Here is a 56284-nt window from a genome sequence, read left to right on the forward strand (position 1 = left end):
CCCCGTCGACAGCGCGATCGAGTTCGGCGAGCTGCTCGGCGACAAACGCTACAACACCTGCATCATCGGCCCCGGTGCGGGCATCGGTGAGCGCACCTGCGATCTCGTCCACACCGCGCTTACCGCGCAGCGGCATCTGGTGCTCGATGCGGATGCGCTGACCAGCTTTGCCGCAACCCCCGAGCGCCTGTTCGAATCGATCAAGTCCTCGCAGGACAATGCGGTGGTGCTGACCCCGCACGAAGGCGAGTTTCCGCGCCTGTTCTCCGACCTCAGCAACAAGCATCCCGGCCGCTCCAAGCTCGAGCGCGTCCGCGCCGCCGCCGAGCGCTGCGGCGCCGTCGTGCTGCTGAAGGGCCCGGACACCACAATCGCCGCCCCCGACGGCCGCGCCACCATCGCCGCCAATGCGCCGCCCTGGCTCGCCACGGCCGGCGCCGGCGACGTGCTGTCCGGGATCATCGCCGGGCTCCTGGCGCAAGGCGTGCCGGCGTTCGAGGCCGCCAGCATCGGCGTCTGGATGCATGGCGAGGCGGGAAGCGAAGCTGGGCCGGGCCTGATCGCGGAGGATCTGACCGAGACGCTGCCGGCCGTGCACCGGCGGATCTATGACGCGCTGGGCATCGAATACTGAACGTTCACTCCACCCCGTACCAGCGCACCAGCCGCGGCGCGGCCCAGTCGGTCACGACGGATTCGATCAGCCAGCGTCCGGGCGAGGTCGCGGCGAACGCGATGCGCTGGGTCTGGCCAGGCTCGATCGCGAGCGTGTCGAGCCAATAGGGCTTCCAGCCGTCGTCGAGCTTGTCGAGCAGCCGGAAATGGTGGCCGTGCAGGTGAAACACGGTGGTGACCGGGGCGGGGTTCTGCAGCGCCAGGACCACGGTGCGGCCGGTCTTGGCGCGGAAGGCAGGGGCGGAGGCGGTGGAGAAGGTCGCGGGCCGTGCCCAGCCGGCATCGGCCGTACCGAGCGCGACATCGAACCGCAGGGCGCCTCTCAGCTCGAGCTTCTCGGGCAGATCATTCGGCGGGAGCGGTTGGGGCGGCGGCAGCGGAGCGCGCTCCAGCTTCCCGGAGACAGTCAGGTGTCCGACCTGGCGCACCGCCTTGCCGTCATGCAGCATAAACGGGGCCGAACTGGCCGCATCCACGAAAGCGTCGGCCCGCGCACCCGGGGCCAGCACCAACGCGCCGTTGCGCGCGGGGAACGGCTCGGCCGGCTGGCCGTCGAGGGCCATCACACGGACTTCGTGGTTTTCCAATTTGATTGCGAGAACAGAGCGTTGCGAGCCGTTGATGAAGCGTAGCCGCAGCCGCTCGCCCGCCGAAGCTGAGAGTTCGAATGAAGTCTTGCCGTTGATTGTGTAAAGCGGCGTCGTGTCCTTCGGGTCCTGGCCCGGCGGGACCGCGGTGCCATCCGGCCGCAGGCGCCATTCCTGGATCAGCAGGAGCTCATCACGATCGACGGCGACCGGGCCGGTTTCGGCCACGATGATCGGAAGCCGTGCGGGCTGCTGCAGGCGGTGCTCGAAGAGGCGGAAGTCGGCCAGCAGGGTGCCTGCATTAGGCACTGAAATAATTGATGTTTCTGTCGCATCCGGCGCTGCCGGGGCGCGGCCGCGGAGCGGGTCGGCGGCCATCGGCGCCTGGAGGCTGTACCAGACTGGCGCAATCGGCACAGGGAGGTTGTTGCTGAAGACCACCTGGCAGCGGTCGAAACGCTTGAGACGCACGTCTCTGAGGTGGCTTACGGCGGCCAGCTCCCAGATTGGTGTAGCCGGCTGACCCGGTCTCAAAGCCAGCGTTGCCGGTCTCGCCTGCAGCGCGAGCTGGGCCGTGACGGATGGGCCTGCACCGCCCACGATCAGCCCGGCTGCCGAGGCCCCTAAGCCGGCCATAACCTCGCGCCGATGGGGAGCATGGATCCGCGTTGTCATGGCACGATCCGGACCACGCCGTGCTGGATAAGTCCAGCCGCAGTGCCTACTTGAAGCTTGCCTCCATCAGGCCATTTTTTTGCTGCGAACAGTCAGGCACATGCTATAAGCCCGGCCGCCCGCGGCATCGCGGCCGGTCTTGATGCGAATTCACGCGGGCGTGGCGGAACTGGTAGACGCGCTGGATTTAGGTTCCAGTGACGAAAGTTGTGGGGGTTCGAGTCCCTCCGCCCGCACCAAGCGCTTATCGCGTTTGCACGGATTACGAGGCCTGCTTCCGCGCGGATGATCATCCGCCTGGAGCGGGTCCGATGAACCACCGGTGTGAAGGCGTTTGCCTCGCGCCGGATCGATTAACGACAGCGTCCCGGCGCGCGACGTGCCGGGGCCGAACGAAAAGAAGATTGGACGCCATGCAGGTCACAGAAACCCTCTCGGAAGGTTTGAAGCACGAGTTCAAGATCAGCGTTCCCGCGTCTGATCTCGACGCCAAGGCCGGCGCCAAGCTCGTCGACCTCAAGGACAAGGTCCGTATCAACGGCTTCCGTCCGGGCAAGGTGCCGGTCTCGCATCTGAAGAAGGTCTATGGTCGCTCGGTGATGGCCGAGACCATCGACCAGACCATCCGCGACACCAACACGCAGCTGTTCTCCGAGCGCGGCTTTCGCCTTGCGACCGAGCCGAAAATCACCATGCCGAGCGAACAGGCCGAGGTCGAGGAGCTGCTGAGCGGCAAGACGGATTTGACCTACACGGTCGCCATCGAAGTAGTGCCGGCGATCGCGCTCGCCGACTTCAAGAGCTTCCAGGTCGAGAAGCCAGTTGCTGATGTCACCGACGCCGATGTCGACGAGGCGATCAAGCGCATCGCCGATTCCAACCGCACCTATGCCGCCAAGGGCGAGGGTACCAAGGCTGAGTCGGGCGACCGCGTTACCATCAACTTCACGGGCCGCATCAACGGCGAAATCTTCGAAGGCGGCACCGGCGAGGGCATCCAGGTCCTGATCGGCTCCAACACCTTCATTCCGGGCTTCGAGGAGCAGCTCATCGGCATCGGCGCGGGTGAGACGCGCACGCTGAAGGTGTCGTTCCCGAAGAACTACATGAACGACAAGCTCGCCGGCCAGCCGGCGGAGTTCGAGACCACCGCGACCCTGATCGAGGCGCCGCAGGACCTTGCGATCGACGACGAGTTCGCCAAGTCGCTCGGCCTGGAATCGCTGGACAAGCTCAAAGAGGCCGCGCGCGAGCGCCTGACCGCCGAGTTCGCCACCGCCACGCGCCAGCGCGTCAAGCGCGCGCTGCTCGACCGCCTCGACGAGGCGCATCGCTTCGAGGCGCCGCCCTCGCTGGTGGACGAGGAGTTCAGCCTGATGTGGAACTCGGTCAAGGCCGAGATGGACTCCGCCGGCAAGACCTTTGCCGACGAGGACACCACCGAGGACAAGGCAAAGGAGGAGTATCGCAAGATCGCCGATCGCCGCGTGCGGCTTGGCCTCGTGCTCTCCGAGATCGGCGAGAAGAACAAGATCACGGTGACCGATGACGAGGTCGGCCGCGCCGTGATCGAGCGCGCGCGCTCGATGCCCGGCCGCGAAAAGGAGGTCTGGGACTTCTACCGCAACAACGCCCAGGCGTTGGCCCAGCTTCGTGCGCCGATCTACGAGGACAAGGTGGTCGACTTCATCCTCGAGCTCGCCAACGTGACCGAGAAGAAGGTTTCGCGCGAGGACCTCTACAAGGACGACGACGCGGAAAAGACCGCGGCCTGAAGGGTTTGAGATAGTCCGCTATTAAGGATGATGAGCGAAGAGGCCCAGCTAGCCAGGTGGCCGGCTGGGCCTCTTTGTGCGAATCAGCTTCAACTGCCCCACGGATTAAGCCTTAATGCGCTGCGCACTTGTCAGAAGCGAAATGGGCTATATCTGTCGCTACGCCTTTCTGCTTCTTACCCAAGTTCCTGCATCACAGGACGTCCATTCGCCTTCCGGCAAATCCAGCCAAGCTGGCAAGCCAGCCCGGCGATGTCCGTCTCCGAAACCCTAGGTGACTCATGCGCGATCCGGTTGAAACCTACATGAACCTCGTGCCCATGGTGGTCGAGCAGACCAACCGTGGCGAGCGCGCCTACGACATTTTCTCGCGCCTTTTGAAGGAGCGCATCATCTTCGTGACCGGCCCGGTCGAGGACGGCATGTCGACGCTGATCGTCGCGCAGCTCCTGTTCCTCGAGGCGGAAAATCCGAAGAAGGAAATCTCGATGTACATCAACTCGCCGGGCGGCGTGGTGACGTCGGGCCTTGCGATCTACGACACCATGCAGTTCATCCGCCCGCCGGTCTCGACCCTGTGCACCGGTCAGGCGGCTTCGATGGGCTCGCTGCTGCTTTGCGCCGGCGAGAAGGACATGCGCTTCTCGCTGCCGAACGCGCGCATCATGGTGCACCAGCCCTCCGGCGGCTTCCAGGGCCAGGCAACCGACATCATGCTGCACGCCCAGGAGATCCTGAACCTGAAGAAGCGGCTCAACGAGATCTACGTCAAGCACACCGGCCAGACCTACAAGTCGATCGAGGATGCGCTGGAACGCGATAAGTTCCTCACTGCGAACGACGCCAAGGAGTTCGGCTTGGTCGACAAGGTGATCGATAAGCGCGCCGAGGAGCCGGCGCCGGCGAAGGCCCCGTAGCACTACTGAAGCGTCACGACGAGCCCTCGGTTTGCCGTGGACCCCTCAGGGCAGCGTTCACGTTAGGTGCGCGTGCGCACGGCGCAAAACGCGGTTTTGCGCCCTGCGACAAGCAGAAAGTTCCGCTTTCGTGCTTGTTTTTCGTGGCAATCCAGCAACGCCGGGGTGTTTTCCATCACTTCGCCCGTGCCAAGACCGGAAATCACGGTATTGTCACGGGTAGCCGGCGACCCCCGATTAGCGAATTCTTGATAGTCGGGTGACAGCATGGTTGGCTACGATTGATCGGCTATGATCGCGGGAGAATCGAGCCACCGTGATTCGCACGGAACGTAGTAAAGCGTAGGATCTTTTTTGGTACGGAATTTGCTCTACTTAAGCTTCATGCCGACCATCGTGTCGGAATGGAGCGATCGAGCGGAACGGGATCGAACCGCGGACGGAGATATGAATGAGTAAGGTCGGCACGAGCGACTCCAAGAACACGCTATATTGCTCGTTCTGCGGCAAGAGCCAGCACGAAGTCCGCAAACTGATCGCGGGTCCCACGGTCTTCATCTGCGACGAGTGCGTCGAGCTCTGCATGGACATCATCCGCGAGGAGAACAAATCCTCGCTGGTCAAGTCGCGCGACGGTATTGCGACGCCGAAGGAAATCTGCAAGGTGCTGGACGATTACGTCATCGGCCAGAGCCATGCGAAGAAGGTCCTGTCGGTCGCGGTGCACAACCACTACAAGCGCCTCAACCATCAGACCAAGCACAACGACGTCGAGCTCGCGAAGTCGAACATCCTGCTGATCGGTCCGACCGGCTCGGGCAAGACGCTGCTCGCGCAGACGCTCGCCCGCATCCTGGACGTGCCGTTCACGATGGCCGATGCGACGACGCTGACCGAAGCCGGCTATGTCGGCGAGGACGTCGAGAACATCATCCTGAAGCTGCTCCAGGCCGCCGACTACAACGTCGAGCGCGCCCAGCGCGGCATCGTCTACATCGACGAAATCGACAAGATCAGCCGCAAGTCCGACAACCCCTCGATCACGCGCGACGTGTCGGGTGAGGGCGTGCAGCAGGCGCTGCTCAAGATCATGGAAGGCACGGTGGCTTCGGTCCCGCCGCAGGGCGGCCGCAAGCATCCGCAGCAGGAGTTCCTGCAGGTGGATACCACCAACATCCTGTTCATCTGCGGCGGCGCCTTTGCCGGCCTCGAGAAGATCATCTCGGCGCGCGGTCGGTCGACCTCGATCGGCTTCGGCGCCCAGGTGCTCGCGCCGGAGGATCGCCGGACCGGCGAGATCTTCCGTCACGTCGAGCCTGAGGACCTCCTGAAGTACGGCCTCATCCCCGAGTTCGTCGGTCGTCTGCCGGTCGTGGCGACGCTCGAGGATCTCGACGAGACCTCGCTGAAGAAGATCCTGACGGAGCCGAAGAACGCGCTGGTGAAACAGTACCAGCGGCTGTTCGAGATGGAGAACATCGAGCTGACCTTCGCCGACGAGGCGCTTGGCGCGGTCGCCCGCAAGGCGATCGAGCGCAAGACCGGCGCGCGAGGCCTGCGTTCGATCCTCGAGGCGATCCTGCTCGAGACCATGTTCGACCTGCCGGGCCTGGAAGGTGTGGAAGAAGTCGTGATTTCCCGCGAAGTCGTGGAAGGCACGGCGCGTCCGCTCTACATCTATGCCGATCGGTCCGATCGTGCCGTCGAGAACGCCAGCGCCTGATCTGACGGCGCTGGAAAGCTCCAATCGTCTCCTCGAGTTGGCTGCGGAGCCGTGGTTCCGCAGCCGGTGTTGCGTCGCTTGCCGCGTTGCGTAAGCGCCTGATGGCGCGCGTTTTTCAATGACTTGACACCCCCCGGGTCGATAGCCACCTAATGTCGGCGGCGAGCGAAAATTCTCTTCAAGATTCGCCTCAGTTCCGTTCCGGCGAGCCGGTCCAACTTGTAGAGGACCGACCGGTTCTGCGGATCACCTCGGCACCTTGTGGCGGTTGCGCATGATCGCGGGCTGCGTGCAAGGGGGCAAAGCAAAAGGAAAAGGCCATGACCAATCCAAAACCCCGGCCAACAATCGTTCATGGCGAAGCACACGCCTATCCCGTGCTGCCGCTGCGCGACATCGTCGTCTTCCCGCACATGATCGTTCCGCTCTTCGTCGGTCGCGAGAAGTCGATCCGCGCACTCGAAGAGGTGATGAAGAACGACGCGCTGATCATGCTCGCGACGCAGAAGAACGCGTCCGACGATGATCCGGCGCCCGATGCGATTTACGAGACCGGTACGCTTGCCAGCGTGCTGCAGCTCCTGAAGCTTCCCGATGGCACCGTGAAGGTGCTGGTCGAAGGGCTCGAGCGTGCGCGCGTGGCGAAGTACACCGACCGCGCCGACTATTATGAGGCGACCGCCGTCGCGCTTGCGGACACCGACGCGAAATCGGTCGAGGCGGAAGCGTTGGCGCGCTCGGTCGTGTCCGACTTCGAGAGCTATGTGAAGCTCAACAAGAAGATCTCGGCCGAGGTCGTCGGCGTCGTGCAGGCGATCACCGATTTCGCCAAGCTCGCCGATACGGTCGCCTCGCATCTCGCGGTCAAGATCGCAGATCGCCAGGGCATACTGGAGACGCTGTCGGTCACCACGCGCCTGGAGAAGGTGCTGGGTCTGATGGAGAGCGAGATCTCGGTGCTGCAGGTCGAAAAGCGCATCCGGTCCCGCGTCAAGCGCCAGATGGAGAAGACCCAGCGCGAGTACTATCTCAACGAGCAGATGAAGGCGATCCAGAAGGAACTCGGCGACGACGACGGTCGCGACGAGCTCGCCGATCTCGAAGAGAAGATCTCGAAGACCAAGCTCTCCAAGGAAGCGCGCGAGAAGGCGCAGCATGAATTGAAGAAGCTGCGCCAGATGTCGCCGATGTCCGCGGAAGCGACCGTCGTGCGCAACTATCTGGATTGGCTGCTGTCGATCCCGTGGAACAAGAAGTCCAAGGTGAAGAAGGACCTGGAGCAGGCGCAAGCCATCCTGGACTCCGATCACTATGGGCTGGAGAAGGTCAAGGAGCGTATCGTCGAGTACCTCGCGGTGCAGTCGCGCGCCAACAAGCTGACGGGGCCGATCCTGTGCCTGGTCGGGCCTCCCGGCGTCGGCAAGACCTCGCTCGGCAAGTCGATCGCGAAGGCGACGGGGCGCGAGTTCGTGCGCGTCTCGCTCGGCGGCGTGCGCGACGAGGCCGAGATCCGCGGTCACCGCCGCACCTATATCGGCTCGATGCCCGGCAAGATCATCCAGTCGATGCGCAAGGCGAAGTCGTCCAATCCGCTGTTCCTCTTGGACGAGATCGACAAGATGGGCGCCGATTTCCGCGGCGATCCGTCCTCGGCGCTGCTCGAGGTTCTTGACCCCGAGCAGAACGGGACCTTCAACGACCACTATCTCGAGGTCGACTACGATCTGTCCAACGTGATGTTCATCACCACCGCGAATACGCTCAATATTCCGGGGCCCCTGATGGACCGCATGGAGATCATCCGGATCGCGGGCTACACCGAGAACGAGAAGGTCGAGATCTCGCGCAAGCACCTGATCCCGAACGCGGTGTCCAAGCACGGCCTGGACCCCAAGGAGTTCTCGATCGACGACGAGGCGCTGCTGCTTCTGATCCGCCGCTACACCCGCGAAGCGGGCGTGCGTAACCTGGAGCGTGAGCTCTCTACACTGGCCCGCAAGGCGGTGAAGGAGCTGATGATCTCCAAGAAGAAGTCGGTCAAGGTCACCGAGAAGACTCTGGAAGAGTTGCTCGGCGTGCCGAAGTACCGCTTCGGCGAGATCGAGAGCGAGCCGCAGGTCGGTATCGTCACCGGCCTTGCCTGGACCGATGTCGGCGGCGAGCTGCTGACGATCGAAGGCGTCATGATGCCCGGCAAGGGCAAGATGACGGTCACGGGCAATCTGCGCGACGTCATGAAGGAGTCGATCTCCGCGGCGGCGTCCTACGTCCGCTCGCGCGCGATCAACTACGGCGTCGAGCCGCCGCTGTTCGACAAGCGTGACATCCACGTGCACGTGCCGGAGGGTGCGACGCCGAAGGATGGCCCGTCCGCAGGTGTTGCGATGGCCACCGCGATCATCTCGGTCATGACCGGCATCCCGGTCCGCCATGATGTCGCGATGACCGGCGAGATCACGCTGCGCGGCCGCGTGCTGCCGATCGGCGGCCTCAAGGAGAAGCTGCTGGCTGCGGCCCGCGGCGGCATCAAGACGGTGCTGATCCCCGAGGACAACGCCAAGGATCTCACGGAGATTTCCGATGCGATCAAGGGCGGCATGGAGATCATCCCGGTCTCGCGCCTCGATGACGTCGTCGCCAAGGCGCTGGTGAAGAAGCCTACGCCGATCGTCTGGGAAGAGGACACCAAGGTGACGGTGAAGCCGGACGGCGATGAAGCCGCCGGCGGCCTGACCGCTCACTGAGATCGCAGCTCGAAAATGATGATAAAACGGCGCCTTCGGGCGCCGTTTTTGTTTGGGGAAGGGGAGGAGGCAATGCACGTCGATGGGCAATGCCATTGCGGGAAGGTCGCGTTCGAGGCCGAGGTCGATCCGGAGGCAGTCTCGGTCTGTCACTGCACCGATTGCCAGACGCTGACCGGCTCGCCGTTCCGCGTGACGGCCATCTGCACCAAGGCCGATGTCCGCCTGACCCGTGGCTCGCCCAAAATCTACGGCAAGCGCGGCGACAACGGCCGGATGCGCTTTCAGCATTTCTGTGCCGATTGCGGTTCCCCGCTGTTCACCAGCGGCGAGGGCGACCAGGCCGACGATTGGGGCATCCGTTGGGGCTCGATCCGCCAGCGGGATGCGCTGCGGCCGGTGAGACAGATCTGGTGCCAATCGGCAGCGGTGTGGATCGACGCCGTGCCGCTGCTGCCGGGGCGGCCGCAGGATTGAAGTTGGCTGGCCGAGCCCGCCTTCGCCCGTTGGGCTTCGGCGCGGCAGCCTTCGATCGCTTCGCGCTTACGACCTTGCTGTGCTGGCTTGCCGAGCCGTAGCTCGCGAAGCGAGCGAAGGCTGGTGGGCGGTCACGGATTCGAACCGCGGACCCTCTCGGTGTAAACGAGATGCTCTAACCAGCTGAGCTAACCGCCCAATGGCGCCTCTTTAGCGCCCCGGCGGGGGCCGAAGCAAGGGCCGAGCGCGCCCGACCCGGCTGCAATTGCCGGCCCGGTGAGAGCTTTCATGCCGGACACGACCAACCCTGCAGCAGGTCCGCTGCAGGGCAATCTTTCTCGCAGCGCGATCTCGACGTAAGGCCGAGGAGCCAGCGATCATGCTGCGGGTGTCAGGCTGTCTTGGTGAACATCGTCAGGACGCCGTCGACGATGTTGATCGCGACGACTTGTGCCGAGCTCAAGCCCTTGGCCTTGAGCACGGAGGCGGCCTGCGGTGTGGCGTCGATGGACTGCCGAAGCGACTGGATGTCCGTCTCGCTCGTATGCGCCACGAGTTCATCGACCTTCGCGCGCACGGCCGGCTGCAGTTCCTTGACGTCTACAACCTGTATGCTCCGGATCACAGTGCTGGATTGCGTGGACGATTGCTCCGTGTCGGATTGCGACGATGCGCCCTGTGCCTGCACCAGGGCAGGTGTTCCCAGCGAGAGAGCTGCAACGAGGACGGATGCCGTGAAGCTGCGCATGGTCATGCCTTTTCCAGTTTGAGGAAGCGCGAACCTAGCGCGGAAATCTAGTTGGCATCTGATTCCGATGTGGCCGTTCGGTGAAACAATGCGGCCGCAATGCGCGCGGATGAGACGCTTGCGTCGGGTCCGGAGCCCAAAGCGCAACTCTGTTCCAGACTTTCATATTGACCGAATGCAGAAAGCAAAAGCCCCGGACGAACCGGAGCTTTGCCTTAGCGACGACCAGCAGTGGGGTGATCAGTACTTCGCCACGACGGGGCCTCCGCCCCAGTTGAAGCGATAGACCAGCTGGCTGCGAACGGCGTGAACCCATTTCTCGGAATCGATCGACGCTCCAACGGACAGACCCGTTGCCGTGTCGCGGACGGCGTTCGTTGCGGTGTCGAATTCAGAGAACCGATATTCGGTCTTCCAGAACAAGCCCGGCACGATCTTCAGCGCGTGTTCTTCGCCGGCGCCGATGAACCAGCCCCTGTAGGTACGCTTGTCCATGAACACGCCGCTTGGTCTTCCGAACGGCGCAGCGTTGAGGGTGAAATCGGTACGGTCAAAGCTGGCTTCGGTATAGCCGACTGAGAAATAGGTTAGGAGGCTCGGGGTCGCCAGCCAGCCGAGCCGGCCGCCGCCCGCCCAGGCCGAGCTCATCTTCTCTTCGCCCACGACCCCGAAGCGAGGCGGGCTGAGCTGGCCCTTGAGGCTGCCGATATCGTAGTCGCCGAATGCGCCGACGACGAAGGCCGCGCCCGCTGCCGCAAACTGGTAGTCGCAGCCGCCCTGCACAGTCCCGAAGAAGCCGCGGCCTCCCGTCGTCGCTGTATCGCTGAAGCGGGTTCTGGTGGGACCATCGATGTAGGTCGTGTTGTCCTGATTCCAGAGCCCATAGCCGCCGCCGCCGCCGACGTGGCAGCCGGTCCAATTCGTGAGCGGCGTGGGGGCCGGAGGCGCCTTCAGATAGGCAGGAGACGTCACATCGGCGGCGGGGCCGCTCGAATTGAAGCGGTAGACCAACTCGCTGCGGACAGTGTGGACGTACTTCTTCGAATCCTCGGAAAAGCCGATCGGCAATCCGCTCGCCGTATCCCGGATCGGATTTGTGCCGACATTGAAGTCGGAGAAGCGGTATTCCGTTTTCCAGAAGAGACCCGGCAGGAAGCCGAGCGCATATTCGGCGCCGGAGCCGATGAACCAGCCATCGTAGGTTCGCTTGTCCTGATAGAGGCCGGCCGCAACTCCGAAGGGCGGAAAGTTCAGATTGAAGTTCGTGCGGTCGAAAGTCGCTTCGGTGTAACCCGCCGAGACATAGGTCAGCAGGCTAGGCGTCGCCAGCCAGCCGAGCCGGCCGCCGACCGCCCAGGCCGAGCTCATTTTCTCGTCGCCAACCATCGAGAAGCCGGAGGGAGTGAGCCGCCCGGTTAGACTGGCGAAATCATAATCACCGAAGGCGCCGATCACGAAGCGCTCGCTGGCCGCCGCAAACTGATAGTCGCATCCCGCCTGTACCGTCCCGAAGTACCCGCGGCCACCGGTGGTGATCGTATCGGCATTCTGAAAGCGGAGCGGACCGTCGACAAAAGTCGAATTTTCCTGATTCCACATGCCGTAGCCGCCGCCGCCCGCGACATAGCAGCCGGTCCAGTTGACGAAAGCTGCGGCGACAGCCGGTGGCTTGGCGTATTTGCGCGGAAGGTCGGCTGCCAATGCTGATCCGGAAAACGTCACCAATGCCACGAGGGCGGGCGCAACCTGCTTCATTCCAAACATTCCCATTCCACCAGACCGCGGCCAAGCGACCCCTCGCCAAGCCACAATCGACTCCTCGGGACAAACATACGAAGTTTGATTCAGAATGCTGTTGCAGGAAGGCTACAATCGCGGAAAGTGTGCGGCTCGCCTGTGCATATCCAGCCGCGAGCCGGGCTTTTCGCGACACAGCGTTTCTGGTGTCGGTCTCGTGGGAGCAGAGGGTGCGAGCCTTGGCCCTTCGAAGGGACCGGATGGCGTCCAGAAGAACCTCTTTGCTAGCAGAGGGTTCTGACGGTTCGACGCGTGCAGTCCAGTGCTGCGGACATCGACAGTTTTCCGAAAGTCAGTCTCTGATCGGACGCGGCCCGGACGGGCCGGTACGCGCCGACGCGGCAATCCGTCGCGCGACCTCCAAGGCGCTCTCACACGTGCCTGACGTTAGGGCGCCCGCTTTTCGACCGAACAGGCTTCTATGATAGAGCAAGAATAGATGATGGAGCCTTGAATGGAACGACCCGCCGGGCACGCAGAGAACGCCGACCAGATCGCCTATTGGAACGGGCCGAGCGGGCAGCGCTGGGCCGATCGCCACGCGGCGCAGGAGAAGCTGCTCGGCCCTATTGCCGACGTGTTGATCGACCGCGCCAAGCCGAAGCCGGGCGAGCGCGTTCTGGATGTCGGCTGCGGCTCCGGCGCGACGACGTTTGCCTTCGCAAAGGCGATGGCGCCCGATGGCTTCGCGCTTGGCCTCGACGTCTCCGAGCCGATGCTGGCGCAGGCGCGGGCGCTCGCGCCGAAGGGCCTGCCGCTCGAATTCGTGCTGGCGGATGCGACCGTTTATCCGTTCGAACCGGCGAGCTTCGATCTGCTCGCTTCACGCTTCGGCGTGATGTTCTTCGCCGATCCCATCGCGTCCTTCGCCAATCTGCGTCGCGCGCTGAAGCCGGCCGGCCGGCTCGCCTTCGCCTGCTGGCGGGAGCCGAAGGAAAATCCGTGGGCGATGACGCCGCTGATGGCGGTCTACAAGCACGTGCCCAAGATGCCGCCGGTTGGGCCGGAGGAGCCGGGCCCGTTCGCCTTTGCTTCGGAAGAGCGCGTCATGCGCATCCTGAAAGGCGCAGGATTCGCGGACGTCGCGATGGAGCCGCACAATCTGGCGATGGACATTGCTATCGGCGGCGGGCTCGAGGCCGCCGTCGACGGCTCTCTCCAGATCGGTCCCGCCAGCCGCGCACTCCAGGGCCATCCGCCCGAGACTTATGAAGCTGCCAAGGCTTCGATCCGCGAGGCGCTCGCGCCGTTCCTGAAGGAGCAGAGCGTGGCGCTCCAGGGCGCGATCTGGATCGTGACGGCGAAGGCGGGGTAGGGCGCAGCGCTCTCCACCGTCATTGCGAGCGAAGCGAAGCATCCAGAATCCCTCCGCGGAGACAATCTAGATTGCTTCGTCGCAACGGCTCCTCGCAATGACGATGCGGAGGCAGAGTCGCCTCACACCACATCATCCGGCGCGAGCGCGCAGCCGTTGTCGGGATGCGTCTCGACCTGGAGCGTGGTGTGGCCGATGCGGAAGGATGTCTTGAGGAGCTCCGTCGTCTGCATCAGGAATGCGTCGTCGCTGCCTGCGGGCATAACGAGGTGGCAGGTCAGCGCCGTCTCGGTGGTCGAGATTGGCCAGACGTGGAGATCGTGAATCGCCGAGACGCCCGGTCGCGCCAGCAGGAACGCCCTGATTGCGGCGAGGTCGGTACCCTTGGGCGCGGCCGCCATCGACATGTCGATGGAGCCGCGCAAGAGGCTGGTCGTGCTCCAGAGGATGGTGGCGCAGATGATGAGGCTGGTGATGGGATCGAGCCAGAGCCAGCCGGTCCAGATGATCAGCGCGGCCGAGACCACGACGCCGAGCGAGACCGCGGCGTCGGCGGCCATGTGCAGATACGCGCCTTCGATGTTGATGTCGTCCTTGCGTCCGCCAGCGAACAGCAGGGCGGTGAAACCGTTGATGAGGATGCCGATGCCGGCGACCACCATCACGGTGACGCCTGCGACCGGCTCCGGCTCGCGCAGGCGCAGGATCGCCTCCCAGCCGATCGCGCCGGTCGCGACCAGCAGGAACACCGCATTGGCCAGCGCCGCCAGGATGGTGGAGGCGCGAAAGCCGTAGGTAAAGCGGCCTTTGGGCGCGCGGCGGGCTGCGATCGAGGCGCCCCAGGCAATGACGAGGCCGAGCACGTCCGACAAATTATGGCCGGCATCGGCGAGCAGGGCGGTGGAGTTGCCGACATAGCCGTAAACCGCCTCGGCGACGACGAGCGCGATGTTGAGCGTAATGCCGAGCGCGAACGCCTTGCCGAAATTGGCGGGTGCATGGACATGGCCGTGTCCATGACCATGATCGTGTGTATGGCCATGCGCATGCGAGTGGCCCGCATGATCATGGTCGTGATAACCGTGGTGGTCGTGGCTGCCCAATTCTAGCGCTCCGCAGACGCCGCCAAATCAGGGGCCATTGTAGGCGTTTCATCTGCCACGTCACGGCGGAACAGCACGTACAGCGCCGGCAGCACCAGCAGCGTCAGCACGGTCGAGGAGAGAATGCCGCCGATCACCACGGTTGCGAGCGGCCGCTGCACCTCGGCACCGGCGCCGGTGGCGAGCGCCATCGGCACGAAGCCGAGCGAGGCGACGAGCGCCGTCATCAGCACCGGGCGCAGCCGCGTCAGCGCGCCTTCGCGCACGGCCTCCGCGACCGAGCGTCCCTCGCTGCGCAGACGCTCGATGAAGGCGATGATGACGAGGCCATTGAGAACGGCAACGCCGGATAGCGCGATGAAGCCGACGCCGGCGCTGATGGATAGCGGAATGTCGCGCAGCAGCAGCGCCGCGACGCCGCCGGTCAGCGCCAGCGGCACGCCGGAGAACACCAGCGCCGCATCCGCCGCCGATCCCATGCCCATGAACAGCAGCAGGAACACCAAGAGCAGCGCCACCGGAACCACGATCGTCAGCCGCTTGGTGGCCGAGACCAGCTGCTCGAACTGGCCGCCCCAGCCGATCCAGTAACCCGGCGGCAGCTTGACTTTCTCGGCAACGGCCGCCTCGGCCTCCGCGACGAAAGAGCCGAGGTCGCGCGCACGGACATTGGCCGTGACGACGATGCGCCGCTTGCCGTTCTCGCGGCTGATCTGGTTCGGCCCCGGCGTCGCATCGACGGTGGCGACCGATGACAGCGGCACATAGCGCATCTGGGTGAGGGGCGAGCTGGCCAGCGCCGTTCGAACGGCGCTGCCGGTTACCGCCTCCTCGGCGGGCGGCAGCGGGATCGGGATCGCCCGGATCGCCTCGAGATTGCCGCGCAGGTGCTCCGGCAGGCGCACCACGATGTCGAAGCGGCGATCGCCTTCGAACAGCTTGCCGGCCGACTTGCCGCCGACCGCGATCTCGACGATGCCCTGCACCTCGGCGACGCTGAGGCCGTAGCGGGCAAGCGCCTGGCGATCGAGGCGCACGGTGAGGATCGGCAAGCCCGAGACCTGCTCGATCTTGACGTCGCTGGCGCCGCGGATGCCGCGGATCGCGGCCTCCACCTGCTTGGCGGCGCCTTGCAGGATGTCGAGATCGTCGCCGAAGATCTTGACGCCGACATCGGTGCGGACGCCGGAGATCAGCTCGTTGACGCGGAACTGGATCGGCTGGGAGATTTCGTAGGCGCTGCCGGGAATCTCGTCTGCAGCATGCTCGATGGCCTCGACCACCTCCGATTTCGACTTGCCCGGATCGGGCCATTCGGCGCGCGGCTTCAGCATGACGTAGCCATCGGTCTGCGCCGGCGACATCGGGTCGGTGGCGATCTCCGCGGTGCCGATGCGGGTGAAGAACTCCTTCACCTCCGGAATCTGCATGATGCGCTTTTCCAGCGCCTTCTGCAGGTCCAGCGACTGCGTGAGGCTGGTACCTGGAATCCGGATCGAGGCCAGCGCGACGTCCCCTTCGTCGAGACTCGGAATGAACTCGCCGCCCATGCGCGAGGCGGCGATGCCGCTCGCGGTCACGATGAGCGCGGCGGACAGGGCGACGGCGAGCCGGTTATCGATGGCAAAGCGGAGCAGGGGGAGGTAGGCGCGCTTCGCCGCGCGCATGAATAGGTTTTCGTGCTCGGACACCTTGCCGGTGACGAAGATGGCGACGGCCGCCGGCACGAAGGTGATGGAGAACAGCACGGCCGCGCCCAGCGCCATCAGCACCGTCAGCGCCATCGGCGTGAACATCTTGCCCTCGACGCCGGTCAGCGTCAGCACGGGCAAATAGACCACGGCGATGATCAGCGTTCCGAACAGGCTCGGCTTGATCACCTCACTCGACCCGCGCAGGATCGCGCGCAGCCGTTCGGGCGTCGTCAGCAGCCCGCCTTTCTCGCGCTGAGCCACCGCCAGCATGCGCAGGCAGTTCTCGACGATGATCACGGCGCCGTCGACGATGATGCCGAAGTCGATCGCCCCCAAGCTCATCAGGTTGGCGCTGACCTTGGTCTCGACCATGCCGGTGATCGTCAACGCCATGGACAGCGGAATGACGCAGGCCGTGACCAGCGCGGCGCGGAAGTTGCCGAGGATCAGGAACAGCACGGCGACCACCAGCGCCGCGCCTTCCAGCAGGTTGTTCCGGACGGTGCGGATGGTGGCTTCGACGAGATCGGTGCGGTCGTAGACGGTCCGCGTCACGACGCCCTCGGGCAGCGATTTGGCGATGTCCTCCAGACGGGCTGCGACGCGGCGGGCCACGGTACGGCTGTTCTCGCCGATCAGCAGCATGGCGGTGCCGAGCACGGTCTCCTCGCCGTTCCAGGTCGCAGCGCCCGTGCGCAAATCGCGCCCCTCGGTGACAGCAGCGACGTCCCTGATCCTGACCGGATTGCCGCCGCGCGAGCCGATGACGATGTCCTGGATTTCGCTGACAGTGCCGACCTGGCCCGGCGAGCGAACCAGATATTGCTCGCCGTTGCGCTCGATATAGCCGGCCCCGACATTGGCGTTGTTGGCGGCGAGCGCGGTCATCACGTCGCGGAAGCCGAGCCGGTAGGCCATCAGCTTGCCGGGATCCGGCAGCACGTGGAATTGCCGCTCGAAGCCGCCGATCGTGTTGACTTCGATCACGCCCGGCACGTTGCGAAGCTGCGGTCGGATGATCCAGTCCTGCACGGTGCGCAAGTCGGTCAGCGAATAGTCGCGGTCGCCCTGCGTCTTCGCGCCCGCCTTGGCCTCGACGGTGTACATGAAGATTTCGCCGAGGCCGGTCGAGATGGGACTCATCGCGACCTCGACACCCGCCGGCAGCTGGTCTTTCACCTGCTGGATGCGCTCGCCGACGAGCTGCCGGGCGAAGTAGATGTCGGTGCCGTCCTTGAAGACGACCGTGACCTGGCTGAGGCCGTAGCGCGACAGCGAGCGGGTGTAGTCGAGCTTTGGCAAGCCGCCCATCGCAGTCTCGACCGGGAAGGTGATGCGTTGCTCGGTCTCGAGCGGCGAATAGCCGGGAGCGCGGGTGTTGATCTGGACCTGGACGTTGGTGATATCAGGCACGGCGTCGATCGGCAGGCGCTGGAAATTCCAGGCGCCAAAGGCGACGGCGCCGAGCGCGAGGACGAGGACCAGCCAGCGCTGCTGCAGCGAGACGGCGATGAGACGCTCAATCATGCTCGGCCTCGCCCTTGCCCATCTCCGCCTTCACGACGAAACTGTTCTCCGCGACGTAATGCTCGCCGGCCGAAAGCCCGGCCTTGATCTCGACATGGCGCGGATCGGAATCGCCTGTTTCGACCGGGCGCGCCTCGATCTTGTCGCCGTCCTCGCGCACGAACACGATGGTCTTGTTCTCCAGCGTCTGGATCGCGCTGCGGCGCACGGCAACCGCGACATTGCGCGCCGCGAGGATCAGCCGCGCCGTGACGAACAGGCCGGGCCGCAGCCGTCCGTCCGGATTTGGCAGCACCACGCGCGCCAGCGCGGTCTGGGTCTCGCTCGAGCCGATCGGTGCCATGTAGGAGATCGTGCCCTTGATCTCGCCGCGGCCGTCGTCGGGATCGATCAGGACCTCGTCGTTGAGGCGGACGCGGCGGAGGTCCTGGCGGTAGATCGACAGGTCGACCCAGATCGTGGAGAGGTCGGCGACCACGAAGGCCGGCTTCTGCTCGGAGGCGTATTCGCCGAGCGAGATCTGCCGCTCGATGATGGTGCCGGCAATCGGCGCCTTCAGCTCGTAGACGGTGAGGCTCTGGTTGCTCTCGATCGCGGCGAGCAGGTCGTCCTTGCCGACCTTGTCGCCGATCCGCTTCTGGATGGATTTGGCGAGGCCCGGAAAGCGCGGCGTCACCTGCACCACGGCTTCCTGGTTGGCGCGCAGGATGCCGTTGAAGGCGAGCGTGTCGGTCAGCGTGGCGCTGGCGGCTTCCGCCAGCGTGACGCCCGCGGCCGCCAGCTTGACGTCGGAGATGCGGATGCGGTCGGCGCCGTGCTCGTCCTGCTCGACGCGATCGTTCGGCTTCTTATGTTCGGAATGCTCGGCGTGTTCGCCGTGCTCGGTGTGCGCGAGCTTGTCAGGAGCGAGCAGGGAATAGCCGTAAGCGCCGAGCGCGGCGGCGACGATGGCTACAAGGATGGTGGAGGACGTCTTCATCGCGCGCTCTCCCGGGCCAGCGCAAAGGGATTGCCGACAAGGCCTTCGATGATGGCCACGCCGGCGTGGAAATTCTGCAGCGCCTCCTGCTCGCGCAGCCGCGCCTGGGTGACGCTGGCCTGGGCGTCGAGCACTTCGAGCAGGGTAAAGCGGCCTTGGCCATAGCCTTGCGAGATCGCCTCGGAGGCCTCGACGGCCTTGGGGATCGCGGTCTCGCGTAGCACCGCTAGCTCGCGCAGCGATCCCTGCAGCGAGTCATAGGCGCGGCCGGCGATCACGATCAGCGCGTTGCGGTTGGCCTCGCGCTCGGCTTTGGTCTTGGCGAGGCTTTCCTGGGCCGAGAGGATGTTGCCCTGGTTCTGGTCGAACACGGGGATCGGCACGGAGACGGTCAGCCGCGCCGCATCGTTGCCCGTTTCGTTGAAGTGGCGCCAGCCGGCCGCGATCCGCACGTCCGGATAGGGCCTGAGCCGCGCCAGTAGCAGCTCGGCATTGCGCTGGGCGTAGACTGCGGTCCAGCGCACCAGCTGCGGATTGGCGTCGATGGCGGCAACCACGGCCTGGAACGCCGGCGGCCGCCCGGTGGTGTCGAGCCGACCGGACACCTCGCCGAATTTGGTGGCGGGATCGCCCATCAGCACCGCAAGCTCGCGCCGGGCGCTCGCCAGCGTCGCCTTGAAGCGCTCGCGGTCCGCCTTCACCAGGGCGGAGGCGACCTCGGCGCGGCCGGTCTCCGCGGGCGAGGAGGCACCGGCCTCGACACGGCGGCGCAGAAGCGGCGTCAGGCGGTCGATCGCGGCGATCTGCTCGTCGAGGATCTGGATGCGCCGCTGCGCGCCGAGCACGCTGAGAAAGGCGATCGCGGTCTCCGACAGCACCTCCAGCCTGATCGCCTTGCGCTGGATCGCGGCGACCTCGACGCCGGCTGCGCCTGCGGCAATCCGCGCCTCGCGCTTGCCGAACAGCTCGAAGGCCTGGCTGATCTGGAGCGTGGTCTCCGCCGAGCGCGTTCCGCGATATCTGCCGGAGCCGAATGAATCGTCCTGTTCGTAGGACAGTTCCGGATTGAGCAGGGCGCCCGCCTGGATACGCTGGCCGGTGGCGATGCCGACGTCGCGCTCGGCTGCCGTCAGGCGCGGGCTCGCCGCCAGCGCGCGCGACAGCGCGCTTCGCATCGTTAAAGTCTGGGCGTGAGCCGGTGCAAGCGCCGATGCTGCAATCAGACACGCTGCCGCGCACGCGAGGCGCGCGGCCATTCCCCTGCAAAACATGAAATCGACCTGTGAAGGATGAACCTAATGGGCGCGCCGCGCCCGACCAATCCGTTCAGGCAATAGGTCTGGGAGGGGGAGAGTCGGTATCGGGCACAATTCCGGCGAGGCGGGGGGCCTGTTGCGGGCTCGGTGCCGACACGAGCGCGATCGCCGCGGTCGATGGTGCCGGCTGTGCCACGGTCAGCGAAAAGCAGCCGTGGCAATGATGTCCGCCGATGGTCTTGTGGTCGCCATGGCCGGTAGCGCCATCGAGGACCGCGGCGATCTCCGAACCGCCGCGGGGCGTGGTGACGTCGATGTCGTGCGCGCCGTGCAGAGCGCCCGCGAGCAGATAGACCGCCGCGATCAGCACGGACAGCAGCCCGCGCGGAAAACGCGAGCGGCGGGATCCTGAGGGCTGACGGTTTGCGAGCACGAGTTCACTCTGGTTGCGGTCTGTGCCCGGCCTAGCATGGGTGCGGGAACAGTGTCGACCCGCAACATTGTTACGTCCCTGGAACAATTGCCGCAGCAGTGCATGCGGTGCCAGCGCCTCTCACTGGCGGACAATGACGTGCCGATGCGGCGCCATGGTTTCGAACGCGGGGGCCGGAGCGTCGCTGCCATTGTCACCTTCCATGGTGATGACCGCCCGACAGCTCGCTTCCATAGCCCGTTCCAGCCATTTGATGGCTTCGTCGATCCATTGGTCGTGGTGCTCGGGATCGGCGAGGGCCTTCTCCCGGAATGCATTCGCCTGATGCAGGCACGCCGTTCTGCGGTCCACGCGCCTCTCCTGATCCGGAGGTTCCGCCCCGATCGCATCATTGATGATCCCGGATCCGGCGTCGTTAACATACGACAGGAGGAAACCTGCCGGCCGCAACGCGGAAAGGCCCCAGCCGGACGAGCCGGCTGAGGCCTCATGTGCTCACAATCTCTATCCCTAGGACTTGGACAGACAACCCGCATCCTCCAAGTTCGTTCCATACGATCTGTCCAATTTGGAACGTTCCTCATACCTCGCGATTAGCGAGAGAAGAAACTGAGGAGGACGGACAATGGACGGACTGATTTATCTGATCGGCTTGATCGTCGTCATCATGGCGATCCTGTCGTTCTTCGGCCTGCGCTGAGAGCGCCGCGATGACGGTCGAGACTCTGATGCGGGAAGAGGTCATGGAAGGCGGCTTGGCAGTTGAGGCGCCTCGAACCATCCAGTGGAGCTCGGTGTTCGCGGGCGCGCTTGCTGCGAGTGCAATGTCGTTCATCCTGATCGGTTTTGGTGTCGCGGTCGGCCTCGGTGTCAGTTCGGCCTCGCCGAGCTGGCGCGATGCGTCGGCGGCGCTGGCGCTACTCTCCGGGCTCTATCTGATCATCCAGGCGATCGTCAGTTTTGGATTTGGCGGTTACGTCGCCGGCCGGACCACCCGGTCCGAGCCCGCGCTCGCAACGATCGAGGATGACGGCGAGCGGCGGGACGGGCTTCACGGGTTGACCGCCTGGGCGCTGGCAGTCCTGGCCGGCGCCGCGCTGCTGGCCCTTCTCGGCGCTGCCGCGATCGACCGTTCCCCGATGCGCAGCTCGGCGAGCAACACCTCGGCCGCCGAGCCCCTGTTGAGCTATGAGCTCGACAAGCTGTTCCGCGCGCCGCGCCGCGCTCCGAACACCGACCTAAGGGAAGCGCGCGCCGAAGCCGGACGTATCCTGATGACGTCGTCCAGCCACAGCGGCGTCGCCGCCGATGACCGGACGTACCTCGTGCAGCAGGTCGCCGCGGTCACGGGACTGGCGGCCCCCGACGCCGAAAAGCGCGTTGACGCCCTGATCGCAGACGCGAAGACGGCGATCAACCGCGCGCGGCGCAACTCGATCATCGTGGCGTTCTCGGTCGCAGCCGCGACCCTGATCGGCGCCGCAGTGGCCTGGGCCGCGGCGGTTGCCGGCGGACGCCATCGCGATGGAGAGCCGTTGCCGAACTGGATGGCGAGCGCCAACCGCTTCCACCGCAACCCGCGCGCAATGCCAGTGCCGTAGGCCCCTCAACCAAATGGAAATGGCCGGGCGCAAGCCCGGCCATATTCGACTCTTCAGGAAGCGTCAGGCCTTCTCTTCCCAGATCATCGCCAGATGCACGATGGTCTGCACCGCCTTCTCCATGTCCTGCCGGCTGACCCATTCGAGCCGCGAATGGAACGCGTGCTCGCCGGCAAAGATGTTGGGGCAGGGCAGGCCCATGAAGGACAGGCGCGAGCCGTCGGTGCCGCCGCGGATCGCGGTGCGCATCGGGCGCAGGCCGGCGCGGCGGATCGCCTCGATGGCGTATTCGAGCACGTGCGGGTGACGGTCGATCACCTGCTTCATGTTGCGGTACTGCTCCTTGACCTCGAACGTGTAGGTCGAACGCGGATAATCCTTCATGACGTCCTTGACGATGCCCTCGAGCAGCGCCTCCTTCTCCTTTAGCCCCTCCTCGGTGAAGTCGCGGACGATGAAGGAGAGCGTCGCCTGTTCGAGCGCGCCGTCGATGCCGATCGGATGCAGAAAACCCTGCTTGCCTGAGGTGGTCTCGGGCGAGCAGCCCTCCTTCGGCAGGCGCTCGACGATGGCGGCGGCGATCTTGATCGCGTGCTCCATCTTGCCCTTGGCGTAGCCGGGATGGGCGCTGACGCCGTTGATGGTGATGGTGGCGCCGTCGGCCGAGAAGGTCTCGTCCTCGACGCAGCCGGCGCTCTCGCCGTCCATGGTGTAACCGAAATCGGCGCCAAGCTTGTTCAGGTCGACATTATCGACGCCGCGGCCGATCTCCTCGTCCGGCGTGAACAGGATCTTGATGGTGCCGTGCTTCACGTCGGGATTGTTGATGAAGAAATGCGCGGCATCCATGATCTCGGCGACGCCGGCCTTGTTGTCGGCGCCTAATAGCGTCGTGCCGTCGGTGGTGATGATGTCGTTGCCGATCTGGTTCTTCAGCGCAGGGTGCTCATTGAAGCGGATCACCTGGCTGGTGTCGCCGGGCAGGACGATGTCGCCGCCGCGATAGTTCTTCACGATTTGCGGCTTGACGTCCTTGCCGGTGACGTCGGGCGAGGTGTCCATGTGCGAGCAGAAGCAGATCACCGGCACCTTCTTGTCGGTGTTGGCCGGGATCGTTCCGTAGACGTAGCCGTAATCGTCGAGATGCGCGTCCACAACGCCCATGGCCTTCAGCTCGGCAGCGAGCACGCGGCCGAGATCCTTCTGCTTCTCGGTCGACGGCGAGCTGGGGGATGCCGGATCGGACTGGGTGTCGATGGTGACGTAGCGCAGGAAGCGCTCGGTCACGGTATGCGAAAAGGAGAGGGAGGACATTCTGGTCAAACCGCCGGGTGTTCTTGAAGCTGGCGGTATATCAGAAAAGCGGGCCGTGATGCGGCCGCAACGGGCTCTGGGTCACGCTTTAGGGCCTCAGATCGCCTCCTTCAGCTCCTTCACCGGGCGGAACGCGACCTTCCTGGTGGCCTTGATGTGGATCGCTTCGCCGGTGGAAGGATTACGGCCGGTGCGGGCGGCGCGCTTGCGGACCTGGAGGATGCCGAGGCCGACGATGCGGACCCGGTCGCCCTTCTTGAGGTGCTTGGTGATCAGATCGACCATGTCGGTCAGGACGGCCTCGGCATGCTTTTTGGAGACATCCTGGCGCTCGGCAATGTCGGCGGCGAGGTGCTTGAGCGTGATCGTGGCGGGCGCGGCTGCCTTCTTCGCAGAATCCTTCTTAGCCGGATCCTTCTTAGCCATGTCTGGCCTCCTCGATCTTGCAGGTCGTCCAGAAGGGAGATGGCCCCTGACCCGCAAGTTCCCGGAGGCGTAGACGATTCGGGACCGGACTGACTACGCCGCCGGCGTTACCGAGGGCCGCGTTCGTGTGTGCCAGCAGTGGAATCCGCTGGTTTGAGCTGTGGATGCAACATCCTTGACTTCACCAGATCGGGCCTTTAAGTCCCCCCTCGTTCCGCAGACATTGCGTGTCACGCGGGAGTAGCTCAGTTGGTTAGAGCGCCGGCCTGTCACGCCGGAGGTCGCGGGTTCGAGCCCCGTCTCTCGCGCCATTTTTGGCAGATAGATCAAATAGTTGCTGTCTTTTGCAGCCAAAAGCGCCGCTTGGACTGCTGTTTCATCCCGATCGCTTCCTCCCCGCCAGAATTCGTCTATTTCGGCTTGGACTCCTCGATATGCGCGAGGATGCGCCGTGCGTCGGTGCTGCCGGCCTGCGCTGCCTTGGCCAGGAGCCGCCTGGCCGCGGCAAGGTCCCGTCGGCCGCCGATTCCGTTGGCGTTGCACCGGGCGAGATTGACCAGAGCTTCGAGTCCGCCCATCGCGGCGCCCCTCTGGTACAGCGCCCGAGCCAACTTCAGGTCTCGCCTGGCTCCCAGTCCCTTCTCGGCAAGCTCCCCCATCCTGTTGATGGCCGTTGCATCGCCGAGCTCGGCGGCCCGCTGGTACAACGCATAGGCCTTTGCGGGATCGCTGGCCGCGCCGATTCCACGCTCCTGCTGTAGGCCGAGGCTGACGAGTGCTGGCGCAATCTTCTTCTCGGCGGCCATCTCATAGTAGAAGCGCGAGCGGGCGGGATCTTTCTCGACGCCGTTGCCGTTCTCGTACATCAATCCGAGCTCGTAGAGCGCACGTGCGTTGCCGAGCTCGGATGCCGCCTTGTAACTCGCCATCGCTCCTCCGTAATCGCGCATGGCGAACAATGAACGCCCGAGCTGGTAGTGCAGGCGGTCCACCCCTGGAGACCGCTTGACCGCCTCCGCGCACGCCGCAACCGCGCCCGCCGCCTTTGTATCGTCGCGCGTCTCGCCTTGGTCGGCGCGTCCCCTCAAATCCGCGAGCCCGGCAACGGCGTTGTCGCAGTGCTGCATGACGGCGGTATCGTCCTGGACGACTTGCTTGACGGGATGGAGATAGATCTTGTCCTTGGAAAGCTGACCATACATGTAGGGCGTCTGCTTCCGGTGCGTTGCCTGCCGAACCTCGTCGCGAACGTTGCGAAACACAAAGTTGATCTCGAGGTCGGCCTGCCGGAGGTATTTCAGCAGCGCCGCAGCGAAAGGGCTGTTGCGGCCTTCGCCTTCTTCCGCGGTCCGCCCCGGCTCCGCCGGAAAGAACACGAGCGTGTTGCGGATCGGTGCGCTTCCGGGTGAGGTCAGGGAAGAGCTGCTGCGGCGGCCATTCGGTATCGCAGGGAACGGGTTCTCCCGCATGGCATCCAGGATAACCAGACCCAGCCTGCGAGCCCGCCCTGCGGCAGCGGTCACCGCAGCCAGGGGAACGGTCTCTGCGTTGGCCGACTCAGGTGTCGCAAGATGCGCATCGACGGGGATCAGGTAACTGCCGACACCGGCAGCTGCACTGTATCCGGCAAAATAGAAGACCGCGATGTCCGCAGCGGCGGACTTCTCGGTGAAGGCGACGAGCCCCGCGCGCAGATCGTCGAGGGTCGTGTTCTTGCGCAGATCGACGTCGAAGCCGAGGCCGGCGAGACCCGCGGCAATGTCCTCGGCATCATTGACGGGAGAGCCGAGCGGCGGCGCGTTCGCGTAGCTCGCGTTTCCAATGACCAAGGCGACACGGCGGTTGGAAGCTTCTGCTTCGGCGTCGAAGAGAAGCCCGATGGCAATGAACAGTGCCAGCCAGCGCAAGTTGGAGTCGCGTCCCTTAGTCGATGCCCGAACGGAGCTGCCGCCTCATCCAGTCGCGGTCGGTGAGAAAATCGAGGCCGAGCAGACCATAGTCGACGCGCAGAAACCCGTCCACTCCAGACGACACCGCCGCGGGAGTCTGCCGCGCGACCTCCTGCGCCATCACGCCGACATAGAACCTCGCATCGCCCTTGTATCGATAGCGATAGAGGCGGAGGCCAGTATCGGTCCAGCCGAGTGCCGTAATGTCCTCCTTGAGGCGGATGTCCGATGGAATGGTGACGCGGCTCGCGGCATTCGAAGCGGCAGTCGAGGCCGCTCTGCTGGCCGCGCTTGATGCAGCGCTCGAGGCTGATCGGCTGGCAGCGTTCGACGCTGCGGCTGATGCCGCCTGCGATGCCGCCCGGCTTGCTGCGCTCGACGCGGCATTGCTGACCGCAGTCGAAACGGCATTGCTGACCACGTTGCCGACGACGTTGCTGACGACGCCGCTGACCACATTGCCGACATTCTGGTTCACGCGTGCAACCACTCGCCGATATTCGCGATTGCGAACCTTCTCCTCTTCCGAGCGGGTGTAGGCGGAAACCAGCAGCCCGCGCCGGCGCGCCTCGGTCACCGCGTTGATCATGCATCCCTTGGGATTGCCCTTGGACCGGCAAAGCTGGAATTGAAGCTGGACGTAGTCCGGGTATTTTTTGATGGATCTGGCGCACGCCCCGGAATCGCCGTCGAAGCAGGCGTTCACGTCGCTATCGTGCGCTGATTGCAGCATCAGTTCGGTGGAATTGACCGGTCGCAGGGCAAGGTCGCTGCCCGGCGGAAGGCGGTTATGGCGCGAGCTCGGATAGCGCTCGGCAAACCGGCCAACCACGCTCTTGTCGCGTGATTCCTTCAGGACGTCCCATGCCTTCTCGACTGCCTCCGAATTGCCGGTGGTCGTCTCGGCCGAGGCGAGCTGATAGCTCGCCGGTGGCGGACCGGGCATGTCGATCTGCCCGGTGGCTTGGCCCGGCTTAGCCGACTTCTCGAGCGAAGCCAGCGCGACCCGGGCGCTCTCGACATGCTCGCCAAACGGATAGAGATCCAAATAGGCGCGGTAGGCCGCGAGCGACTTCTGTCGCTCGACGATCTTCCAGGCGTTCGTTTCAGCTGTCTGCAACTGCGCAATGCGCTGGTCGATTTCGGCCCTATGCGCGCTCGCCGGGAATTGCTGGGCGAAACGGCGCAAGGTCGCGATCTCGTTGGTCGAGCGGACGAACTCCCAGGCGAGCTGCTCGGCATCTGCTCCACCATCGCCGTTTGCGACCGCGGCGTCGCCGTTGAGATAGATGTCGCCCTTCGGCAGCGTCCCGTAGATTGCCGGCTCTTGTGTCCCGGTCTCCTTCCAGACTTCGTCGTGCACGATCCGGAAGAGATAGTTGATCTCGAGTTGCGGCGTTTCGACATGGCGCAGGAGCGAGCCGGAGTAGGGGCTATTCCGCCCGGTCCCATCGCTCGCCGTCGTGCCGGCAGCGGCCGCAAAGGCAACGAGCACGTTGTCGCTCACCTCGACAGGGGCAAGACCGCGCGTGTCGGCCGCGAAAGGCGTCGGGGAACGGGGTGTGCCGGACACTGGCGCGGCTGCCTTCGATGGCCGCGACGACAGCGCGCGTCCCGCGGCGGCGACCTTCGTCGTTTCAAACGGGTCGTTGCGGCAGGCGTCGAGAACCACGAGGCCGATGATCTTCGGCATCACGGAGATATCGATCAGGGTCTCGAGATTGATCGCCTCGGCATAGACATCGATCTCGGACTTGATTTCGGCATCGACCGGAATCAGCCAGTTCTTTCCGTCCATTTCGACGCCATGGCCTGCGAAGAAGATCACCGCCTTGTCGGCCGTCTTCGCAGCATTGCCGAATTCGATGAGGGCCTGCCGGAAATGATTGTAATCGAGGTCGGCGAGGTGCCTGACGGAATATCCCAGACGACCCAGCGACATCGCCATGTCGGCGGCGTCGTTGGCCGGGTTGATGAGTTTTGGGACCTTGCGATAGTTGCTGTTGCCGACAACGAGCGCGATCCTGTCTCCAGCGGTCGCCTGCAGTATTGTCGAAACGAGCATCGACAACGCTACGCAGCCGAGAACGGCGATCCGGCGTGCCAGATCCTGCAACGTGAAGAGGGGACGCAAGCTGGCGAGAACGAAAATCCCGAAATGGGCAGGCATCGGCAGAAACTCAGAGAATGAAAAATCGCAGAAACGGGCTAAGGCGGCTTGTTCGTGGATTTTACATCAAGGGATGCTGGATGACGACATCAAAGGCCTCCGTGTTCAGGATTTCGTGAACCGGGAGTGGCGATGCTTCGACCAAGAGGCTGCACGTAGCGAGCGGTGAAACCAGTCGCGCTGCGCTGGTGTTGATGGCGCAGGCGGCCGAGGCCGGCGACATCTTCGGAGACTGCGGATGACCAGGACAGTCAAGTTCGCCCGTGCGCCAATTCTGGCCCTGCCGCTGCTCGTCGCTTTGTGCAGCGTGGCCCGCTGCAATGATCCGGCCGAGTCGTCACGCGACTCGATCATCCAGAACGTTCGAGAGGACGTGCGACGGCACATCCGGGCACGGGAAGCAGGCAAGCCTAAGAAAAGTCCGGAGCTGAACCAGGCGGCAACGCAACGTGGGGCCACGAAGAAGCGAAACCGCTCGACGGTGGAGTAGAGGGATATCGGCGCGACCCCTGCGTTGGGTTGCTTCTCGTATCCGGGAGTGTTGCTCGGCGTGCAGCGCGGCCTGGGAAAGTGTTGCAAATGAGCATCAGCTGGGCGCGCTTGATGGAGCCGAACCCCCAATTCAGCCAATCAGGGGAAGACGCCGCGGGTGCTTTGCAAATAAATTCGGCGCCTGAAGCTTGCGGGAATTTACCTCCCGCCAAGGCTCGGGGCTGAACCAGCAGGGGGCTGATCGAATACCATGAGGGCAGGAATTTTCCGCCGCGGCTTTGCCGTGGCCGTACCTTTTTTGCTTAGTCTGTTTGCGACGCGACCGGTCTCCGCACAGGAGGTCAATGTTCCGCAGCAAGTCATCAACAACACCGTTCAGAACATCATCCAGAACGTCCGCGACCAGATTCAGCATCGCAGGGTCGTTGCTCCTCCTGGAATGCTGCGCTTCAGCGGCGAGGAGTCGGATTTCGACCGTCGTGATCCGTTCGCCGCAAGCGGTGTCAGCAATCCGTTCGGTGCCCTGGCCTACGCCAAGGCTCCGGCACTTGCAGCGCCGTCCCCGGCGACCTGGCTTTACGGCGCGAACCTCGTCGGCAGTGGCGACAGTGCGCAATCGAGCGGGGTCCAGGTCAGCGTTGCGACGGTGACCGGCGCAGTTGATGTGACCAAGATCGGTATCTTCACTGCAACCGACGCGCTGACCTTCATCGGGACTGGTTCGCACTCGTGGGCGCACACCTTCACGAACGGCGGACTGACGACCGACGGTTCAATTCCATCGACTTCCGGCACCCTTTCCTATCTCAACGGCGGTTTCTCGACTGACTTCACCGCGCTCGCGAGCTGGACTCGCACCACATCCAATCTTCCCCTTGCCGCGACCGCGGACGGCACCGGCATCGCCTATACCTGGAACGGCCAATACCGGTTCGACTTCCCCTACACCGTGTGGTTCGAGCCCACGGTCGGCGTAACCTATTCGGAGAGCTATACCGCCAATTTCGGCAGCAAGACGGGCGATTCAACCGAATTTCACGGTGGCATGCGCGCCGGCTTCGAGACGGACTGGCTGGGCTTTAAGATCCAGCCGTCGATCTCGGGTCAGTACTACAGGATCGTCGACGCGAGCGGCGCCGGCGCCGTTGGAGGTGCGGTCCCCGTTGCGGCCGGCGTGATCGGTACTAATGGTCTTCGCGGTTCCGCAAAGGTCAACGTGCTCTGGACGCCGCAGCTGTCGTCCTACCTCGAAGTTCATGGCAGCAGCATCACCTTGCCGGACCCCCTGCTGCCTGGGGTTGGCGGATTCGGAACCTCGATCGCGGGTACTCAGGCCGGCCTTCGCTATACCTGGTAGAGTGATCTCGAAGACGGATGCCCGCCGTGCCCGGCGGGCATCTTCTTGCGCTCCTCTCGCGCCTGGCGGAGGCAACATCCCCGCGGCGCCGTCGCATGGGTGAAACCGAACGAAAAGGCCGCCCGAAGGCGGCCGTTTGGTATCAAACCGGACCTTTTCGGTTGTTCAGCGAATCTCGGACGTGCCCGCGCTGGTCACCACCACCGGCTTGCCGGCCTTGATGACCTGGGTGGACTGGGCGGTCTGGCTGTAATCGGCATGGGTGCGGGCCGCAATCCCGAAGCCGGCCACGGCAATGCCGGCCACCAGCGCCACCACCACGATCTTCAGGTGGGTCGCACGATCAGCAGAATGAATTGAGTGGTTCATCTGAGCCTCCCGACGGGCTTTGCCGTCGTCTACGGGCTCATCTTCTAAGCGCCGTATGTTTCCGGATGGTTTCGCGGGTTCCGCAAAATGGTTTCATCTCGCCCGGCCGGCAAGTTTCATTCGGACGGCCGCGCTGGGCTGGTCTGGGGCGCCGTTTGGCCGCCTGATCGTCTTTCGGTGATCGCCGCCGAAGCCCGCTGATGTTGCAGCAACATACGGAAATATTAGAGCATTTCTAAGAGTCCTTCTAAGAAGCATTCAATTAGGGAATTCCCGCGCCCTCACATAAGCGTCATCGCGAGCGCATGCCGTTCCGGGGACAGGCGGCATGACGCATCGAGCATGCAGCTTTGGGGTGGCGCGTTGAACAGTCTTGGAATGCTGCGGTCGGCCGTGTTGGCGACCGCATCCGCTTGGGTTTTGATGCCTCAGGCATCGCTTGCACAATCTTCCGCGCAGAGTGGCGCGCAGAACATTCCGCCGGTGACGGTCACGGCGCCGGAAGCGCGCCGCCGCACCGCGGCGACGCCTCAGCGCCGCGCGACGCGGATCTCGGCGCAGACCCCTGCCTCGAACAGGCCGCAGCCACGGCGCGACGTCGGCTTCGTCGAGACGCCGCGCGGGCCGGTGAATGGCTATGTCGCCGGCCGCAGCTCGTCGGGCACCAAGACCAACACGCCGATCATGGAGACGCCGCAGGCGGTGTCCGTCATCGGTGCCGAGCAGATCCGCGACCAGAAGCCGAACAAGCTCGACGAGGTTCTGCGCTACACCGCCGGCGTGCGGGCAGGGACTTTCGGTACGGACACGCGCAACGATTGGTGGCTGATCCGCGGCTTCAAGTCCGAGGACATTGGGCTGTTCCTCGACGGCATGCAGCTGTTCTACACGTCCTATGCGAGCTGGAAGCTGCAGACGCCCAACATGGAGCGTGTCGAGGTGCTGCGCGGTCCGTCGGCGGTGCTGTATGGCGGATCGAGCCCGAGCGGCATCGTCAACGTCATCAGCAAGATGCCGCCGGCCGAACCGATCCGTTACATCGAGACCGGCGTCAACAACTTCGGCAACGCCTATGTCAGCTTCGACATGGGCGGTCCGGTTGCGACCAGTCCTGATAACGGCAAGCTGTTCGCGCGCGTGGTCGGCCAGGTCCAGAACGGCGGTACGCAGGTCAACTTCACACCTGACAACAACTACTTCATCGCGCCGTCGGTCACGTGGAAGCCCGATGCCGACACGACCTTCACGGTGCTGGCGTCGGCCTCGAAGCAGGATACCCGCGGCATCAACTTCCTGCCCTATCAGGGCACGGTGACCAGCGCGCCGTTCGGCAAGATCCCGACCAGCTTCTTCGTCGGCGATCCCAGTGTCGATAAGTTCACGCGCGAGCAGGAGATGCTCGGCTACCAGTTCGAGCGTCATCTCACCGACGATGTGACGTTCCGTCAGAACGCGCGCTTTGCGCATGTCGACATCACCTATCGCGGCTATGTCGGCAACGGCTGGGACAACATCAACACGGCGACGATGGGCCGCTATAACTGGTATGCGAAAAACACCGCGAATCAGGCCAATCTCGACAACCAGCTGGAGTATCGTTTCAACACCGGCGCCGTCAGGCACACGATGCTGTTCGGTGTCGATCTGCGGGGCTATCAAATCGACGATTACCAGGCCTTCGGGTTCGGTGTGCCCTCGATCAACATCTTCAATCCGGCCTACGGAGGAGCTGAGGTTCCGCTACCCGGCTCGCCGTTCCGCAACTTCCTCATCACGCAGAAACAGGCTGGTACTTACGTTCAGGACCAGATGAAGCTCGGCAATTTCACGCTGGTGCTGAGCGGCCGCAATGACTGGGTCGAGACGACGCAGGAAGCCCGGGACACCGGCGCCACCGTCGCCAGCCGCGACGACAGCAGGTTCAGCGGCCGCGCCGGGTTGATCTACAATTTCGACAACGGCATCTCGCCTTACGTCTCCTATTCAACGAGCTACAATCCAATCATCGGCCTTAATGCGTCGAACCAGCTTTTCCTGCCGGAGACCGGTAAGCAGGCCGAAATCGGCGTGAAGGTCGCGCCGGTCGGATTCGACGGCTATTTCACCGTTTCGGCGTTCGACCTTGTCCGTCAGAATGTCCCGACAACGGTGCCGGGCAGCGTTCCGCTCCTGCAGAACCAGACTGGCGAGGTGACCTCGCGCGGCATCGAGCTCGAGGCGGTGGCCAATGCCACGAAGGAGCTGAAGTTCATCGGTGCCTTCACGGCCTATAATCTCTTTGTGAGCAAGGATCTCGATCCGACGCTCGTCGGCAAGACGCCGACCAACACGCCCGAACTCCTGGTGTCCGGCTGGGCCGACTACACCTTCAAGGACGGACCGCTCGCGGGCTTCGGCTTCGGCGGCGGCGTACGTTACATCGGCTCGTCCTGGGCCGATACCGCCAACACGCTCGAGGTTCCCGCGGTCGTGCTCGGCGATCTCGCGCTCCACTATGAATGGCAGAACTGGCGGACGGCGCTCAACGTGATCAACCTGACCGACAAGATCTACGTCGCGAGCTGTGCGTCGGCCACGTCCTGCTTCTACGGCGACCGTCGGCGCGTCACCGCCAGCGTCTCCTACAAATGGTGAGGGCAGGCGAGGGCAGGGCCGGAAGGCTCTGGGACGAAGCGCAACCGATCGTGACGTTCGCTCGGCTCCACCTGGGCGTCCGCTGATCTGCGGTTACGATGAGCTCGCGGGCCATGCCCCCCGGCCCAAAGCTCATCCGGGCGCGGCGCGAGCGACCGGCAGGTCGCCGCCGCGCCCGCGACCGGCTTGGAGCCAATCGCGGGCACATTCGCCGGACGAGCCCCGGTCCTGTGATGACGCATGGCTCCTCCGATTACTCTGAGCTGTGGACAGGTCTTTCCTGCACCTGAGGCGGCCGCACCAGCATGGGTGTCCTGGCCGCGCCGATCGGCAAATCGGTCGCCGCGATAACGGGGGGAAGTTGCCCCTGCGGCGCTGCGCTGCCGCACCAAAAACCGGAGCATTCGGTCGATTAGCGCGCAGCGAATAGCTGGCTCGGCCCGAGCGCCGCAATCTCAGAACGGCTGACCTGCGAGACCGTGGCAGCCCTTGCTGGGTGGGGCGATCTGCTCCATACCAGCCGCGGGGTGATTCCGGGATTTTCACCGTTCTGGGGGCGGCAAAGGGCCCGAAAAGAGCGTGTCTTGCGCCCATTGGTGCACTGCGCTAAGGCTCAGAATAATTCCAAATCGGACGAATCCGTGGCTGTCCCGAGGCTGCGGGAAAAGGGCTCGCCAATGAGCGGCATTCTGCAGAACTATCTTCCACTCGTCGTCTTTATAGGGGTAGCGGGCCTGATCGGCCTCGTGCTGCTGATCGCGCCGTTCATCGTGGCGTTCCAGCAGCCGGATCCTGAAAAGCTGTCGGCCTATGAGTGCGGCTTCAACGCCTTCGACGACGCCCGCATGAAGTTCGACGTCCGCTTCTATCTTGTCGCCATCCTCTTCATCATCTTCGATCTCGAGGTGGCGTTTCTGTTTCCCTGGGCGGTGGCGTTCGGCAAGCTTGGCGCGACCGGCTTCTGGTCCATGGTGGTGTTCCTCGCCGTGCTGACGGTCGGGTTCGCCTATGAATGGAAGAAAGGGGCCCTCGAATGGGATTGAACCCGTCTACACAGTCCGCAGGTCCGGTGATCGCACCGGCCCCGAAGGGCATTCTGGATCCTTCGACCGGCAAGTCGGTCGGGGCCAATGATCCGTTCTTCCTCGAGGTCAATTCCGAGCTGTCCGACAAGGGCTTCTTCGTGGCCGCGACCGACGACCTCATCACCTGGGCGCGTACCGGCTCGTTGATGTGGATGACCTTCGGTCTCGCCTGCTGCGCGGTCGAGATGATGCAGGTCTCGATGCCGCGCTACGACGTCGAGCGCTTCGGCTTCGCCCCGCGTGCCTCGCCGCGTCAGTCCGACGTGATGATCGTGGCGGGAACGCTGACCAACAAGATGGCGCCGGCGCTGCGCAAGGTCTACGACCAGATGCCCGAGCCGCGCTACGTCATCTCGATGGGCTCCTGCGCCAATGGCGGCGGCTACTATCACTATTCCTACTCGGTCGTGCGCGGCTGCGACCGCATCGTGCCGATCGACATCTACGTGCCGGGCTGCCCGCCCACGGCGGAGGCGCTGCTCTACGGCGTGCTGCTGCTGCAGAAGAAGATCCGGCGCACCGGCACCATCGAACGCTAAGGTTTTACGTCATGGACGACGCCAAGCTCGACGCCCTGGGGCAGACGATCGTTAGCGCGCTTCCGGGCGCCGCGACCGGTCACTCGGTGGCCTTCAGCCAGCTCACCGTTGACGTCGAGGCCGCCAGGATCGTCGAGGTGGTCAAGTACCTCCGCGATGACCCGAACTGCCGGTTCGTCAACATCACCGACATCACGGCGGTGGACTATCCGGATCGCGAGAAGCGCTTCGACGTCATCTATCACTTCCTGTCGCCGACCTTGAACGCGCGCATCCGGCTCAAGGCGCAAGCCGACGAGACCACGCAGGTGCCCTCGCTGATCGACGTCTTCCCGGGCGCCGACTGGTTCGAGCGCGAAGCCTACGACCTCTACGGCGTGTTCTTCGTCGGCCATCCCGACATGCGCCGCATCCTCACCGACTACGGCTTCGAGGGCCATCCGCTGCGCAAGGATTTCCCGCTCACCGGCTTCGTCGAGGTCCGCTACGACGATCAGGAGAAGCGGGTGGTGTACGAGCCGGTCCGGCTCAACCAGGAATTCCGCAAGTTCGACTTTTTGTCTCCTTGGGAAGGTGCCGACTATCCGGTGCTTCCGGGCGATGAAAAAGCGGGGCCGAAGGTCTGATCATGAACGAGCAACCGCAGAATCTTCGTAACTTCACGATCAACTTTGGTCCGCAGCATCCTGCGGCGCACGGCGTGCTGCGCCTCGTGCTGGAGCTGGACGGCGAAGTGGTCGAGCGCGTCGATCCGCATATCGGCCTGCTTCACCGCGGCACCGAGAAGCTGATCGAGCAGAAGACGTACTTGCAGGCGATCCCTTATTTCGACCGGCTCGACTACGTCGCGCCGATGAATCAGGAGCACGCCTTCTGCCTCGCCGCCGAAAAGCTGCTCGGCATCGAGGTGCCGCGCCGCGGCCAGCTGATCCGCGTGCTCTATTGCGAGATCGGCCGCATCCTCTCGCATCTGCTCAACGTCACCACGCAGGCGATGGACGTCGGCGCGCTGACTCCGCCGCTGTGGGGCTTCGAAGAGCGCGAGAAGTTGATGGTGTTCTATGAGCGCGCCTCGGGCAGCCGCATGCATGCGGCCTATTTCCGTATCGGCGGCGTGCATCAGGACCTGCCGCAGAAGCTGGTCGACGACATCGAGGCCTGGTGCGATCCGTTCCTCAAGGTCGTCGACGATCTCGACCGTCTGCTCACCGCCAATCGCATCTTCAAGCAGCGCAACGTCGACATCGGCGTGGTGCCGCTCAAGGAAGCCTGGGAATGGGGTTTCTCGGGTGTGATGGTGCGCGGCTCGGGCGCGGCCTGGGACTTGCGCAAGTCGCAGCCCTATGAGTGCTACGCCGAGATGGATTTCGACATTCCGATCGGCAAGAACGGCGACTGCTACGACCGCTACCTGATCCGCATGGAAGAGATGCGCCAGTCCGTGCGCATCATGAAACAGTGCATCCAGAAGCTGAACGCGCCTGACGGTAAGGGCCCCGTTGTCGTCGAAGACAACAAGGTCGCGCCGCCGCGCCGTGGCGAGATGAAGCGCTCGATGGAAGCGCTGATCCACCACTTCAAGCTCTACACCGAAGGCGTTCACGTGCCGGCCGGCGAGGTCTACGCTGCGGTCGAGGCGCCCAAGGGCGAGTTCGGCGTCTATCTCGTCGCCGACGGCACCAACAAGCCCTACAAGTGCAAGATCCGCGCGCCGGGCTTTGCGCATCTGCAGGCGATGGATCACATCTGCCGCGGCCATCTGCTGGCCGACGTCTCGGCGATCCTAGGATCGCTCGACATCGTGTTCGGAGAGGTCGATCGGTGATGGCGCAGGCGCCAATCCAGTTTGACCGTGCCTCGGGGGCCCTTGAAGGGGCCAACCTGTGGGAGCGGACGGCTGCCTTGGCGCTGGTGACGGGATCGAAGATCTCTTCGCACTTCTCGCATATGGGCTACATCGCCTGCGCGAATTTGCTGCGCAAGACGCTGCCCGAGCGCAACATCGCGATCAGGCTCAATCCCGACGCGGTGTTCGAATTCCCTTACGGCGACGGCTATTGGAGCAAGCTGCTCAACCGCTCCTACATTTACGAGGACGAGCTCGAGCTCTTGTTCGCCGATTCCATCGACGTCGACTACACGCTGCTCGATTGCGGCGCCAATTACGGTTATTGGTCGGTGCTGGTCTCGAGCAAGCCGTTCGGCGCGCACAAGGCGATCGCGATCGAGCCGTCGGGCCAGAACTATTCGAAGCTCGCCAACAATGCCCGCATCAACGCTGGCCGCTTCGAGACCATGAAATGCGCCATCGGCGCGGCGCGCGGCACCGCGCGTCTGTCGGGCACCAAGCACGAAGCCTTCAGCATCGCCGGCGATCAGTCGGCGGGCGGCGAAGAGGTGCCGGTGATCGCGCTCGACAATTTGATCGAGGACGGCAAGGTCGCGGCCACCGGCAAGTACCTGATCAAGCTCGACGTCGAAGGCGTCGAGATCGAGGCGATCAAGGGCGGCGTCCGCCTGCTGCAGACCGACAGCGTCATCATGTGCGAGGAGCACGGCAGCGACCGCTCGCACGCAGTGTCGCGCTTCATCCTCGAACAGACCCCGCTGAAGCTGATCGTGTTCGATCCGCGCAGCAACCGCATGGAAACCGTGACCGAGCTGTCGATCCTCGACCGCATCAAGGTCTCGACCCACGTCGGCTACAACGTTTTCGGCACCGCAAGCGCATTCTGGCAGGACAGGATCGAGGCCATGAACGCCAAGAACCTGGATACCAAAAATCTGAATGCCAAGAATCTGAATGCCAAGTCCGCGCGCCGCATGCAGTGAGAGATTGAAGAGATGTCCGTTCGCCGATTAGCACCGAAGGAAGTCCAACCCGCGAGCTTTGCGTTCACGGAGGAGAACCTCGCATTCGCCCGGCAGCAGATCGCGAAATATCCCGAAGGCCGCCAGGCCTCCGCCGTCATCGCCATCCTCTGGCGTGCGCAGGAGCAGAACGAGGGCTGGGTGTCGGAAGCCGCGATCCGCGTCATCGCCGACATGCTCGACATGCCCTATATCCGCGTGCTGGAGGTCGCGACCTTCTACACCATGTTCCAGCTCGCCCCCGTCGGCAAGAAGGCTCACGTCCAGGTCTGCGGCACCACCCCGTGCCGGCTGCGCGGCGCCGAGGATCTGATCCACGTCTGCGAGCATCGCATCCATCACGAGCCCTTCCATCTCTCCAAGGACGGCAATTTCAGCTGGGAGGAGGTGGAGTGCCTGGGCGCCTGCGTGAACGCGCCGATGGTGCTGATCGGCAAGGACACCTATGAGGACCTGACCAAGGAAAGCTTCGGCAAGGTGCTCGATGGCTTCGCTTCGGGCAATCCGCCCAAGCCGGGTCCGCAGAACGGCCGCCAATTCTCGGCGCCGATGACCGGACCGACCACGCTCAAGGAGATCACCTGATGCGTGATCTCGTCGTAACCGGAGGGACCGCGGCCGTGAAGAAATGGGGCTTCGTCGCCATGCACGCCGCGATTGCGGCTGCCTTCATGTTCCTGCTGCAGCGTTACTTCATGAACGCGTCGCAGGAGACCAGTCTGCTCTGGGCGCTGTTCTTCGCCGTCTGCGCCGCCGGACTTGCCTACAAGCAGTCCATTCGTTGATCGGAAAGCACTGATATGCTCGAGGACAAGGACCGCATCTTCAAGAACCTCTACGGCCTCCATGATTGGGGGCTCGAGGGTGCGCGGCGTCGCGGCGCCTGGGATGGCACCAAGAACATCATCGACAAGGGCCGCGACTGGATCATCAACGAGATGAAGGCCTCGGGCCTGCGCGGCCGCGGCGGCGCCGGCTTCCCCACCGGTCTCAAGTGGTCCTTCATGCCGAAGGAATCGACCGACGGCCGTCCCAGCTATCTCGTCGTCAACGCCGACGAATCCGAGCCCGGCACCTGCAAGGACCGCGAGATCATGCGGCATGATCCGCATCTGTTGGTCGAGGGCTGCCTGATCGCGAGCTTCGCGATGAACGCGCATGCCTGCTACATCTATGTCCGCGGCGAGTTCATCCGCGAGCGCGAGCGCCTTCAGGCCGCGATCGACCAGGCCTACGAGGCCAAGCTGATCGGCAAGGACAATCTCAACGGCTGGCCGTTCGACCTCTACGTCGCCCACGGGGCCGGCGCCTATATCTGCGGCGAGGAGACCGCGCTGCTCGAAAGCCTCGAGGGCAAGAAGGGTCAGCCGCGGCTGAAGCCGCCGTTCCCGGCGAATGTCGGTCTGTTCGGCTGCCCGACCACCGTCAACAACGTCGAATCCATCGCCGTTGCGCCCGATATCCTGCGCCGCGGCGCGGCGTGGTTCGCCGGCATCGGCCGCCCGAACAATGTCGGCACCAAGCTGTTCTGCATCTCCGGCCATGTCGAGCGGCCCTGCAACGTCGAAGAGGCTATGGGCATCCCGTTCCGCGAGCTGATCGAGAAGCATTGCGGCGGCATTCGCGGCGGCTGGGACAACCTCAAGGCCGTGATCCCCGGCGGCTCGTCGGTGCGCATGGTGCCGGCCGAACAGATCATCGACACGCCGATGGATTTCGATAGCCTGAGCAAGCTGCGCTCGGGCCTCGGCACCGCCGCGGTGATCGTGATGGACAAGTCGACCGACCTGATCCGTGCGATCGCCCGCATCTCCTATTTCTACAAGCACGAGAGCTGCGGCCAGTGCACGCCGTGCCGCGAGGGTACGGGCTGGATGTGGCGCGTGCTGACCCGCATGGCCGAAGGCCGTGCCCACAAGCGCGAGATCGACATGCTGCTCGAGGTCACCAAGCAGGTCGAAGGCCACACCATCTGCGCGCTCGGCGACGCCGCGGCCTGGCCGATCCAGGGCCTGATCACGCACTTCCGCCACGAGATCGAAGCGCGCATCGACCAATATTCGCACAAGGCCGATGTGGACGACATCGGCGTCCGCGATCCCGTGAACATGGTCGCGGCGGAGTAAGAGACATGACCAAGCTCATCATCGACGGCAAAGAGATCGATGTCCCCGCCGAATACACGCTGCTTCAGGCGTGCGAGGCGGCCGGCGCCGAGATTCCGCGCTTCTGCTATCACGAGCGGCTGTCGATCGCCGGCAATTGCCGGATGTGCCTCGTCGAGGTGAAGGGCGGCCCGAAGCCGGTCGCGAGCTGCGCCTGGGGCGTGCGCGATTGCCGTCCGGGCCCCAAGGGCGAGCCGCCGGAGATTTCGACGCGTTCGCCGATGGTGAAGAAGGCACGCGAAGGCGTGATGGAATTCCTCCTGATCAACCATCCCTTGGACTGCCCGATCTGCGACCAGGGCGGCGAGTGCGACCTGCAGGACCAGGCGATGGGCTATGGTGTCGACACCAGCCGCTTCGCCGAGAACAAGCGCGCGGTCGAGGACAAATATCTCGGCGCGCTGGTCAAGACCTCCATGAACCGCTGCATCCAGTGTACGCGCTGCGTCCGCTTCTCGGCGGAAGTCGCCGGCGCGCCTGAGATGGGCGCCACCGGCCGCGGCGAGGACATGGAGATCACGACCTATCTGGAGCACGCGCTGACGTCCGAATTGCAAGGCAACCTCGTCGACATCTGCCCGGTCGGCGCGCTGACCTCGAAACCCTATGCCTTCGCGGCGCGCCCTTGGGAGCTCGGCAAGACCCAGTCGATCGACGTCATGGACGGTCTGGGCTCTGCGATCCGCGTCGACACCCGCGGCCGTGAGGTGATGCGGATCCTGCCGCGCATCAACGAGGCCGTGAACGAGGAGTGGATCTCCGACAAGACCCGGCACGTCGTCGACGGCCTGCGTACCCAGCGTCTCGACCGGCCCTACATCCGCGAAGCCGGCAAGCTGCGCGCCGCGAGCTGGACCGAGGCCTTCGCGGCGATCGCCGCCAAGGCGGCGCGCACCGACGGCAAGCGCATCGGCGCGATCGCCGGCGACCTCGCCGGCGTCGAGGAGATGTTCGCGCTGAAGGATCTGCTCGCCAAGTACGGTTCGGGCAATCTGGCGGTGCAGGGCGGCGACGCCTTCGATCCCGCGCTCGGCCGCGGCTCCTACATCTTCAATCCGACGCTAGCCGGCGTCGAGCAGGCCGACGCGCTGCTCATCATCGGCGCGAACCCGCGGAAAGAGGCGGCCGTGTTCAACGCCCGCATCCGCAAGCGCTGGCGTGCCGGCGGCTTCAAGGTCGGCGTGATCGGTGCCAAGGCCGACCTGACCTATGATTACGACCATCTCGGTGCCGGTACCGAGACGCTGGCCGAGCTCGCGGCCGGCAAGCATTCCTTCATGGACGTGCTGAAGAACGCTGAGAAACCGATCATCCTGGTCGGTGCGGGCGCGGCCGCCCGTCACGACGGCGCCGCCATTCTCGCCGCCAGCGCCAAGCTCGCGCTCGATGTCGGCGCAGTCAAGGACGGCTGGAACGGTTTTGGCGTGCTGCACGAGACCGCCTCGCGCGTCGGCGCGCTCGACATCGGCTTTGCCGCAACCAGCGGCGGCCTCAATGCTGCGCAGATGACGACCTTCGGCACGCTCGACTTGCTGTTCCTGCTCGGCGCCGACGAGATCAAGGCGCCTGACGGCACCTTCGTCGTCTATATCGGCACCCATGGTGATCGTGGCGCACACCGCGCCGACGTCATCCTGCCGGCGGCTGCCTACACCGAGAAGTCCGCGATCTACGTCAACACCGAAGGCCGCGTGCAGATGACGGGCCGCGCCGCGTTCCCGCCGGGCGAGGCCCGCGAGGACTGGGCGATCATCCGCGCGCTGTCGGAAGCGCTCGGCAAGAAGCTCGGCTACGACTCGCTTGCGCAGCTGCGCCAGGCGATGTTCAAGGCCGTGCCGCATTTCATCCATCTCGACCAGATCGAGGCCGGCTCGGCCGACCAGATCAAGAAGCTGGCGGGCAAGGGCGGCTCGCCCGAGAAGGCGCCGTTCAAGCCTCTGGTCGAGGACTTCTATTTGACCAACCCAATCGCGCGTGCGTCCGCCGTGATGGCGGAGTGCTCGCGCCTCGCCTCCGGGCAGATGCTGACCGCAGCGGAGTGAGCGTGATCTGATGCAATTCTTCGAAAGCGCATTCTGGACCGGGTTCCTCTGGCCGCTGATCATCATGGTCGCGCAGAGCGTCCTCGTGCTCGTCGTCCTGCTGGTCGCGATCGCCTACATCCTGCTCGCCGACCGCAAGATCTGGGCGGCGGTGCAGATCCGGCGCGGCCCGAACGTCGTCGGCCCGTGGGGCCTGCTGCAATCCTTCGCCGACCTGCTCAAGTTCGTGCTGAAGGAGCCGATCATCCCGGCCGGCGCCAACAAGGGCGTGTTTCTTCTTGCTCCCTTGGTCTCATGCGTGCTCGCGCTCGCCGCCTGGGCCGTGATCCCGACCAATCTCGGCTGGGTGATCGCCGACATCAATGTCGGCGTCCTCTTCATCTTCGCGATCTCGTCGCTGTCGATCTACGGCATCATCATGGCCGGCTGGTCGTCGAACTCGAAATACCCCTTCCTCGCCGCGCTGCGCTCGGCGGCGCAGATGGTGTCGTACGAAGTCTCGATCGGCTTCGTCATCATCACGGTGCTGCTCTGCGCCGGCACGCTGAACCTGACGGCGGTGGTCGAGGCCCAGCACGCGCGCGGTCTCGCCAGCCTGATCGGGCTGCCGCAGCTGACGATCCTGAATTGGTACGTCTGGCCGTTGTTCCCGATGTTCGTGGTGTTCTACGTCTCGGCGCTGGCGGAAACCAACCGTCCGCCCTTCGACCTCGTCGAAGCCGAATCCGAGCTCGTCGCCGGCTTCATGGTCGAGTACGGTTCGACGCCGTACCTCCTGTTCATGCTCGGCGAGTATGTCGCAATCGTCACGATGTGCGCGCTGGCGACCATCCTGTTCCTCGGAGGCTGGCTGCCGCCGGTGGACCTGCCGCCCTTCAACTGGGTGCCGGGGATCATCTGGTTCTCGCTGAAGCTGTTCTTCATGTTCTTCCTGTTCGCGATGGCGAAGGCGATCGTGCCGCGCTACCGCTACGATCAACTGATGCGCCTCGGCTGGAAGGTGTTCCTGCCGCTGTCGCTGGCGATGGTGATCGTGGTGGCCGGCGTGCTGCATTTCGCCGGCATCGCGCCGAAGTGAGGGCCGTCATGGGTATCAACGTCAACGCCACTGCACGCTCGCTTCTGCTGTCGGAATTCGTCTCGGCGTTCTTCCTCGCCATGCGTTATTTCTTCCAGCCGAAGCCGACGCTGAACTATCCGTTCGAGAAGGGCCCGATCTCGCCCCGCTTCCGCGGCGAGCACGCGCTGCGCCGCTATCCGAACGGCGAAGAGCGCTGCATCGCCTGCAAGCTGTGCGAGGCGGTCTGCCCGGCGCAGGCCATCACCATCGAGGCCGGCCCGCGCCGCAACGACGGCACCCGCCGCACCGTGCGCTACGACATCGACATGGTGAAGTGCATTTATTGCGGCCTCTGCCAGGAAGCCTGTCCGGTCGATGCCATCGTCGAGGGCCCGAATTTCGAGTTCGCGACCGAGACCCGCGAGGAACTCTATTATGACAAGGCCAAGCTGCTCGCCAACGGCGACCGCTGGGAACGCGAGATCGCCAAGGCGATCGAGCTCGACGCGCCGTACCGGTGAGGTGAGGGCATGATCCTTCCCGCGCTGTTCTTTTATCTCTTCGCCGGCGTCTGCGTCGCCTCGGCCGTGATGGTGATTGTCTCGCGCAATCCCGTGCACTCCGTGCTGTACCTGATCCTGGCCTTCGTCAACGCCTCCGGCCTGTTCGTGCTGATGGGCGCCGAGTTCCTCGGCATGATGCTGATCGTCGTCTATGTCGGCGCGGTCGCGGTGCTGTTCCTGTTCGTGATCATGATGCTCGACGTCGACTTCCTCGAGCTGCGCGAGGGCTTCATCGAGTACCTGCCGGTCGGCCTCGTGATCGGCGGCATCTTCATGTTCGAGTTGCTGCTCACCGTCGGCTTCTGGGTCATCAATCCCGGCGTCTCCAAGACGATCACGGCGGCGATCCCGGCCAACGTCAGCAACACCGAGGCGCTCGGTCTCGTGCTCTATACGAAGTACATCCACTACTTCCAGCTCTCGGGCATGGTGCTCCTGGTCGCCATGATCGGCGCCATCGTGCTGACGCTGCGCCACAAGGAGAAGGTCAAGCGGCAGGACATCAACGTTCAGAACGCGCGCACGCCCGACATCGCGATGGCGGTGCGCAAGGTGGCGCCGGGGCAGGGGCTCTCGGACGCGGATGCGGCGGAGTGGGTGAAATGACGATCGGGCTCGGACATTATCTGGCGGTCGGCGCGATCCTGTTCACGCTCGGCATCCTCGGCATCTTCCTGAACCGCAAGAACATCATCGTCATCCTGATGTCGATCGAGCTGATCCTGCTCTCGGTCAACATCAACCTCGTGGCGTTCTCGAGCTTCCTCGGCGACATCGTCGGCCAGGTCTTCGCGCTGCTGGTGCTGACGGTCGCGGCTGCCGAAGCTGCGATCGGTCTCGCCATCCTGGTGGTCTATTTCCGCAACCGCGGCTCGATCGCGGTTGAGGACGTCAATCTGATGAAGGGCTGAGCGCATGATCCGGAAAAGTGGACGCCGGTTTTCCGATCAGATCATGCGGAAAGAGTAAGTCATGGTTCAGGCAATTGTCTTTCTGCCTCTGCTGGGCGCCATTCTGGCTGGCCTGATCGCGCTGTTCGGCGCGCATGCCCGCAACCCCTCGGGCGACGAGCTCGAGCATCACGGCGACCACGGCCATGGCGCGCATGCCCATGCGTCCGACAAGATCAACGAGGATGCCTCCGTCATCCACGAGAGCCATCACGACGACGCTCACGACGATCACAGCCATGGCCCGACCGAGCCGCCGGCGGCGGGCTCGCGCGCGGCTGAGCTGATCACCACCGGGCTGCTGTTCGTCTCGGCGGCCTTGTCGTGGATGACGCTGGTCGACGTCGGCTTCATGCATCACGACTACAGGATCCAGTTGCTGCCCTGGATCTTCTCCGGCGATCTCCAGGTCTGGTGGACGCTGCGCGTCGACACGCTCACGGCGGTGATGCTGGTGGTGGTGACGACCGTGTCCTCGCTCGTGCACCTCTATTCCATCGGCTACATGGACGAGGACCCGAACCGGCCGCGCTTCTTCGGGTATCTCTCGCTGTTCACCTTCGCCATGCTGATGCTGGTGACGGCCGACAATCTGGTGCAACTGTTCTTCGGCTGGGAAGGCGTGGGTCTCGCCAGCTATCTCTTGATCGGCTTCTGGTACCAGAAGCCCTCGGCGAACGCCGCCGCCATCAAGGCCTTCGTGGTCAACCGCGTCGGCGACTTCGGCTTCGCACTCGGCATCTTCGCGGTCTTCATGCTGGTCGGCTCGACCGATTTCGAGACCATCTTCCACGCCGCACCCGGTCTCACCGGCAAGACCATCAACTTCCTCGGTTGGCACGCCGACGCGCTGACCCTGACCTGTCTGCTCCTGTTCATGGGCGCGATGGGCAAGTCCGCCCAGTTCCTGCTGCACACCTGGTTGCCGGACGCGATGGAAGGTCCGACCCCGGTGTCGGCGCTGATCCACGCCGCGACCATGGTCACCGCCGGCGTCTTCATGGTGGCGCGCCTGTCGCCGCTGTTCGAGCTCGCCCCGACCGCCCAGGCCGTCGTGATGTTCTTCGGCGCGACCACGGCGTTCTTCGCCGCGACCATCGGCCTCGTCCAGAACGACATCAAGCGCATCGTCGCCTACTCGACCTGTTCGCAGCTCGGCTACATGTTCGTGGCGATGGGGGCGGGGGCCTATTCGGTCGGCATGTTCCACCTGTTCACCCACGCCTTCTTCAAGGCGCTGCTGTTCCTAGGCTCCGGCTCGGTGATCTACGCGATGCACCACGAGCAGGACATCCGCAACATGGGCGGCCTCTGGAAGAAGATTCCCTACACCTATGCCGTGATGGTGGTCGGCACGCTGGCGCTGACCGGCTTCCCGCTCACCGCCGGCTACTTCTCAAAGGACGCGATCATCGAGTCCGCCTACGCCTCGCACAATCCGTTCGCGGTGTACGGCTTCCTGATGACGATCATCGCCGCCGGCCTGACCTCGTTCTACTCCTGGCGCCTGATCTTCAAGACCTTCCACGGCGAGCCGCATGACGAGCATCATTACGATGCCGCGCATGAGGCTCCGCTCTGGATCCTGATCCCGATCGGCGTGCTCGCGGTCGGCTCGTTCGTCGCGGGCCTGCCGTTCAAGGAGCTGTTCGCCGGTCACGGGGTCGAGGAGTTCTTCCGCGAGTCCGTGAAGATGAACCCGCACATCATCGAGGAGATGCACCACATCCCTCAGACCATCGCCTTCCTGCCGACGGTGATGATGGTGTTGGGCTTCCTCGTCTCCTACCTGTTCTACATCCGCCGGCCCTACCTGCCGGTCGAGCTCGCGAACACACAGCCGATGCTGTACCAGTTCCTGCTCAACAAATGGTACTTTGACGAGCTCTACGACTTCATCTTCGTCCGCCCGGCGAAGTGGATCGGCTACCAGCTCTGGAAGAAGGGCGACGGCTTCATCATCGACGGCTTCGGCCCCGACGGCGTCTCGGCCCGCGTGCTGGATGTCACCCGCAACGTCGTCAAGATCCAGACCGGCTATCTCTATCACTATGCATTCGCCATGCTGATCGGCGCCGCCGGCCTGATCACCTGGTTCATGTTCGGCTTTGGAGGCCAGTAAATGACAACCTGGCCCATTCTTTCGGTCACGACGTTCCTGCCCCTGGTCGGCGCGCTGATCGTCTATCTGAGCCGCGGTGACGACGAGGCGGCGCGGCGCAATTCGCGCTGGATCGCGCTCTGGACCACGCTGATCACCTTCGCGGTGTCGGTGATCCTGGTCATGCGCTTCGACCCCAGCAACCCCGACTTCCAGTTCGTCGAGAAGGCGAACTGGCTCGCCACCGGCATCACCTACCACATGGGCGTCGATGGCATCTCGCTGCCGCTCGTGATCCTCACCACCGCCGTGATGCCGTTCTGCATCATCGCGAGCTGGAAGGCGATCACCAACCGCGTCCGCGAATACATGATGGCGTTCCTGATCCTGGAAACGCTGATGATCGGCACCTTCTCGGCGCTCGATCTCGTGCTGTTCTATTTGTTCTTCGAGGGCGGCCTGATCCCGATGTTCCTGATCATCGGCGTCTGGGGCGGTCCGCGCCGGGTCTATGCCTCGTTCAAGTTCTTTCTCTACACGCTGCTCGGCTCGGTCCTGATGCTGCTCGCCATCATGGCGCTGTACTGGAACGGCGGCACCACCGACATCCCGACCCTGATGCACACCGCCGTGCCGCGGTCGTTGCAGACCTGGGCGTGGCTCGCCTTCTTTGCCTCCTTCGCGGTGAAGATGCCGATGTGGCCGGTGCACACCTGGCTCCCCGACGCGCACGTGGAGGCACCGACCGCGGGCTCTGTGGTCCTGGCCGCGATCCTCCTGAAGATGGGCGGCTACGGCTTCCTGCGCTTCTCGCTGCCGATGTTCCCGCTGGCCTCGCACGACTTCGCGCCGCTGGTGTTCACGCTCTCGGCCATCGCCATCATCTACACCTCGCTGGTGGCGCTGATGCAGGAGGACATGAAGAAGCTGATCGCGTACTCCTCGGTCGCGCATATGGGCTTCGTCACCATGGGCATCTTCGCCGGCACCATGCAGGGCGTCGCCGGCGGCGTGTTCCAGATGATCTCGCACGGCATCGTCTCCGGCGCGCTGTTCCTCTGCGTCGGCGTCGTCTACGACCGCCTGCACACCCGCGAGATCGCGGCCTATGGCGGCCTCGTCAACCGGATGCCGCTCTATGCGATGACCTTCATGGTGTTCACCATGGCCAATGTCGGTCTGCCCGGCACGAGCGGCTTCGTCGGCGAGTTCATGACGCTGCTCGGCACCTTCAAGGTCTCGATCCCGACCGCGTTCTTCGCCAGCTTCGGCGTGATCCTCTCGGCGGCCTACGCACTATGGCTCTATCGCAAGGTCGTGTTCGGAGCGCTGGTCAAGCCGCAGCTGGCGAGCATGAAGGATCTCACCTTGCGGGAGTGCGTCATTCTATTCCCGATGATCGCGCTGACGATCCTGTTCGGCGTCTATCCGAAGCCGGTGCTCGACATGTCGGCCGCTTCGGTCCAGCAACTCGTCAACAATTACAATACCGCCGTGACGGCCGTGAAGGCCGCCGCACTGCTCCAGTGATCGGGCAGGTCAGGATATCGCCATGAGCTTTTCGACTGCAGGTTATCAACTGGCGCCGGTGCTGCCCGAGCTCGTGCTCGCGGTCGGCGCGATGGCGCTTCTGATGCTCGGCGCCTATCGCGGGCAGGAGACGACCAAAACCGTCACCTCTCTGGCGGTGGTGCTTCTGATCGTGGTCGGTGCGCTCGTCTACATGCAGCCCGCGGGCAAACAGGTGACGTTCGGTGGCAGCTTTATCGTCGACGACTTCGCCCGCTTCATGAAGATCCTGGCCCTGATCGGCTCGGCCGTGACGCTGATCCTGTCGACCGAGTTCCTGTCCGACCCCTCGCGCCGGATTTTCGAATACGCCATCCTCGTGCTGCTCTCGACGCTCGGCATGATGGTGCTGATCTCGGCCGGCGACCTGATCTCGCTCTATCTCGGCCTCGAATTGATGTCGCTGGCGCTCTACGTCGTGGCGGCCTCGAACCGCGACAACGCCAAGTCGACCGAAGCCGGCCTGAAGTACTTCGTGCTCGGCGCGCTGTCCTCGGGCATGCTGCTGTACGGGGCGTCGCTGGTCTATGGCTTCACCGGCACGGTGAGCTTCACCGGCATCGCCGCGGCCGCGACGGTCTCGAATGTCGGCCTCGTGTTCGGCCTCGTCTTCCTGCTCGTCGGCCTCTGCTTCAAGGTCTCGGCCGTGCCGTTCCACATGTGGACGCCTGACGTCTACGAGGGCGCGCCGACCCCGGTCACCGCCTTCTTCGCGTCCGCGCCGAAGGTCGCCGCGCTCGCCGTCTTCACCCGCGTGACGCTCACCGCATTCCCCGGCATCGTCTCGCAATGGCAGCAGATCCTGGTGTTCGTGTCGATCGCCTCGATGGCGCTGGGCTCCTTCGCCGCGATCGGCCAGAGCAACATCAAGCGCCTGATGGCCTATTCCTCGATCGGCCACATGGGCTTCGCGCTGGTCGGCCTTGCCTCCGGCACGGTGGAAGGCGCGCAGGGCGTGTTGATGTACATCGTGATCTATGTCGCGATGACGCTCGGCTCGTTCTCCATCATCCTCGCGATGAAGCGCAACGGCCAGGCCGTGGAGCAGATCAGCGATTTCGCCGGCCTGTCGCGCACCAATCCGCTGCTCGCCTTCATGTTCGCGATGCTGCTGTTCTCGCTCGCCGGCATTCCGCCGCTCGCCGGCTTCTTCGCCAAATGGTACGTCTTCGTCGCCGCCATCAAGGCGAACCTGTTCACGCTCGCCGTCATCGGCGTGCTGACCAGCGTGGTCGGCGCCTACTATTATCTCGCGATCGTCAAGACGATGTATTTCGACGAGCCGGCCGGCCGGGTCGATCCGGTGCGCATCGAGGTGCGGACGGTGCTGGCGGTCGCTGGCCTGTTCAACCTGCTGTTTGCGCTGTTCGCGGGGCCCGTGGTGAGCGTCGCCTCCGCCGCGGCAAAGTCGTTGTTCTAGGATGACCTTCGCGCTCGGTCCTCGCGCATCGGCTGCGGGCTACAGGCTCGCGGCGTTCGAACGGACCGGCTCGACCAATACCGAGGCGATCGAACACGCCAGGGCCGGCGAGCGCGGCCCGATGTGGTTCGTCACGTCCGAGCAGACCGCCGGCCGCGGCCGGCGCCAGCGCGCCTGGATCGCGCCGCGCGGCAATCTCGCCGCCAGCATCCTCGAAGTTATGGACGTCGCCCCCGCCGTCGCCGCCACGCTCGGCTTTGCCGCAGGGCTGGCCGAGGAGGCGGCACTGGAGAAGGTGAGCCTCGAGGCCGCGCTCCGTCTCGGCGAAGGCCGGCCCCGCTACGCGCTGAAATGGCCGAATGACGTGCTCGCCAGCGGCAAGAAGCTGGTCGGCATTGGCCTTGAGGCCGAGGCCGTCGGTGGCGGCCTTGCCGTCGTGGTCGGCATCGGGACCAATGTGGTCGCCGCGCCCGAGGGCACCCCGACGCCCGCGGTGTCGCTGGCCGCCCTCGGCGTCCAGATCAGCGCCGAGGAGCTATTCATGGCGCTGTCGGATACCTGGGTCGAGTTCCGCGGCATCTGGGACAATGGCCGCGGCTTTGCCGAGATCCGCAGGCTCTGGCTGGAGCGCGCCGCCGGCCTCGGCGAAAAGGTTGCCATCCACACGGGAACCATGACGCTGGAAGGTGTTTTTGACACGATCGACGACACCGGCTGCCTGATCGTCCGCACCGCGGAGGGCCGCCTCGTGCCGGTTGCGGCCGGCGAGGTGTTCTTCGGCCCCGTCGCCTCGGTGGGAGCAGCGTGATGGCAAGGCCGGACGAATTGGTGTTTGCGCCGCTCGGCGGCGTCGGCGAGATCGGCATGAACCTGTCGATCTACGGCCTCGGCAACCGTCACCAGCGCGCCTGGCTTGCGGTCGATCTCGGCGTCTCCTTCGGCGATGAGGAGCATCTGCCCGGCATCGACCTGATCATGCCCGACATCTCCTTCCTGGAGAAGGAGCGCAAGAACCTGATGGGCCTGGTGCTGACCCACGCCCATGAGGATCATTTCGGCGCCATCATCGACCTCTGGCCGAAGCTGAAATGCCCGATCTACGCCACCAGGTTCAGCGCCGCGCTGTTCGAGGCCAAATGCGCCGCCGAGCGCAACGCGCCCGAGATTCCGGTCACCGTGGTGCCCTCAGGCGGCCGTGTCGTAATCGGTCCGTTCAACGTCGAGTTCATTCCGGTCGCGCATTCGATTCCGGAAGCGCATGCGCTGGCGATCCACACCGACGCCGGCATCGTGCTGCACACCGGCGACTGGAAGATCGACCCGACCCCGACGCTTGGAGCCGCGACCGACGAGAAGCGGCTGCGCGAATTGGGCGAAGAGGGCGTGCTCGCCTTGATCGGCGATTCCACCAATGCCGTTCGCGACGGCCGTTCGCCCTCGGAGGCCGAGGTCGCCCGAACCATCATCGACCTCGTCAAATCCGCCAAGGGCCGCGTCGCGGTGACGACGTTCGCCTCCAACGTTGCTCGCGTCAAAGCGGTGGCTGACGCCGCGAGGGCCGCGGACCGCGAGGTCGTCGTGGTCGGCCGCGCCATGGAGCGCGTGGTGCAGGTCGCGCGCGAGACCGGCTATCTCGAGGGCGTGCAGAATTTCCGCTCGCCCGAGGTCTATGGCCACCTGCCGCAGGACAAGGTGCTGGCGCTGTGCACGGGCAGCCAGGGCGAGCCGCGCGCCGCGCTGGCCCGCATCGCCAATGACGACCATCCTGAAATCACGCTGAACCGCGGCGACAGCGTCATCTTCTCCTCGCGCACCATTCCCGGCAACGAGAAGGCGGTCGGCTCGATCATCAACAATCTGGTGCTGCAGGGCGTCGAGGTCATCACCGACCGCGACGCGCTGGTCCACGTCTCCGGCCATCCCCGCCGCGACGAGCTGCGCGATATGATCTCCTGGGTGAAGCCGCAGATCCTGATCCCGGTCCACGGCGAGGCCCTGCACCTGCATGAGCACGCCAAGCTCGCCCGCGCCGCCGGCGTGCCGCGCGTGCTGGTCTGCCGCAATGGCGACCTCGTCAAGCTCGGCCCCGGCGATCCCGGCATCGTCGGCGAGGTGCCATCGGGGCGTCTCTACAAGGACGGCACGATCCTGGAAGACTCCAAGTCCCGTGCCGTCGTGGAGCGGCGCCGCATGGGCTTTTCCGGCTGCGCCTTCGTCGCCATCGCCATGACCGCGCAGGGTGAGCTCGCCGGTGATCCCGAGCTCGATCTGGTCGGCATCCCCGAGAAGAACAGGGCGGGCGAGGCCTTCGACGACATCGTCTTCGATGCCGTGATGTTGACCATCGAAGGCCTGCCGAGGGCGCGCCGGCGCGATCCGGACGCCTTGGCCGAGTCGGTGCGACGCGCTGTCCGGGCCGTGATCAACGAACATTGGGGCAAAAAGCCCCCCTGTCTGGTACATGTACTGACGGTATAGGGAGGGGAACATGTTGGGCCGGCTCAACCATGTCGCGATCGCGACCAAGGATGCGGTCAAGGCCGCGAAGATCTACGGTGCGGCCTTCGGCGCCCAGATTTCCGAGGCCGTGCCGCTGCCCGAGCACGGCGTCACCACCGTGTTCGCGACCCTGCCCAACACCAAGATCGAGTTCATCGAGCCGCTCGGCGAGGCCTCGCCGATCGCGAAGTTCATCGAGCGCAATCCCGACGGCGGCATCCATCACGTCTGCTACGAGGTCGTCGACATCATCGCCTCGCGCGACACGCTGGTGAAGGAGGGCGCGAGGGTGCTCGGCGACGGCGTGCCGAAGATCGGCGCCCACGGCAAGCCGGTGCTGTTCCTGCACCCCAAGGATTTTTCCGGCGCCCTCGTCGAGATCGAGCAGGCATAGGGCCGCGTCATGGCCATCCAGATTTCAACCTGGCTCGCGATCTATTTCGTACTCTGGTGGGTCATGCTGTTCGTGACGCTGCCGTTCGGCGTGCGCAGCCAGCACGAGGACGGTGTTGGCGCGCCCGGCACCGATCCCGGTGCTCCCATCCTCACCCGCATGGGGCACAAGCTGATCTGGACCACGATCATCTCGGCAATCGTGTTCGGCATTGGCCTTGCGGCCTATCATGCCGGCTATCTCTCGATCGAGCGCCTGTCGAAGATGATGGGAATGCCGTTTTAAGTTTTGATTGGCGTTGTTATGGGGTCAAAAATGACATTTCAGCGTATCGTCATTGCGCTTCTGGTGCTGATCGTCGCAGGGCTCGGTGCCATCGGCTATTTCGAATGGCGAATGGCGGCGCAGGTGCGCACCCTGAAGGCGTTCGTCGAGGGCTATGTCTTCAACGAGGCCGTGCTGGCCTGCGAACAGGCCAAGAGCTCGACGCCGTTCAAATGGAACGGCGGCAAGAGCACCTCGGTGATCGGCCTGAACTCGGTCAAGACGGACAAATACACGGTCAGCGCCAGCTACACGCTGGTCGCGGACAGCGTCTATTGCGACTACGATCCGATCAAGAGAAAGGCCGACATCGGCTCCAGCTTCCTGGAGCGGGAGACTTTCTAGCTAGATCGCGCGGCGCTGCCGGCCGGCGAAGAGACCGTAAACGAACAGCACGATGATCGCGCCGACCACGGCACCGATCAGGCCCGCACCCTCGCCAGGGCGATACCAGCCCAGCGCTTGCCCAAGATACGAAGCGACGAAGGCGCCGACGATGCCGAGGATGGTCGTCAGGATGAACCCTGAAGGTTCGTTGTCGCCCGGCATGATGAACTTGGCGATCACGCCGGCGAGAAAGCCAATGATGATGGTCCAGAGAATGCTCATGAGTACACCTTTTCGAGTTGAGCCGCTGCTTCTATGCGTCGGGCAGGCGTCCATCCGGCGTGTATTTGTCGATTGCGGAAGGAAGCTCGCGGCTTAGCCGTGAGACGATCTCCTCCTGGGAAAGCCCGGTCTGCTGCGCGAGCTTTTCCAGGACATCGCTGCCGATGGCCTGCTTCAGCTCCGGCGGGGAGATCTCCTTGTTGGGGCCCGGCTTCACCCATGAATCGGCGATCTCGCCCTGCCCATTCTGGTTGAATCTCTCCAGGAGCTCGCCAATCCCGCCGTTGAGCAGGCCCCCGATCCCGCCCGCGCCAAGCATACCGCCGAGACCGCCGAGCACGCCTCCGAGCGGTTGCTGGCCGCCCGAGGACGAGCCGGCGCCGGCGCCTTTCAGCAGCTCCGCCAGCTTGTCGCGGTTCTGATATCCGGCGATGGCCAGCATCGCCAGCAGGGCAGTCATGGAAGGCATTCCGCGGCTCATCGCTAGCTCCTTTTAGTAGGTCAGAAACCCAAAACCGTCTCAGCCTGCTTGGGTTCCTCAATCGACCAATCGGAGCTCGCGACCAAGCGTCCCAGCTTGGCCGCCACCAAAGCACTGGGTGGCAGACAACGTACATTGTGGCTACGATCCGATGAAAAGAATGGCCGGATCGGCTCGAGCTTGCCAGCATCGGGAGTAGCGATCCGGCCCAGACATGGGATGGGATCGCAATGACCGGGGACCGGGCAGGGGACTATCGGATTTTGCACGAGGCGGACTTGCGGGACTATCTCGCGGGCTTGCCTGATATCGCCGCGCTCCTTGGCGGCGAGGCGTCCTCCTGGGCGATCACCGAGGTGGGCGACGGCAACCTCAACCTCGTCTTCATCGTCAAGGGCGCGCGCGGCGGCATCGCCGTGAAGCAGGCGCTGCCTTACGTCCGCCTCGTCGGCGAGAGCTGGCCCCTGCCGCTGTCGCGCGCCCATTACGAATATCTGGCGCTGTCGCGCCAGGCCCAGCTCGCGCCCGGCCTGGTGCCGGCCGTGCTGCATCACAACGAGGCGCTGGCGCTGACGGTGATGGAGCTGCTCGAGCCCCACATCATCATGCGAAAGGGCCTGGTCGCGGCAACGCGCTATCCGCGTTTCGTCGACGATATCACCACCTTCATGGCGCAGACGCTGTTCTTCACCTCAGACCTCGCGCTATCGGCGGCCGAGAAGAAGGAGGCCATCGCGGCCTTTGCCGGCAACCACGCCCTGTGCAAGATCACCGAGGACCTGATCTTCACCGATCCCTACCGCATCGCCGAGCAGAACCGCTGGACCGCGCCCTATCTGGACGGCCTTGCCGCGAACCTGCGCGAGGACTTGGAGCTGCATGTCGCGGTCTCCCGGCTGAAGCTGAAATTCATGGCGAGCCCGGAAGCGCTGATCCATGGCGACCTCCACACCGGCTCGATCATGGTCACGGACGGCCAGACCCGGGTGATCGACCCGGAATTCGCATTCTACGGTCCCATGGGCTTCGACGTCGGTGCCGTGCTGGCCAATCTCCTGATGGCCTATTTCGCTTCCGCCGGCCACGAGCGCGCGCGGGGCGAACGGGCGGCATTCGAGGCCTGGGTGCTGGAGACGGTTGAGCAGGTCTGGACCGAGTTTGCCCGAAAGTTCCTCGATCTCTGGCGGGCGGGAGGCACCGGCGATGCCTATCCGGTCTCGCTTTTCGCCGGCGAACAGGGTGCCGCGCGGTTGGAAGCCGAGCGACAAAGCTACATGCAACGCCTGTTCGCCGACACTGTCGGCTTCGCAGCCGCAAAAATCATCCGCCGCATCTTCGGCCTCGCCCACAACATCGATTTCGAACTGATCGAGGACCCGCGCACGCGGGCGGTCAGCGAAGCCCGTGCCGTGCGGCTGGCGAGGGCGATGATGGTGGAGACGGCGTCGTTCCGGACCATCGCGGATGTGACGAATGCCGCGCGAAAACTGCGGGACTGGATGCCGGAATTGTCGGGCTGAACCGGCCTCATGAGGAGCCCGCCCACGCTCCGTGATTGCGAGATGAGAGATCGTCCCCGGAACGTTAGTAAAGCCGCATCGGCAGCAGGACGCCGTCCGCGCCGGCCAGCAAACCCCAGGTCTCGTTGGCCGCGACCTCGAACTCCCGGCTCGCTGCCGCTCCGCCGTCCACCTTGAGGGTGACCTTGTACCTGCCGGGCGGCAGATCGAGCTTCTGGCTGACCGGCAATTCGCCTGCGGCACCGTCAGAGTTCGCCAGTTCTTCGCCGGCGTGCGCCGCCAGATTGACGGCCTGGTCGGCGACGGTGATCACCGCCGCTTCATCCGTCTTGTTGCCGAGCATCAGCCTCACTTGCCCGGGCTTCGGCAGGAGGCCGACGGTCGCCGAGGCGAGCTTGCGCCTCGACAGATCGGCAATTGTCTTGTCGTCCTGACGTGAGAGCCGGAGCAGGACCGGTCCCTCTCTCGTCAGGAACGTGATCACGGCCCGGTCCGGCTCTTCGACGGCACCTTCTTTCTCCGTCCAGCCACGCTTGCCGAGTGCGTCGCGATAGAAGCCGAGCACAGAAGCGAAATCGCGCGGCGTCTCGGCGTAGATCGACTGGATCTGCGGCGAATCCTTCGCCGTCGTGAGGGCCCAGCCTTCGGGCAGCGGCAGGCCGGTATGCTCGGAGAGCTTGGCTTCGAAACGCGCTCCCGCACCGCGTGCCATCATCCCGACGGGGATGCTGAGCAGTCGATCGACGAAATTGTCCAGAGTGTCACGGCTCCGGACCGCCCACCAGGTCTGGTCGACATTGTCGTTCAAGCGGGAGGTGCTACTCCAGCCGAACTGGATAGTGTCTGTCGCGCTCTCGCCACCGAGGCTGGCCGCGACCGGGCGCGCCAGCACGGCCGTCGCGGCGACCAGACCGGTGGCGAGCAGGGCACCTAGCGTTCGGCGTTTCATTTTTGCGCCATCCCTTGGGGCTCAGATAATGATTCTGAGCTTGGTCGCGTCGATCACGAAAAATGTTCACCGATCCCGGTGGCCCCATGACGCACCGCGTCAATGCCCCCGCGGACTGCCTCAGGAACCGGCATCATTTGCCGTCAAAACGAAGCTTGCTTTCGGCAGGCGACGAATGATCAAATCACTTATCGGAATACGCCTGCGTCGGGGGGACACATGATGTTCAAGACCATCGCGATCGTTGCCGGTTTGGGACTGGCGCTCGCCGCCACAGCGGAGGCGCAGACTCCGCGCAAGGGCGGAACCATCCGCATGACGGCGCCCTACGGCTCGAGCTTCACCAGCCTCGACATTCACACCACGCAGCGCGCCCAGGACGAGATCTACGCCAAGGCCCTGCACC

At 64.4% G+C, this 56284-nt stretch carries 52 protein-coding genes and 3 tRNA genes (1 of these 55 running past the window's edge); 36 read left to right on the forward strand and 19 right to left on the reverse strand.

All coding sequences use genetic code 11. The features are described from left to right. Positions 1 to 634, forward strand: a 634-nt coding sequence (locus XF30_RS19270; protein WP_109143563.1) for an NAD(P)H-hydrate dehydratase, incomplete at its 5' end; no start/stop codon positions are given. 4 nt (positions 635 to 638) lie between these two features. On the opposite strand, the gene XF30_RS19275 is transcribed toward XF30_RS19270, so the two are convergent. Next, positions 639 to 1937, reverse strand: coding sequence for a multicopper oxidase family protein (locus XF30_RS19275; protein ID WP_109143564.1), 1299 nt, complete (start codon positions 1935 to 1937; stop codon positions 639 to 641). A gap of 154 nt (positions 1938 to 2091) precedes the next feature. Between XF30_RS19275 and XF30_RS19280 the strand changes: the two genes are divergently transcribed. The 3 genes from XF30_RS19280 to XF30_RS19290 all read left to right on the forward strand — a co-directional run bounded on the left by XF30_RS19280 (position 2092) and on the right by XF30_RS19290 (position 4629). Continuing rightward, positions 2092 to 2176 (forward strand) — tRNA-Leu (locus tag XF30_RS19280). A 174-nt stretch (positions 2177 to 2350) separates the two neighbouring features. Then, the gene (tig, locus tag XF30_RS19285; protein ID WP_036010284.1) at positions 2351 to 3712 is read left to right on the forward strand and encodes a trigger factor; all 1362 of its coding nucleotides are present in this window, start codon (positions 2351 to 2353) and stop codon (positions 3710 to 3712) included. 281 nt (positions 3713 to 3993) lie between these two features. Next, the gene (locus tag XF30_RS19290) at positions 3994 to 4629 is read left to right on the forward strand and encodes an ATP-dependent Clp protease proteolytic subunit (protein ID WP_025036638.1); all 636 of its coding nucleotides are present in this window, start codon (positions 3994 to 3996) and stop codon (positions 4627 to 4629) included. Between the two features lie 62 nt (positions 4630 to 4691). On the opposite strand, the gene XF30_RS37820 is transcribed toward XF30_RS19290, so the two are convergent. Further along, on the reverse strand, positions 4692 to 4898 hold the full coding sequence (locus tag XF30_RS37820; RefSeq protein ID WP_141697650.1) for a hypothetical protein: 207 nt from the start codon (positions 4896 to 4898) through the stop codon (positions 4692 to 4694). 182 nt (positions 4899 to 5080) lie between these two features. Between XF30_RS37820 and clpX the strand changes: the two genes are divergently transcribed. The 3 genes from clpX (at position 5081) to XF30_RS19305 (ending at position 9573) form a co-directional block, all read left to right on the forward strand. Then, positions 5081 to 6352, forward strand: a complete 1272-nt coding sequence (gene clpX, locus XF30_RS19295; RefSeq protein ID WP_109143565.1) for an ATP-dependent Clp protease ATP-binding subunit ClpX — start codon at positions 5081 to 5083, stop codon at positions 6350 to 6352. A 320-nt stretch (positions 6353 to 6672) separates the two neighbouring features. Beyond that, positions 6673 to 9096 (forward strand): endopeptidase La, encoded by a 2424-nt coding sequence (gene lon, locus XF30_RS19300; protein ID WP_109143566.1) that lies wholly within the window; start codon positions 6673 to 6675, stop codon positions 9094 to 9096. Between the two features lie 72 nt (positions 9097 to 9168). Further along, positions 9169 to 9573, forward strand: a complete 405-nt coding sequence (locus XF30_RS19305; protein ID WP_036025378.1) for a GFA family protein — start codon at positions 9169 to 9171, stop codon at positions 9571 to 9573. A 121-nt stretch (positions 9574 to 9694) separates the two neighbouring features. Here the strand turns inward: XF30_RS19305 and XF30_RS19310 are convergent. The 3 genes from XF30_RS19310 to XF30_RS19320 all read right to left on the reverse strand — a co-directional run bounded on the left by XF30_RS19310 (position 9695) and on the right by XF30_RS19320 (position 12076). Then, positions 9695 to 9771, reverse strand: a tRNA-Val gene (locus XF30_RS19310). A gap of 193 nt (positions 9772 to 9964) precedes the next feature. Continuing rightward, on the reverse strand, positions 9965 to 10327 hold the full coding sequence (locus XF30_RS19315; RefSeq protein WP_051057016.1) for a hypothetical protein: 363 nt from the start codon (positions 10325 to 10327) through the stop codon (positions 9965 to 9967). A 234-nt stretch (positions 10328 to 10561) separates the two neighbouring features. Further along, positions 10562 to 12076: an outer membrane protein gene (locus tag XF30_RS19320; RefSeq protein ID WP_109143567.1), complete on the reverse strand. Its 1515-nt coding sequence runs from the start codon at positions 12074 to 12076 to the stop codon at positions 10562 to 10564. Between the two features lie 496 nt (positions 12077 to 12572). On the opposite strand from XF30_RS19320, the gene XF30_RS19325 reads away from it, so the two are divergent. Further along, positions 12573 to 13433: a class I SAM-dependent methyltransferase gene (locus XF30_RS19325; protein ID WP_109143568.1), complete on the forward strand. Its 861-nt coding sequence runs from the start codon at positions 12573 to 12575 to the stop codon at positions 13431 to 13433. A gap of 122 nt (positions 13434 to 13555) precedes the next feature. Here XF30_RS19325 and XF30_RS19330 read toward each other — a convergent pair whose 3' ends face one another. The 6 genes from XF30_RS19330 to XF30_RS19355 all read right to left on the reverse strand — a co-directional run bounded on the left by XF30_RS19330 (position 13556) and on the right by XF30_RS19355 (position 20776). Then, positions 13556 to 14536 carry a cation diffusion facilitator family transporter gene (locus tag XF30_RS19330; protein WP_109143569.1) on the reverse strand — a complete coding sequence of 327 codons (981 nt, stop codon included), beginning with the start codon at positions 14534 to 14536 and terminating at the stop codon, positions 13556 to 13558. Positions 14537 to 14538: 2 nt separating this feature from the next. Next, the gene (locus tag XF30_RS19335) at positions 14539 to 17757 is read right to left on the reverse strand and encodes an efflux RND transporter permease subunit (RefSeq protein WP_109143570.1); all 3219 of its coding nucleotides are present in this window, start codon (positions 17755 to 17757) and stop codon (positions 14539 to 14541) included. Next, a complete protein-coding gene (ihpB, locus tag XF30_RS19340) occupies positions 17750 to 18736 on the reverse strand; it encodes a divalent metal ion exporter adaptor subunit IhpB (RefSeq protein ID WP_109143571.1) in 987 nt (328 codons plus the stop codon). The genes XF30_RS19335 and ihpB overlap by 8 nt, the downstream gene beginning before the upstream one ends. Then, positions 18733 to 20007 carry a divalent metal ion exporter subunit IhpA gene (gene ihpA, locus XF30_RS19345; RefSeq protein ID WP_109143572.1) on the reverse strand — a complete coding sequence of 425 codons (1275 nt, stop codon included), beginning with the start codon at positions 20005 to 20007 and terminating at the stop codon, positions 18733 to 18735. The genes ihpB and ihpA overlap by 4 nt, the downstream gene beginning before the upstream one ends. A 55-nt stretch (positions 20008 to 20062) precedes the next feature. Then, entirely contained in the window at positions 20063 to 20425 is a 363-nt protein-coding gene (locus XF30_RS19350) for a hypothetical protein (protein WP_036010221.1), read from the reverse strand. A gap of 120 nt (positions 20426 to 20545) precedes the next feature. Beyond that, the gene (locus tag XF30_RS19355; protein ID WP_146207727.1) at positions 20546 to 20776 is read right to left on the reverse strand and encodes a hypothetical protein; all 231 of its coding nucleotides are present in this window, start codon (positions 20774 to 20776) and stop codon (positions 20546 to 20548) included. A 359-nt stretch (positions 20777 to 21135) separates the two neighbouring features. Here XF30_RS19355 and XF30_RS19360 point away from each other — a divergent pair, with 359 nt between their 5' ends. Further along, on the forward strand, positions 21136 to 22026 hold the full coding sequence (locus XF30_RS19360) for a hypothetical protein (protein WP_036010217.1): 891 nt from the start codon (positions 21136 to 21138) through the stop codon (positions 22024 to 22026). Between the two features lie 63 nt (positions 22027 to 22089). Here the strand turns inward: XF30_RS19360 and pepT are convergent, their stop codons facing one another. Together pepT and XF30_RS19370 are read right to left on the reverse strand one after the other, a co-directional pair. Next, positions 22090 to 23340 carry a peptidase T gene (gene pepT, locus XF30_RS19365; protein ID WP_036025351.1) on the reverse strand — a complete coding sequence of 417 codons (1251 nt, stop codon included), beginning with the start codon at positions 23338 to 23340 and terminating at the stop codon, positions 22090 to 22092. Positions 23341 to 23436: 96 nt separating this feature from the next. After that, entirely contained in the window at positions 23437 to 23766 is a 330-nt protein-coding gene (locus XF30_RS19370; RefSeq protein ID WP_036010212.1) for an HU family DNA-binding protein, read from the reverse strand. 234 nt (positions 23767 to 24000) lie between these two features. On the opposite strand from XF30_RS19370, the gene XF30_RS19375 reads away from it, so the two are divergent. After that, positions 24001 to 24077: transfer RNA gene (locus XF30_RS19375), tRNA-Asp, on the forward strand. Between the two features lie 99 nt (positions 24078 to 24176). Here XF30_RS19375 and XF30_RS19380 read toward each other — a convergent pair. Continuing rightward, entirely contained in the window at positions 24177 to 25673 is a 1497-nt protein-coding gene (locus tag XF30_RS19380) for a caspase family protein (protein WP_109143574.1), read from the reverse strand. A gap of 16 nt (positions 25674 to 25689) precedes the next feature. Then, a complete protein-coding gene (locus tag XF30_RS19385) occupies positions 25690 to 27885 on the reverse strand; it encodes a caspase family protein (RefSeq protein WP_109143575.1) in 2196 nt (731 codons plus the stop codon). Positions 27886 to 28123: 238 nt separating this feature from the next. On the opposite strand from XF30_RS19385, the gene XF30_RS19390 reads away from it, so the two are divergent. After that, positions 28124 to 28375 carry a hypothetical protein gene (locus tag XF30_RS19390; RefSeq protein ID WP_036039028.1) on the forward strand — a complete coding sequence of 84 codons (252 nt, stop codon included), beginning with the start codon at positions 28124 to 28126 and terminating at the stop codon, positions 28373 to 28375. 252 nt (positions 28376 to 28627) lie between these two features. Continuing rightward, positions 28628 to 29734, forward strand: a complete 1107-nt coding sequence (locus XF30_RS19395; protein WP_146207728.1) for an autotransporter domain-containing protein — start codon at positions 28628 to 28630, stop codon at positions 29732 to 29734. A gap of 165 nt (positions 29735 to 29899) precedes the next feature. On the opposite strand, the gene XF30_RS19400 is transcribed toward XF30_RS19395, so the two are convergent. Beyond that, positions 29900 to 30103 (reverse strand): hypothetical protein, encoded by a 204-nt coding sequence (locus tag XF30_RS19400; RefSeq protein ID WP_036010204.1) that lies wholly within the window; start codon positions 30101 to 30103, stop codon positions 29900 to 29902. A 378-nt stretch (positions 30104 to 30481) separates the two neighbouring features. On the opposite strand from XF30_RS19400, the gene XF30_RS19405 reads away from it, so the two are divergent. The 22 genes from XF30_RS19405 to XF30_RS19510 all read left to right on the forward strand — a co-directional run bounded on the left by XF30_RS19405 (position 30482) and on the right by XF30_RS19510 (position 52664). After that, positions 30482 to 32737, forward strand: coding sequence for a TonB-dependent siderophore receptor (locus tag XF30_RS19405; protein ID WP_192893190.1), 2256 nt, complete (start codon positions 30482 to 30484; stop codon positions 32735 to 32737). A 677-nt stretch (positions 32738 to 33414) separates the two neighbouring features. Continuing rightward, positions 33415 to 33780 (forward strand): NADH-quinone oxidoreductase subunit A, encoded by a 366-nt coding sequence (locus tag XF30_RS19410; protein WP_008136158.1) that lies wholly within the window; start codon positions 33415 to 33417, stop codon positions 33778 to 33780. After that, positions 33771 to 34361, forward strand: a complete 591-nt coding sequence (locus tag XF30_RS19415; protein ID WP_502696130.1) for a NuoB/complex I 20 kDa subunit family protein — start codon at positions 33771 to 33773, stop codon at positions 34359 to 34361. The genes XF30_RS19410 and XF30_RS19415 overlap by 10 nt, the downstream gene beginning before the upstream one ends. A gap of 11 nt (positions 34362 to 34372) precedes the next feature. Continuing rightward, positions 34373 to 34987: an NADH-quinone oxidoreductase subunit C gene (locus XF30_RS19420; protein WP_109143579.1), complete on the forward strand. Its 615-nt coding sequence runs from the start codon at positions 34373 to 34375 to the stop codon at positions 34985 to 34987. Positions 34988 to 34989: 2 nt separating this feature from the next. Beyond that, positions 34990 to 36186 (forward strand): NADH-quinone oxidoreductase subunit D, encoded by a 1197-nt coding sequence (locus tag XF30_RS19425; RefSeq protein ID WP_036010192.1) that lies wholly within the window; start codon positions 34990 to 34992, stop codon positions 36184 to 36186. After that, complete coding sequence (locus XF30_RS19430; protein WP_225147168.1) at positions 36186 to 37193, forward strand: FkbM family methyltransferase; 1008 nt, start codon at positions 36186 to 36188, stop codon at positions 37191 to 37193. The genes XF30_RS19425 and XF30_RS19430 overlap by 1 nt, the downstream gene beginning before the upstream one ends. Positions 37194 to 37205: 12 nt before the next feature. After that, a complete protein-coding gene (gene nuoE / locus XF30_RS19435; RefSeq protein WP_036025344.1) occupies positions 37206 to 37817 on the forward strand; it encodes an NADH-quinone oxidoreductase subunit NuoE in 612 nt (203 codons plus the stop codon). Then, positions 37817 to 38017: a hypothetical protein gene (locus XF30_RS19440; protein WP_050991808.1), complete on the forward strand. Its 201-nt coding sequence runs from the start codon at positions 37817 to 37819 to the stop codon at positions 38015 to 38017. Before nuoE ends, XF30_RS19440 begins: the two co-directional genes overlap by 1 nt. A gap of 15 nt (positions 38018 to 38032) precedes the next feature. Continuing rightward, complete coding sequence (gene nuoF, locus XF30_RS19445; RefSeq protein ID WP_036025343.1) at positions 38033 to 39358, forward strand: NADH-quinone oxidoreductase subunit NuoF; 1326 nt, start codon at positions 38033 to 38035, stop codon at positions 39356 to 39358. Positions 39359 to 39363: 5 nt separating this feature from the next. Then, positions 39364 to 41439, forward strand: a complete 2076-nt coding sequence (gene nuoG / locus XF30_RS19450; protein ID WP_109143581.1) for an NADH-quinone oxidoreductase subunit NuoG — start codon at positions 39364 to 39366, stop codon at positions 41437 to 41439. A gap of 10 nt (positions 41440 to 41449) precedes the next feature. Further along, positions 41450 to 42517, forward strand: coding sequence for an NADH-quinone oxidoreductase subunit NuoH (gene nuoH, locus XF30_RS19455; RefSeq protein ID WP_109143582.1), 1068 nt, complete (start codon positions 41450 to 41452; stop codon positions 42515 to 42517). 8 nt (positions 42518 to 42525) lie between these two features. After that, complete coding sequence (nuoI, locus tag XF30_RS19460; RefSeq protein ID WP_157283556.1) at positions 42526 to 43020, forward strand: NADH-quinone oxidoreductase subunit NuoI; 495 nt, start codon at positions 42526 to 42528, stop codon at positions 43018 to 43020. Between the two features lie 9 nt (positions 43021 to 43029). After that, positions 43030 to 43668, forward strand: a complete 639-nt coding sequence (locus XF30_RS19465) for an NADH-quinone oxidoreductase subunit J (RefSeq protein WP_036010173.1) — start codon at positions 43030 to 43032, stop codon at positions 43666 to 43668. Then, positions 43665 to 43973 carry an NADH-quinone oxidoreductase subunit NuoK gene (gene nuoK, locus XF30_RS19470; RefSeq protein WP_036010170.1) on the forward strand — a complete coding sequence of 103 codons (309 nt, stop codon included), beginning with the start codon at positions 43665 to 43667 and terminating at the stop codon, positions 43971 to 43973. Before XF30_RS19465 ends, nuoK begins: the two co-directional genes overlap by 4 nt. A gap of 61 nt (positions 43974 to 44034) precedes the next feature. Beyond that, positions 44035 to 46134, forward strand: coding sequence for an NADH-quinone oxidoreductase subunit L (gene nuoL / locus XF30_RS19475; RefSeq protein ID WP_036010167.1), 2100 nt, complete (start codon positions 44035 to 44037; stop codon positions 46132 to 46134). Next, on the forward strand, positions 46135 to 47643 hold the full coding sequence (locus tag XF30_RS19480; RefSeq protein WP_036010164.1) for an NADH-quinone oxidoreductase subunit M: 1509 nt from the start codon (positions 46135 to 46137) through the stop codon (positions 47641 to 47643). 22 nt (positions 47644 to 47665) lie between these two features. Beyond that, positions 47666 to 49102 carry an NADH-quinone oxidoreductase subunit NuoN gene (gene nuoN / locus XF30_RS19485; protein WP_036010161.1) on the forward strand — a complete coding sequence of 479 codons (1437 nt, stop codon included), beginning with the start codon at positions 47666 to 47668 and terminating at the stop codon, positions 49100 to 49102. 1 nt (position 49103) lies between these two features. Then, positions 49104 to 49910, forward strand: a complete 807-nt coding sequence (locus tag XF30_RS19490) for a biotin--[acetyl-CoA-carboxylase] ligase (RefSeq protein WP_109143583.1) — start codon at positions 49104 to 49106, stop codon at positions 49908 to 49910. Continuing rightward, positions 49910 to 51580: a ribonuclease J gene (locus tag XF30_RS19495; protein WP_109143584.1), complete on the forward strand. Its 1671-nt coding sequence runs from the start codon at positions 49910 to 49912 to the stop codon at positions 51578 to 51580. Before XF30_RS19490 ends, XF30_RS19495 begins: the two co-directional genes overlap by 1 nt. 10 nt (positions 51581 to 51590) lie before the next feature. After that, positions 51591 to 51995, forward strand: a complete 405-nt coding sequence (mce, locus tag XF30_RS19500; RefSeq protein WP_036010154.1) for a methylmalonyl-CoA epimerase — start codon at positions 51591 to 51593, stop codon at positions 51993 to 51995. Between the two features lie 9 nt (positions 51996 to 52004). Further along, the gene (locus tag XF30_RS19505; RefSeq protein ID WP_025036606.1) at positions 52005 to 52280 is read left to right on the forward strand and encodes a DUF1467 family protein; all 276 of its coding nucleotides are present in this window, start codon (positions 52005 to 52007) and stop codon (positions 52278 to 52280) included. Positions 52281 to 52310: 30 nt separating this feature from the next. Continuing rightward, positions 52311 to 52664, forward strand: a complete 354-nt coding sequence (locus XF30_RS19510; RefSeq protein WP_036010150.1) for a hypothetical protein — start codon at positions 52311 to 52313, stop codon at positions 52662 to 52664. On the opposite strand, the gene XF30_RS19515 is transcribed toward XF30_RS19510, so the two are convergent. Next, complete coding sequence (locus XF30_RS19515; RefSeq protein ID WP_024341246.1) at positions 52665 to 52928, reverse strand: GlsB/YeaQ/YmgE family stress response membrane protein; 264 nt, start codon at positions 52926 to 52928, stop codon at positions 52665 to 52667. A 31-nt stretch (positions 52929 to 52959) separates the two neighbouring features. Next, a complete protein-coding gene (locus tag XF30_RS19520; RefSeq protein ID WP_109143585.1) occupies positions 52960 to 53409 on the reverse strand; it encodes a YidB family protein in 450 nt (149 codons plus the stop codon). A gap of 230 nt (positions 53410 to 53639) precedes the next feature. On the opposite strand from XF30_RS19520, the gene mtnK reads away from it, so the two are divergent. Continuing rightward, positions 53640 to 54929 carry an S-methyl-5-thioribose kinase gene (gene mtnK / locus XF30_RS19525; protein WP_109143586.1) on the forward strand — a complete coding sequence of 430 codons (1290 nt, stop codon included), beginning with the start codon at positions 53640 to 53642 and terminating at the stop codon, positions 54927 to 54929. A gap of 64 nt (positions 54930 to 54993) precedes the next feature. Here mtnK and XF30_RS19530 read toward each other — a convergent pair whose 3' ends face one another. Further along, on the reverse strand, positions 54994 to 55878 hold the full coding sequence (locus tag XF30_RS19530; RefSeq protein ID WP_109143587.1) for a hypothetical protein: 885 nt from the start codon (positions 55876 to 55878) through the stop codon (positions 54994 to 54996). 219 nt (positions 55879 to 56097) lie between these two features. Here XF30_RS19530 and XF30_RS19535 point away from each other — a divergent pair, with 219 nt between their 5' ends. Further along, on the forward strand, positions 56098 to 56284 hold the 5' portion of the coding sequence (locus XF30_RS19535; protein WP_109143588.1) for an ABC transporter substrate-binding protein. 1403 nt of this gene lie beyond the right edge of the window; only the first 187 of its 1590 coding nucleotides appear in the window; the start codon lies at positions 56098 to 56100; its stop codon lies beyond the right edge, outside the window.

The sequence above is a fragment of the Bradyrhizobium sp. SUTN9-2 genome (genome assembly GCF_003122645.1).
Taxonomy (GTDB): Bacteria; Pseudomonadota; Alphaproteobacteria; order Rhizobiales; family Xanthobacteraceae; genus Bradyrhizobium; species Bradyrhizobium yuanmingense.

What these genes read in the sequence shown, in the direction of transcription:
- XF30_RS19275 (WP_109143564.1), bottom strand. Translation starts at nt 1,937, where the DNA reads ATGACAACGCGGATCCATGCTCCCCATCGGCGCGAGGTTATGGCCGGC.
- tig (WP_036010284.1), top strand. Translation starts at nt 2,351, where the DNA reads ATGCAGGTCACAGAAACCCTCTCGGAAGGTTTGAAGCACGAGTTCAAG.
- XF30_RS19290 (WP_025036638.1), top strand. Translation starts at nt 3,994, where the DNA reads ATGCGCGATCCGGTTGAAACCTACATGAACCTCGTGCCCATGGTGGTC.
- XF30_RS37820 (WP_141697650.1), bottom strand. Translation starts at nt 4,898, where the DNA reads ATGCTGTCACCCGACTATCAAGAATTCGCTAATCGGGGGTCGCCGGCT.
- clpX (WP_109143565.1), top strand. Translation starts at nt 5,081, where the DNA reads ATGAGTAAGGTCGGCACGAGCGACTCCAAGAACACGCTATATTGCTCG.
- lon (WP_109143566.1), top strand. Translation starts at nt 6,673, where the DNA reads ATGACCAATCCAAAACCCCGGCCAACAATCGTTCATGGCGAAGCACAC.
- XF30_RS19305 (WP_036025378.1), top strand. Translation starts at nt 9,169, where the DNA reads ATGCACGTCGATGGGCAATGCCATTGCGGGAAGGTCGCGTTCGAGGCC.
- XF30_RS19315 (WP_051057016.1), bottom strand. Translation starts at nt 10,327, where the DNA reads ATGACCATGCGCAGCTTCACGGCATCCGTCCTCGTTGCAGCTCTCTCG.
- XF30_RS19320 (WP_109143567.1), bottom strand. Translation starts at nt 12,076, where the DNA reads ATGAAGCAGGTTGCGCCCGCCCTCGTGGCATTGGTGACGTTTTCCGGA.
- XF30_RS19325 (WP_109143568.1), top strand. Translation starts at nt 12,573, where the DNA reads ATGGAACGACCCGCCGGGCACGCAGAGAACGCCGACCAGATCGCCTAT.
- XF30_RS19335 (WP_109143570.1), bottom strand. Translation starts at nt 17,757, where the DNA reads ATGATTGAGCGTCTCATCGCCGTCTCGCTGCAGCAGCGCTGGCTGGTC.
- ihpB (WP_109143571.1), bottom strand. Translation starts at nt 18,736, where the DNA reads ATGAAGACGTCCTCCACCATCCTTGTAGCCATCGTCGCCGCCGCGCTC.
- ihpA (WP_109143572.1), bottom strand. Translation starts at nt 20,007, where the DNA reads ATGTTTTGCAGGGGAATGGCCGCGCGCCTCGCGTGCGCGGCAGCGTGT.
- XF30_RS19360 (WP_036010217.1), top strand. Translation starts at nt 21,136, where the DNA reads ATGACGGTCGAGACTCTGATGCGGGAAGAGGTCATGGAAGGCGGCTTG.
- pepT (WP_036025351.1), bottom strand. Translation starts at nt 23,340, where the DNA reads ATGTCCTCCCTCTCCTTTTCGCATACCGTGACCGAGCGCTTCCTGCGC.
- XF30_RS19370 (WP_036010212.1), bottom strand. Translation starts at nt 23,766, where the DNA reads ATGGCTAAGAAGGATCCGGCTAAGAAGGATTCTGCGAAGAAGGCAGCC.
- XF30_RS19385 (WP_109143575.1), bottom strand. Translation starts at nt 27,885, where the DNA reads ATGCCTGCCCATTTCGGGATTTTCGTTCTCGCCAGCTTGCGTCCCCTC.
- XF30_RS19390 (WP_036039028.1), top strand. Translation starts at nt 28,124, where the DNA reads ATGACCAGGACAGTCAAGTTCGCCCGTGCGCCAATTCTGGCCCTGCCG.
- XF30_RS19395 (WP_146207728.1), top strand. Translation starts at nt 28,628, where the DNA reads ATGAGGGCAGGAATTTTCCGCCGCGGCTTTGCCGTGGCCGTACCTTTT.
- XF30_RS19400 (WP_036010204.1), bottom strand. Translation starts at nt 30,103, where the DNA reads ATGAACCACTCAATTCATTCTGCTGATCGTGCGACCCACCTGAAGATC.
- XF30_RS19405 (WP_192893190.1), top strand. Translation starts at nt 30,482, where the DNA reads ATGCTGCGGTCGGCCGTGTTGGCGACCGCATCCGCTTGGGTTTTGATG.
- XF30_RS19410 (WP_008136158.1), top strand. Translation starts at nt 33,415, where the DNA reads ATGAGCGGCATTCTGCAGAACTATCTTCCACTCGTCGTCTTTATAGGG.
- XF30_RS19415 (WP_502696130.1), top strand. Translation starts at nt 33,771, where the DNA reads ATGGGATTGAACCCGTCTACACAGTCCGCAGGTCCGGTGATCGCACCG.
- XF30_RS19420 (WP_109143579.1), top strand. Translation starts at nt 34,373, where the DNA reads ATGGACGACGCCAAGCTCGACGCCCTGGGGCAGACGATCGTTAGCGCG.
- XF30_RS19425 (WP_036010192.1), top strand. Translation starts at nt 34,990, where the DNA reads ATGAACGAGCAACCGCAGAATCTTCGTAACTTCACGATCAACTTTGGT.
- XF30_RS19430 (WP_225147168.1), top strand. Translation starts at nt 36,186, where the DNA reads ATGGCGCAGGCGCCAATCCAGTTTGACCGTGCCTCGGGGGCCCTTGAA.
- nuoE (WP_036025344.1), top strand. Translation starts at nt 37,206, where the DNA reads ATGTCCGTTCGCCGATTAGCACCGAAGGAAGTCCAACCCGCGAGCTTT.
- XF30_RS19440 (WP_050991808.1), top strand. Translation starts at nt 37,817, where the DNA reads ATGCGTGATCTCGTCGTAACCGGAGGGACCGCGGCCGTGAAGAAATGG.
- nuoF (WP_036025343.1), top strand. Translation starts at nt 38,033, where the DNA reads ATGCTCGAGGACAAGGACCGCATCTTCAAGAACCTCTACGGCCTCCAT.
- nuoG (WP_109143581.1), top strand. Translation starts at nt 39,364, where the DNA reads ATGACCAAGCTCATCATCGACGGCAAAGAGATCGATGTCCCCGCCGAA.
- nuoH (WP_109143582.1), top strand. Translation starts at nt 41,450, where the DNA reads ATGCAATTCTTCGAAAGCGCATTCTGGACCGGGTTCCTCTGGCCGCTG.
- nuoI (WP_157283556.1), top strand. Translation starts at nt 42,526, where the DNA reads ATGGGTATCAACGTCAACGCCACTGCACGCTCGCTTCTGCTGTCGGAA.
- XF30_RS19465 (WP_036010173.1), top strand. Translation starts at nt 43,030, where the DNA reads ATGATCCTTCCCGCGCTGTTCTTTTATCTCTTCGCCGGCGTCTGCGTC.
- nuoK (WP_036010170.1), top strand. Translation starts at nt 43,665, where the DNA reads ATGACGATCGGGCTCGGACATTATCTGGCGGTCGGCGCGATCCTGTTC.
- nuoL (WP_036010167.1), top strand. Translation starts at nt 44,035, where the DNA reads ATGGTTCAGGCAATTGTCTTTCTGCCTCTGCTGGGCGCCATTCTGGCT.
- XF30_RS19480 (WP_036010164.1), top strand. Translation starts at nt 46,135, where the DNA reads ATGACAACCTGGCCCATTCTTTCGGTCACGACGTTCCTGCCCCTGGTC.
- nuoN (WP_036010161.1), top strand. Translation starts at nt 47,666, where the DNA reads ATGAGCTTTTCGACTGCAGGTTATCAACTGGCGCCGGTGCTGCCCGAG.
- XF30_RS19490 (WP_109143583.1), top strand. Translation starts at nt 49,104, where the DNA reads ATGACCTTCGCGCTCGGTCCTCGCGCATCGGCTGCGGGCTACAGGCTC.
- XF30_RS19495 (WP_109143584.1), top strand. Translation starts at nt 49,910, where the DNA reads ATGGCAAGGCCGGACGAATTGGTGTTTGCGCCGCTCGGCGGCGTCGGC.
- mce (WP_036010154.1), top strand. Translation starts at nt 51,591, where the DNA reads ATGTTGGGCCGGCTCAACCATGTCGCGATCGCGACCAAGGATGCGGTC.
- XF30_RS19505 (WP_025036606.1), top strand. Translation starts at nt 52,005, where the DNA reads ATGGCCATCCAGATTTCAACCTGGCTCGCGATCTATTTCGTACTCTGG.
- XF30_RS19510 (WP_036010150.1), top strand. Translation starts at nt 52,311, where the DNA reads ATGACATTTCAGCGTATCGTCATTGCGCTTCTGGTGCTGATCGTCGCA.
- XF30_RS19515 (WP_024341246.1), bottom strand. Translation starts at nt 52,928, where the DNA reads ATGAGCATTCTCTGGACCATCATCATTGGCTTTCTCGCCGGCGTGATC.
- XF30_RS19520 (WP_109143585.1), bottom strand. Translation starts at nt 53,409, where the DNA reads ATGAGCCGCGGAATGCCTTCCATGACTGCCCTGCTGGCGATGCTGGCC.
- mtnK (WP_109143586.1), top strand. Translation starts at nt 53,640, where the DNA reads ATGACCGGGGACCGGGCAGGGGACTATCGGATTTTGCACGAGGCGGAC.
- XF30_RS19530 (WP_109143587.1), bottom strand. Translation starts at nt 55,878, where the DNA reads ATGAAACGCCGAACGCTAGGTGCCCTGCTCGCCACCGGTCTGGTCGCC.